This is a genomic window from Pseudomonas sp. JL27(2026) (assembly GCF_056933555.1).
In genome coordinates this window covers 914,496-972,166 of sequence record NZ_CM167794.1, presented here as the reverse complement: position 1 = coordinate 972,166, position 57,671 = coordinate 914,496, and the positions used below count along the sequence as shown (strand labels likewise).

General features: G+C 58.0%; 47 protein-coding genes and 3 tRNA genes (2 of these 50 cut by a window edge). 15 read left to right on the top strand and 35 right to left on the bottom strand.

All coding sequences use genetic code 11. From position 1 onward, the window contains the following. Positions 1 to 684 carry the 3' portion of a peptide ABC transporter ATP-binding protein gene (locus AC1Z1G_RS04370; protein WP_483625168.1) on the top strand. 288 nt of this gene lie to the left of the window's left edge, so 684 of the gene's 972 nt are visible here — the last part of the coding sequence; its start codon lies off the left edge, out of view; the stop codon is at positions 682 to 684. A gap of 114 nt (positions 685 to 798) precedes the next feature. Here AC1Z1G_RS04370 and AC1Z1G_RS04365 read toward each other — a convergent pair whose 3' ends face one another. Further along, complete coding sequence (locus AC1Z1G_RS04365) at positions 799 to 1,056, bottom strand: hypothetical protein (RefSeq protein WP_483625166.1); 258 nt, start codon at positions 1,054 to 1,056, stop codon at positions 799 to 801. Between the two features lie 257 nt (positions 1,057 to 1,313). Continuing rightward, on the bottom strand, positions 1,314 to 2,897 hold the full coding sequence (locus AC1Z1G_RS04360) for a peptide chain release factor 3 (RefSeq protein WP_483625164.1): 1,584 nt from the start codon (positions 2,895 to 2,897) through the stop codon (positions 1,314 to 1,316). 328 nt (positions 2,898 to 3,225) lie between these two features. On the opposite strand from AC1Z1G_RS04360, the gene AC1Z1G_RS04355 reads away from it, so the two are divergent. The 5 genes from AC1Z1G_RS04355 to AC1Z1G_RS04335 all read left to right on the top strand — a co-directional run bounded on the left by AC1Z1G_RS04355 (position 3,226) and on the right by AC1Z1G_RS04335 (position 8,369). Continuing rightward, entirely contained in the window at positions 3,226 to 3,942 is a 717-nt protein-coding gene (locus AC1Z1G_RS04355) for an ABC transporter permease (protein WP_483625162.1), read from the top strand. 24 nt (positions 3,943 to 3,966) lie between these two features. Continuing rightward, positions 3,967 to 4,869, top strand: coding sequence for a glycine betaine ABC transporter substrate-binding protein (locus AC1Z1G_RS04350; protein ID WP_483625160.1), 903 nt, complete (start codon positions 3,967 to 3,969; stop codon positions 4,867 to 4,869). A 17-nt stretch (positions 4,870 to 4,886) separates the two neighbouring features. Next, entirely contained in the window at positions 4,887 to 5,540 is a 654-nt protein-coding gene (locus AC1Z1G_RS04345; RefSeq protein WP_123405206.1) for an ABC transporter permease, read from the top strand. Then, positions 5,537 to 6,694: an osmoprotectant ABC transporter ATP-binding protein OsmV gene (locus AC1Z1G_RS04340; protein ID WP_483625158.1), complete on the top strand. Its 1,158-nt coding sequence runs from the start codon at positions 5,537 to 5,539 to the stop codon at positions 6,692 to 6,694. Before AC1Z1G_RS04345 ends, AC1Z1G_RS04340 begins: the two co-directional genes overlap by 4 nt. Before the next feature lie 511 nt (positions 6,695 to 7,205). Continuing rightward, positions 7,206 to 8,369, top strand: coding sequence for a type III PLP-dependent enzyme (locus AC1Z1G_RS04335; protein ID WP_347904053.1), 1,164 nt, complete (start codon positions 7,206 to 7,208; stop codon positions 8,367 to 8,369). 53 nt (positions 8,370 to 8,422) lie between these two features. Here the strand turns inward: AC1Z1G_RS04335 and AC1Z1G_RS04330 are convergent, their stop codons facing one another. The 4 genes from AC1Z1G_RS04330 to AC1Z1G_RS04315 all read right to left on the bottom strand — a co-directional run bounded on the left by AC1Z1G_RS04330 (position 8,423) and on the right by AC1Z1G_RS04315 (position 13,394). Continuing rightward, positions 8,423 to 9,325: a hypothetical protein gene (locus tag AC1Z1G_RS04330; protein ID WP_483625156.1), complete on the bottom strand. Its 903-nt coding sequence runs from the start codon at positions 9,323 to 9,325 to the stop codon at positions 8,423 to 8,425. Between the two features lie 106 nt (positions 9,326 to 9,431). Further along, on the bottom strand, positions 9,432 to 11,702 hold the full coding sequence (locus AC1Z1G_RS04325; RefSeq protein ID WP_483625155.1) for an alpha-xenorhabdolysin family binary toxin subunit A: 2,271 nt from the start codon (positions 11,700 to 11,702) through the stop codon (positions 9,432 to 9,434). A gap of 252 nt (positions 11,703 to 11,954) precedes the next feature. Continuing rightward, a complete protein-coding gene (locus tag AC1Z1G_RS04320; RefSeq protein WP_483625153.1) occupies positions 11,955 to 12,710 on the bottom strand; it encodes a tetratricopeptide repeat protein in 756 nt (251 codons plus the stop codon). A gap of 3 nt (positions 12,711 to 12,713) precedes the next feature. Then, positions 12,714 to 13,394 (bottom strand): Fe2+-dependent dioxygenase, encoded by a 681-nt coding sequence (locus tag AC1Z1G_RS04315; protein WP_483625151.1) that lies wholly within the window; start codon positions 13,392 to 13,394, stop codon positions 12,714 to 12,716. A gap of 206 nt (positions 13,395 to 13,600) precedes the next feature. Here AC1Z1G_RS04315 and AC1Z1G_RS04310 point away from each other — a divergent pair, with 206 nt between their 5' ends. The 3 genes from AC1Z1G_RS04310 (at position 13,601) to AC1Z1G_RS04300 (ending at position 19,005) form a co-directional block, all read left to right on the top strand. Further along, positions 13,601 to 15,928, top strand: coding sequence for a TonB-dependent receptor (locus AC1Z1G_RS04310; protein WP_483625149.1), 2,328 nt, complete (start codon positions 13,601 to 13,603; stop codon positions 15,926 to 15,928). Between the two features lie 131 nt (positions 15,929 to 16,059). Beyond that, a complete protein-coding gene (locus AC1Z1G_RS04305; RefSeq protein WP_483625147.1) occupies positions 16,060 to 18,591 on the top strand; it encodes a PepSY domain-containing protein in 2,532 nt (843 codons plus the stop codon). Between the two features lie 48 nt (positions 18,592 to 18,639). Then, positions 18,640 to 19,005 (top strand): endonuclease domain-containing protein, encoded by a 366-nt coding sequence (locus AC1Z1G_RS04300; RefSeq protein WP_483625145.1) that lies wholly within the window; start codon positions 18,640 to 18,642, stop codon positions 19,003 to 19,005. 220 nt (positions 19,006 to 19,225) lie between these two features. Here the strand turns inward: AC1Z1G_RS04300 and AC1Z1G_RS04295 are convergent, their stop codons facing one another. The 4 genes from AC1Z1G_RS04295 to ptsP form a co-directional block, all read right to left on the bottom strand. Then, on the bottom strand, positions 19,226 to 20,767 hold the full coding sequence (locus AC1Z1G_RS04295) for an alkaline phosphatase D family protein (RefSeq protein ID WP_483625143.1): 1,542 nt from the start codon (positions 20,765 to 20,767) through the stop codon (positions 19,226 to 19,228). Positions 20,768 to 20,927: 160 nt separating this feature from the next. Next, the gene (locus tag AC1Z1G_RS04290) at positions 20,928 to 22,667 is read right to left on the bottom strand and encodes a PTS fructose-like transporter subunit IIB (protein WP_483625141.1); all 1,740 of its coding nucleotides are present in this window, start codon (positions 22,665 to 22,667) and stop codon (positions 20,928 to 20,930) included. Between the two features lie 10 nt (positions 22,668 to 22,677). Then, positions 22,678 to 23,619, bottom strand: a complete 942-nt coding sequence (gene pfkB / locus AC1Z1G_RS04285) for a 1-phosphofructokinase (protein WP_483625139.1) — start codon at positions 23,617 to 23,619, stop codon at positions 22,678 to 22,680. Further along, positions 23,619 to 26,480, bottom strand: a complete 2,862-nt coding sequence (ptsP, locus tag AC1Z1G_RS04280) for a phosphoenolpyruvate--protein phosphotransferase (protein ID WP_483625137.1) — start codon at positions 26,478 to 26,480, stop codon at positions 23,619 to 23,621. Before ptsP ends, pfkB begins: the two co-directional genes overlap by 1 nt. A gap of 283 nt (positions 26,481 to 26,763) precedes the next feature. Here ptsP and cra point away from each other — a divergent pair, with 283 nt between their 5' ends. After that, a complete protein-coding gene (gene cra / locus AC1Z1G_RS04275; RefSeq protein WP_483625135.1) occupies positions 26,764 to 27,759 on the top strand; it encodes a catabolite repressor/activator in 996 nt (331 codons plus the stop codon). A 2-nt stretch (positions 27,760 to 27,761) separates the two neighbouring features. Further along, positions 27,762 to 28,538, top strand: coding sequence for a TatD family hydrolase (locus AC1Z1G_RS04270; protein ID WP_483625133.1), 777 nt, complete (start codon positions 27,762 to 27,764; stop codon positions 28,536 to 28,538). On the opposite strand, the gene AC1Z1G_RS04265 is transcribed toward AC1Z1G_RS04270, so the two are convergent. From AC1Z1G_RS04265 to AC1Z1G_RS04245, 5 genes are all read right to left on the bottom strand, one after another. Continuing rightward, positions 28,539 to 28,928 (bottom strand): hypothetical protein, encoded by a 390-nt coding sequence (locus tag AC1Z1G_RS04265; protein ID WP_483625131.1) that lies wholly within the window; start codon positions 28,926 to 28,928, stop codon positions 28,539 to 28,541. Between the two features lie 191 nt (positions 28,929 to 29,119). After that, positions 29,120 to 29,824: a methyl-accepting chemotaxis protein gene (locus tag AC1Z1G_RS04260; protein ID WP_437128166.1), complete on the bottom strand. Its 705-nt coding sequence runs from the start codon at positions 29,822 to 29,824 to the stop codon at positions 29,120 to 29,122. 1,638 nt (positions 29,825 to 31,462) lie between these two features. Beyond that, positions 31,463 to 32,299, bottom strand: coding sequence for a regulatory signaling modulator protein AmpE (gene ampE, locus AC1Z1G_RS04255; protein ID WP_483625129.1), 837 nt, complete (start codon positions 32,297 to 32,299; stop codon positions 31,463 to 31,465). Further along, complete coding sequence (ampD, locus tag AC1Z1G_RS04250; protein ID WP_483625127.1) at positions 32,296 to 32,856, bottom strand: 1,6-anhydro-N-acetylmuramyl-L-alanine amidase AmpD; 561 nt, start codon at positions 32,854 to 32,856, stop codon at positions 32,296 to 32,298. Before ampD ends, ampE begins: the two co-directional genes overlap by 4 nt. Positions 32,857 to 32,919: 63 nt before the next feature. Continuing rightward, positions 32,920 to 35,148, bottom strand: coding sequence for a DUF1631 domain-containing protein (locus tag AC1Z1G_RS04245; RefSeq protein WP_483625125.1), 2,229 nt, complete (start codon positions 35,146 to 35,148; stop codon positions 32,920 to 32,922). A gap of 366 nt (positions 35,149 to 35,514) precedes the next feature. Here AC1Z1G_RS04245 and nadC point away from each other — a divergent pair, with 366 nt between their 5' ends. Continuing rightward, positions 35,515 to 36,363 (top strand): carboxylating nicotinate-nucleotide diphosphorylase, encoded by an 849-nt coding sequence (gene nadC / locus AC1Z1G_RS04240; RefSeq protein ID WP_483625123.1) that lies wholly within the window; start codon positions 35,515 to 35,517, stop codon positions 36,361 to 36,363. Positions 36,364 to 36,424: 61 nt separating this feature from the next. Here the strand turns inward: nadC and AC1Z1G_RS04235 are convergent, their stop codons facing one another. Then, entirely contained in the window at positions 36,425 to 36,730 is a 306-nt protein-coding gene (locus AC1Z1G_RS04235) for a DUF6388 family protein (RefSeq protein WP_347904022.1), read from the bottom strand. Positions 36,731 to 37,029: 299 nt separating this feature from the next. Between AC1Z1G_RS04235 and AC1Z1G_RS04230 the strand changes: the two genes are divergently transcribed. Both AC1Z1G_RS04230 and AC1Z1G_RS04225 read left to right on the top strand, forming a co-directional pair. After that, positions 37,030 to 37,551, top strand: coding sequence for a hypothetical protein (locus tag AC1Z1G_RS04230; protein ID WP_483625121.1), 522 nt, complete (start codon positions 37,030 to 37,032; stop codon positions 37,549 to 37,551). A gap of 333 nt (positions 37,552 to 37,884) precedes the next feature. Then, complete coding sequence (locus AC1Z1G_RS04225; protein WP_483625119.1) at positions 37,885 to 39,864, top strand: acyltransferase family protein; 1,980 nt, start codon at positions 37,885 to 37,887, stop codon at positions 39,862 to 39,864. Between the two features lie 251 nt (positions 39,865 to 40,115). Here the strand turns inward: AC1Z1G_RS04225 and AC1Z1G_RS04220 are convergent. The 16 genes from AC1Z1G_RS04220 to rlmE all read right to left on the bottom strand — a co-directional run bounded on the left by AC1Z1G_RS04220 (position 40,116) and on the right by rlmE (position 55,729). Continuing rightward, a tRNA-Thr gene (locus tag AC1Z1G_RS04220) sits at positions 40,116 to 40,188 on the bottom strand. Positions 40,189 to 40,414: 226 nt separating this feature from the next. Then, on the bottom strand, positions 40,415 to 42,520 hold the full coding sequence (gene pnp, locus AC1Z1G_RS04215; protein WP_008024453.1) for a polyribonucleotide nucleotidyltransferase: 2,106 nt from the start codon (positions 42,518 to 42,520) through the stop codon (positions 40,415 to 40,417). Positions 42,521 to 42,717: 197 nt separating this feature from the next. After that, positions 42,718 to 42,987, bottom strand: a complete 270-nt coding sequence (gene rpsO, locus AC1Z1G_RS04210) for a 30S ribosomal protein S15 (protein ID WP_003197723.1) — start codon at positions 42,985 to 42,987, stop codon at positions 42,718 to 42,720. Between the two features lie 142 nt (positions 42,988 to 43,129). After that, positions 43,130 to 44,047: a tRNA pseudouridine(55) synthase TruB gene (gene truB / locus AC1Z1G_RS04205; protein ID WP_483625116.1), complete on the bottom strand. Its 918-nt coding sequence runs from the start codon at positions 44,045 to 44,047 to the stop codon at positions 43,130 to 43,132. 3 nt (positions 44,048 to 44,050) lie between these two features. Then, positions 44,051 to 44,452, bottom strand: a complete 402-nt coding sequence (rbfA, locus tag AC1Z1G_RS04200) for a 30S ribosome-binding factor RbfA (protein ID WP_078469788.1) — start codon at positions 44,450 to 44,452, stop codon at positions 44,051 to 44,053. 159 nt (positions 44,453 to 44,611) lie between these two features. Then, entirely contained in the window at positions 44,612 to 47,128 is a 2,517-nt protein-coding gene (gene infB, locus AC1Z1G_RS04195) for a translation initiation factor IF-2 (RefSeq protein ID WP_483625114.1), read from the bottom strand. 26 nt (positions 47,129 to 47,154) lie between these two features. After that, positions 47,155 to 48,636, bottom strand: coding sequence for a transcription termination factor NusA (nusA, locus tag AC1Z1G_RS04190; RefSeq protein ID WP_019691793.1), 1,482 nt, complete (start codon positions 48,634 to 48,636; stop codon positions 47,155 to 47,157). A gap of 47 nt (positions 48,637 to 48,683) precedes the next feature. After that, positions 48,684 to 49,142: a ribosome maturation factor RimP gene (rimP, locus tag AC1Z1G_RS04185; RefSeq protein ID WP_159987310.1), complete on the bottom strand. Its 459-nt coding sequence runs from the start codon at positions 49,140 to 49,142 to the stop codon at positions 48,684 to 48,686. Positions 49,143 to 49,281: 139 nt separating this feature from the next. After that, a tRNA-Met gene (locus tag AC1Z1G_RS04180) sits at positions 49,282 to 49,358 on the bottom strand. Between the two features lie 96 nt (positions 49,359 to 49,454). Continuing rightward, positions 49,455 to 49,540 (bottom strand) — tRNA-Leu (locus AC1Z1G_RS04175). A gap of 22 nt (positions 49,541 to 49,562) precedes the next feature. Continuing rightward, entirely contained in the window at positions 49,563 to 49,946 is a 384-nt protein-coding gene (gene secG, locus AC1Z1G_RS04170; protein WP_347904012.1) for a preprotein translocase subunit SecG, read from the bottom strand. 4 nt (positions 49,947 to 49,950) lie between these two features. After that, positions 49,951 to 50,706: a triose-phosphate isomerase gene (gene tpiA / locus AC1Z1G_RS04165; protein WP_483625112.1), complete on the bottom strand. Its 756-nt coding sequence runs from the start codon at positions 50,704 to 50,706 to the stop codon at positions 49,951 to 49,953. A 66-nt stretch (positions 50,707 to 50,772) separates the two neighbouring features. Then, positions 50,773 to 52,110 carry a phosphoglucosamine mutase gene (gene glmM, locus AC1Z1G_RS04160; RefSeq protein ID WP_483625110.1) on the bottom strand — a complete coding sequence of 446 codons (1,338 nt, stop codon included), beginning with the start codon at positions 52,108 to 52,110 and terminating at the stop codon, positions 50,773 to 50,775. A 16-nt stretch (positions 52,111 to 52,126) separates the two neighbouring features. Beyond that, complete coding sequence (gene folP / locus AC1Z1G_RS04155; protein ID WP_483625109.1) at positions 52,127 to 52,978, bottom strand: dihydropteroate synthase; 852 nt, start codon at positions 52,976 to 52,978, stop codon at positions 52,127 to 52,129. 8 nt (positions 52,979 to 52,986) lie between these two features. Then, the gene (gene ftsH / locus AC1Z1G_RS04150; protein WP_347904006.1) at positions 52,987 to 54,897 is read right to left on the bottom strand and encodes an ATP-dependent zinc metalloprotease FtsH; all 1,911 of its coding nucleotides are present in this window, start codon (positions 54,895 to 54,897) and stop codon (positions 52,987 to 52,989) included. A gap of 202 nt (positions 54,898 to 55,099) precedes the next feature. Continuing rightward, positions 55,100 to 55,729 (bottom strand): 23S rRNA (uridine(2552)-2'-O)-methyltransferase RlmE, encoded by a 630-nt coding sequence (gene rlmE, locus AC1Z1G_RS04145; RefSeq protein WP_483625107.1) that lies wholly within the window; start codon positions 55,727 to 55,729, stop codon positions 55,100 to 55,102. A gap of 101 nt (positions 55,730 to 55,830) precedes the next feature. Between rlmE and AC1Z1G_RS04140 the strand changes: the two genes are divergently transcribed. Then, positions 55,831 to 56,139, top strand: a complete 309-nt coding sequence (locus AC1Z1G_RS04140; protein ID WP_483625105.1) for a YhbY family RNA-binding protein — start codon at positions 55,831 to 55,833, stop codon at positions 56,137 to 56,139. 9 nt (positions 56,140 to 56,148) lie between these two features. Here the strand turns inward: AC1Z1G_RS04140 and AC1Z1G_RS04135 are convergent, their stop codons facing one another. The 3 genes in view from AC1Z1G_RS04135 to carB are tightly spaced (at most 31 nt apart) and all read right to left on the bottom strand, a layout consistent with a single transcriptional unit that may run on beyond the window. Then, on the bottom strand, positions 56,149 to 56,553 hold the full coding sequence (locus tag AC1Z1G_RS04135; protein ID WP_483625103.1) for an MFS transporter: 405 nt from the start codon (positions 56,551 to 56,553) through the stop codon (positions 56,149 to 56,151). Positions 56,554 to 56,584: 31 nt separating this feature from the next. Continuing rightward, positions 56,585 to 57,061 carry a transcription elongation factor GreA gene (gene greA / locus AC1Z1G_RS04130; protein ID WP_483625101.1) on the bottom strand — a complete coding sequence of 159 codons (477 nt, stop codon included), beginning with the start codon at positions 57,059 to 57,061 and terminating at the stop codon, positions 56,585 to 56,587. Beyond that, positions 57,058 to 57,671: the final stretch of a carbamoyl-phosphate synthase large subunit gene (carB, locus tag AC1Z1G_RS04125; RefSeq protein WP_483625099.1), read on the bottom strand. It continues 2,608 nt past the right edge of the window; only the last 614 of its 3,222 coding nucleotides appear in the window; its start codon lies off the right edge, out of view — the gene reads right to left on this strand; the stop codon is at positions 57,058 to 57,060. The genes greA and carB overlap by 4 nt, the downstream gene beginning before the upstream one ends.

Below are 57,671 nucleotides of genomic sequence, written 5' to 3'. Positions count from 1 at the left end.
TTCCAGAGCCCTTATGCGTCGCTCAACCCTCGGCAGAAAATCGGTGATCAGCTTGCAGAGCCATTGTTGATCAACACCAAGTTGTCTGCGGCCGAACGCCGTGAAAAAGTCCAGGCAATGATGAAGCAGGTGGGTTTGCGTCCTGAGCACTATCAGCGTTATCCGCATATGTTCTCCGGCGGTCAGCGCCAGCGGATCGCCCTGGCCAGGGCAATGATGCTGCAACCCAAAGTGCTGGTCGCGGACGAACCGACCTCGGCGCTGGACGTATCGATCCAGGCGCAGGTGTTGAACCTGTTCATGGACCTGCAGCAAGAGTTCAACACTGCCTACGTGTTCATCTCCCACAACCTGGCGGTGGTGCGTCACGTCGCCGACCAGGTACTGGTGATGTACCTCGGCCGCCCGGTGGAAATGGGCCCGAAAGAAGACATCTACACCCGTCCTCTGCACCCGTACACCCAGGCCCTGCTGTCAGCCACGCCGACGATCCATCCGGACCCGACCAAACCGAAAATCAAGATCGTCGGCGAGTTGCCCAACCCGCTGAACCCGCCGTCCGGCTGTGCGTTCCACAAACGCTGCCCGTATGCCACCGAACGGTGCAGCAAAGAAGAGCCGGCCCTGCGCCTGCTCGACACCCGTCAAGTGGCCTGCCACTACGCGGAGCAGTTCATCGTTTAAGCCAGGCATGAAAAAGCGCCCCTGGGGGCGCTTTCAATGTGTTCACCAAACCCCTCCTCAGGATTGCGCATCAGTCTTGCTGGAGGGGTTTTCTTTTGTCTGCATCACGGCCGCTCAGCCCTGGCTATCGCCTTCGTCATCCGTATCTGGCTCATCGGTTGTCGAGTCGTCATCACCTTTGCTACCACCCTGCCCTTCGTCTCCCGGTTCCGATTCCGATTTGGCGATCATCAGACCACTGCCCTGCACGCTACCGGACGCCACAAAACCTGGCGCCTGCGTTGGCGGACTGCTGGCCCATGCCGCCGAAGTACCCAGCGACAGCATCACCAGGACTTTGAGGAGCAATACAACGCGTTGGAAAATGCTCATAGCCGATTTCATCCTTTCGTAGGTGAATCATGAGTGGCCACAGACCGTTTTCCCAACGACCGTAGCGCTGTCTGAAATCTAGTCTGGATAGACGGGATTCTCCAGATAGGACGCTAACGAAGCGGATTAAATGCCCTTTGCCAACAGACCGGTTTGGACTAATTGCTATTGCGAACAGTTATTTTCAGGACGGAACAGACAAGCAAAAAAAAGCCCACTGCTTTCACAGTGGGCTCTCGGGCATTACCCATCAGTGCTTAGTGATGCTCACGCGTCGCACGGAATTTCACGTCCGGCCAGCGTTCTTCCATCAGCGCCAGGTTGACCCGTGTCGGGGCCAGGTAGGTCAGGTGACCGCCACCATCGACCGCGAGGTTTTCCACGGCCTTGTTGGTGAATTCCTCAAGTTTTTTCTTGTCGCTGCAATCGATCCAGCGGGCGGACCATACGGTGATCGGCTCGTAGGAGCACTCGACCTTGTATTCCTCTTTCAAACGGCTGGCGACCACATCGAACTGCAGCACACCGACGGCGCCGAGGATGATGTCGTTGCTGCGGGTCGGGAAGAACACCTGGGTCGCGCCTTCTTCGGCCAACTGCTGCAGGCCCTGGCGCAGTTGCTTGGACTTCAGCGGGTCCTTCAGGCGCACGCGACGGAACAGTTCCGGGGCGAAGTGCGGAATGCCGGTGAAACCCAGGGCTTCGCCTTCGCTGAAGGTGTCACCGATCTGGATGGTGCCGTGGTTATGCAAACCGATGATGTCGCCCGCAAAGGCTTCTTCCAGTTGCTCACGCTCCGAGGAGAAGAAGGTCAGCGCGTCGCCGATCCGCACGTCCTTGCCGGTGCGCACGTGGCGCATCTTCATGCCTTTTTCGTACTTGCCGGAGCAGATACGCATGAAGGCAATGCGGTCGCGGTGCTTGGGGTCCATGTTCGCCTGGATCTTGAACACGAAACCGGTGAATTTCTCTTCCACCGGTTCCACGGTGCGCTCGTTGGCAACGCGGGCCAGCGGTTTCGGCGCCCAATTGACCACGGCGTCGAGCACGTGATCGACACCGAAGTTGCCCAGCGCAGTTCCGAAGAACACCGGGGTCAGTTGGCCGTCCATGAATTCCTGTTGGTTGAATTCGTGGCAAGCGCCCTGCACCAGCTCCAACTGCTCGACGAAGCGGTCGTACTCGTCGCCCAGGTGGGCGCGGGCTTCATCGGAGTCGAGCTTCTCGATGATTTTCACGTCGGTCCGCTCGTGGCCGTGGCCAGCGGTGTAAACAATGATGTAGTCGTCGGCGAGGTGGTAAACGCCTTTGAAGTCACGGTAGCAACCAATCGGCCAGGTGATCGGCGCAGCCTTGATCTTCAGGACGGCTTCGATCTCGTCGAGCAGCTCGATCGGGTCGCGGATGTCACGGTCGAGTTTGTTGATGAAGCTGACAATCGGCGTGTCACGCAGACGGCAAACGTCCATCAGCGCGATGGTACGTGGCTCTACACCCTTACCGCCGTCGAGGACCATCAGGGCCGAGTCGACCGCCGTCAGGGTACGGTAGGTGTCTTCCGAGAAGTCTTCGTGGCCCGGGGTGTCGAGCAGGTTGATCATGTGATCGCGATACGGGAACTGCATGACCGAGGTGGTAATCGAGATACCACGCTGCTTTTCCATTTCCATCCAGTCGGAGGTGGCATGGCGGTCGGATTTGCGAGATTTCACCGTGCCGGCAACGGCAATCGCCTTGCCCATCAGCAAGAGCTTCTCGGTGATGGTGGTCTTACCCGCATCGGGGTGGGAAATAATGGCGAAAGTGCGGCGTTTCGCGACTTCGGCGGCCTGTTTGGTCATGGGAAATCGCCTGGCAGGTGATTCAAAAAAGGGCCGCGATTATAGCCCAACTTGCTTCAAGATCCGAACCGTTGAGCACATTAGGGGTGGCTAAATGCCGCACATGATGGGAACCTTTTAAACAGTAGAGACGTCCACTCCCCTGTTACGGCTTGCCGTCAGGGGCTGAAATATCAGCAAGTCAGCCTGACGGGGCTGCGCTTATGGCTCGATTTCATGCCGCTTTTCCGGCATAGAACGAGCTGCTTCTCGCGATCACTTTTTCGGCAGCCAGGAATGGCATTGCCACACGAAAGGGTTTTCGCCGACAGAAAAAAGGAGTCCGCCTGTGGCTATTCGCTATGGCAAAGGGCTGATAGGAGGAGCGGTTGTCGTCGCCCTTCTGGCCCTGCTGATCCACTGGATTGGCATCAACACGATCGAACATTACCGCGACGATTTGTTGTTTTACCTGCAAGCTCATCTGATTCTCGTCCTCGCTTCCATGCTGGCCGCCCTCGTTGTGGGCATCCCCGCCGGTATCCTGCTCAGCCGACCCAGCATGGTCGGGCGCGCAGAACGCTTCATGCAACTCTTCAACATCGGCAACACCGTCCCGCCTCTCGCCGTACTGGCCATCGCCCTGGGAATCCTCGGCATCGGCAGCGGCCCTGCCATCTTCGCGCTGTTCCTGGCCTCCCTGCTGCCCATCGTGCGTAACACATTTGAGGGCCTGAAAAACGTTCAGGGTTCACTCAAGGAAGCCGCCGTCGGCATCGGCATGACCCCGCGCCAAGTGCTCTGGCGGGTCGAACTGCCGAACGCCGTGCCAATCATCATCGGTGGTGTACGGGTTGCGTTGGCGATCAACGTCGGCACCGCGCCACTGGCGTTCCTGATCGGCGCCAACAGCCTGGGCAGCCTGATTTTCCCCGGCATTGCCCTGAACAATCAGCCGCAACTGATCCTCGGCGCGGCCTGCACCGCCCTGCTGGCGTTGCTGCTCGACGGCTTGGTGACACTGGCCAGCCGCCTCTGGCTGGAACGCGGTTTACCCCAGTCTTAATACAGGCTGAGCGAAGGAATAATCATGAAGACATTGAGCTTTTTACTAGGCTGCGTCCTGCTGTTCGCAGGATTTGCCCACGCTGCTGAAAAACCGGTTATCCGCATCGGCGCCCGGGTGTTCACCGAACAAACCCTGCTGGCAGAAATCACCTCCCAATACCTGCGTACCAAGGGTTACGACACCCGGGTGACGGGAGGCCTGGGCAGCAGCCTGGCTCGCAGTGCTCACGAAAGTGGCCAACTGGACCTGATGTGGGAATACACCGGTGTTTCGCTGGTGGCCTACAACCATGTCAGCGAAAAACTCGACAGGGCCCAGTCCTACGCTCGGGTGAAAGAACTCGACGCGAAAAAAGGCCTGGTCTGGCTTTCCCCGTCGAAGTTCAGCAACACCTACGCCTTGGCCCTACCGGAAAACACCGCCAAGGCTTACCCGCAGATCAACACCATCAGCGAGCTGAACACGGTGTTGCAGGCTGAGCAGAAGGAAAATCACCTGGTGGCCCTGGACACCGAATTCGCCAACCGTTCCGACGGCCTGGAAGGGATGGTCAAGCTCTACGGGATGAACCTGACCCGCAAAAACATCCGCCAGATGGACGCCGGGCTGGTCTACACCGCCCTGCGCAATGGCCAGGTGTTTGCCGGCCTGGTCTACACCACTGACGGTCGCCTCGACGCCTTCAAGCTGAAGTTGCTGGAAGACGACAAGCATTACTTCCCGGACTACACCGCCGCACCCGTGGTCCGTCAGGTTTACCTCGACGCCCACCCCCAACTGGCCGAACAGCTCAAGCCGCTGGCCGAACTGTTCGACGACGCCACCCTGCGTCAGCTCAACGCGCGGGTCGACGTCGATCACGAAAGCCCTTCCGCCGTCGCCGCAGATTTCCTGCGCCAACATCCCTTGCTTTCCAATAAGTAGCCGGAGGAAGAAAACACATGGAATTTCTCAACGCCTTTTCCCACCTCGACTGGCCGCTTGTCCTGCACCTGACCTGGCAACACATCACGTTGGTCGGCATTGCCGTGACCCTGGCGATTCTGGTCGGCGTGCCGCTGGGCATTCTGATGACGCGTTTCCCGTCACTGGCCGGTCCTCTGCAAGCCAGTGCCACGGTGCTGCTGACCGTACCGTCGATTGCGCTGTTCGGCCTGCTGTTGCCGTTCTATTCAAAATTCGGCCAGGGCCTGGGGCCGATGCCGGCCATCACAGCGGTGTTTCTGTACTCGCTGCTGCCGATCATGCGTAACACCTACCTGGCGCTGACCGGCGTCGAGCCGGGCATCCGCGAAGCCGCGCGCGGCATCGGCATGACCTTCGGCCAGCGCCTGCGCATGGTCGAGTTGCCGATTGCAGTGCCGGTGATCCTCGCCGGGGTGCGCACCGCCGTCGTCATGAACATTGGTGTCATGACCATCGCCGCCACCATCGGCGCCGGTGGCCTGGGTGTACTCATTCTCGCTTCCATCAGCCGCAGCGACATGTCGATGCTGATCGTCGGCGCTGTGCTGGTCAGTCTTCTGGCCATCTTCGCCGACCTGCTTCTGCAATGGCTGCAACGCACGCTGACTCCAAAAGGACTGCTCAAATGATCGAACTTCAAAACCTCAGCAAGACCTTCCAAAGCAACGGCAAAGATGTGAAAGCCGTGGACTCGGTAAGCCTGACCGTCAATGAAGGCGAAATCTGTGTATTCCTCGGGCCATCAGGCTGCGGCAAGAGCACCACGCTGAAAATGATCAACAGGCTGATCAAACCGACCTCGGGCAAGATCCTGATCAACGGCGAAGACACCACCGACCTCGACGCGGTCACCCTGCGCCGCAACATCGGTTACGTGATCCAGCAGATCGGCCTGTTCCCGAACATGACCATCGAGGAAAACATCACCATCGTTCCGCGCCTGCTGGGCTGGGACAAACAGAAGTGCCACGACCGCGCCCGCGAGTTGATGAGCATGATCAAGCTTGAGCCCAAGCAGTACCTGAATCGCTACCCGCGTGAGTTGTCCGGTGGCCAGCAACAGCGAATCGGGGTGATTCGTGCCCTGGCGGCCGACGCGCCGCTGCTGTTGATGGACGAACCGTTCGGCGCGGTCGATCCGATCAACCGCGAGATGATCCAGAACGAGTTCTTCGAGATGCAACGTGCCTTGAACAAGACCGTGATCATGGTCAGCCACGACATCGACGAAGCGATCAAACTGGGCGACAAGATTGCGATCTTCCGCGCCGGCAAGCTGTTGCAGATCGACCACCCGGACACCTTGCTCGCCCACCCGGCGGATGATTTTGTCAGCAACTTCGTCGGCCAGGACAGCACGCTCAAGCGCCTGCTGCTGGTGAAGGCTGAAGATGCAGCGGACAACGCGCCGTCGGTCAGCCCGCAAACCCCGGTGGCCGAAGCGCTGGAATTGATGGACGAACTCGACCGTCGCTATGTAGTCGTGACGTGCGCTGACAACAAGGCACTGGGCTACGTGCGCCGCCGCGACCTGCACCGTCAGGGCGGCACCTGCGTGCAATACCTGCGCGAGTTCAACGCCACGGCGGCCTATGACGAGCACCTGCGGATCCTGCTGTCGCGCATGTACGAGTTCAACCGCTCGTGGCTGCCGGTGATGGACGCCGAACGGGTGTTCCTGGGTGAGGTGACGCAGGAGTCGATTGCCGAGTACTTGAGTTCCGGCAAGTCCCGTGGGGGCAAGACCAGTATTGTTTCGCCTGCTGAAACGGCGCTGGCCTGATCTGTCTGAGGCTCTAGTGTTTTTGTGGCGAGGGAGCTTGCTCCCGTTTGGCTGCGAAGCAGTCGTAAATCCGCCGATGCGATCCTTCTGAAGAACCGCATTGTCTGATTTTGGGGCCGCTACGCGACCCAGCGGGAGCAAGCTCCCTCGCCACGAAAGCAAAGCAAGCGCCCTTCTAGAATCCTTGTATTGGGAACATCGCACTGTCACGCAGGTCGGTTACATCAATAGCTGCCGAGGACCACACGACGGAAGCGTGCAAAAACGCGACATTTTTTGTTGATCTCCAGCCCTTCACGTCCTAAAGTTCGCGCCGAACGTCCATGCTGGAAACGATCCATCCGGCTCAAGTACTGACGACGAGACAGCAAGGCCAAGGGAAGCGTCTGTTCCCATGGCCTTTTTGCTTTCGGCGACATGCCTTGGGAAGTAGGCGAACCAAAGTGGGGATACGGAGGACGTTCATTTGCACCCATTTATTCATCTGTTTGCCCTGTAGGAGTCCCCCAGCATGTCGATCAATGTCGAAGACTATTTCGCGCGCGATACCTTTGAGAAAATGAAGGCCTTCGCCGACAAGCAAGAAACCCCGTTCGTGGTCATCGACACCGCGATGATTTCCCAGGCTTATGACGATCTGCGCGCCGGCTTCGAATTCGCCAAGGTTTACTACGCGGTCAAGGCCAACCCGGCCGTCGAAATCATCGACCTGCTCAAAGAGAAAGGGTCGAGCTTCGACATCGCTTCTATTTATGAGCTGGACAAAGTACTGGGCCAGGGCGTCACCGCCGACCGCATCAGCTACGGCAACACCATCAAGAAATCCAAGGACATCCGCTACTTCTACGAGAAGGGCGTGCGTCTGTACTCCACCGACTCCGAAGCCGACCTGCGCAACATCGCCAAGGCTGCACCGGGTTCGAAAGTCTATGTACGCATCCTCACCGAAGGCTCGACCACGGCGGACTGGCCGCTGTCGCGCAAATTCGGCTGCCAGACCGACATGGCCATGGACCTGCTGATCCTGGCCCGCGACCTGGGCCTGGTGCCTTACGGTGTGTCGTTCCACGTGGGTTCGCAACAGCGTGACATCAGCGTTTGGGACGCGGCGATCGCCAAGGTCAAAGTGATCTTCGAGCGTCTGAAAGAAGAAGACGGCATCCACCTGAAGCTGATCAACATGGGCGGTGGCTTCCCGGCCAACTACATCACCCGTACCAACAGCCTGGAAACCTACGCCGAAGAAATCATCCGTTTCCTCAAGGAAGACTTCGGTGACGACCTGCCGGAAATCATCCTGGAGCCTGGCCGTTCTCTGATTGCCAACGCCGGCATTCTGGTCAGTGAAGTGGTACTGGTTGCACGAAAATCGCGCACCGCCGTCGAGCGCTGGGTGTACACCGACGTGGGCAAGTTCTCGGGCCTGATCGAAACCATGGACGAAGCCATCAAGTTCCCGATCTGGACCGAGAAAAAAGGCGAGATGGAAGAAGTGGTGATCGCCGGCCCAACCTGCGACAGCGCCGACATCATGTACGAGAACTACAAGTACGGCCTGCCGCTGAACCTGGCCATTGGTGATCGCTTGTACTGGCTGTCGACCGGTGCATACACCACCAGCTACAGCGCCGTCGAGTTCAATGGCTTTCCGCCGCTGAAGTCGTTTTACGTCTAAACGCTGCGCCGCCGTGCATGCAAGAAGCCCATGATCTACATCATGGGCTTTTTTTATGCATCGAATGTGCGCGACATCCGAATCAGACGCTCAGACATGTCATGCACGTTGTCAAGCGAGGCTTCGGCAAAGGTCAGCAAGCGGTTGGAGGATGACCAGTTAGACAAAGGATGGTTGCTTTGCAACTGAACTCGAGTGTGTGCCAGAAGTTTTTGCCAGACATGGCAAAAGTCATTAAGGCAATTGACAGCAGTGCAGGTCTTGATTCGCATGCCTCTCAAAAGCGCCAAATGTTCCCTGGCAAATGCCACGCGCTCATTGTGCGAGTAAGCCTGACCGGGCTGATACTGCAGATTTGGCAGACCTATTTTTCCGAGCGTGTAATAAGCCTCAATCTTGGGAATCGGGCCGTCGCAACTGCACATCGAAAGACTCAGAGAATCGATAAACCGGACAAAGATGCCATGCACACTGGCACCGATAGTGACCAGCGCTTGCTGGAACGCAATGATCAAGGATGCGCATCGAGACAGACGAATGTCGAGTTCACGCATCAGATCAATCACATGCCCTGGAGGTACAGTCCCCCATACTGGAGACTTCACCAGAGTAAAAGCCCTGGGATCGATGCTATCTATTGTCTTTCGCCGCCCCCCAACGCCTTGGGTGATATCGCGAAATTGGTTGATAAAGCTGTGCGTATCCTTCAATACCTTGGCGCTTGATTGGCCCAGCAAAGACATCGTTTGCTTGAGCGCCCACCAGGCCAATGTGTTGGCGTGCGCCGCATCGGCAAGTGATACGGCATTCGGCGGTGTCAGTAACTGATGGCCCTGGCGCCGATAAAACTCGGAGAAACGCCCCATCTCTTCCAGAGCCCCGGGAAGACTGTTTAAAAAATCAATGTATTCTTTAAGAGAAGTGAAGTGTTCCTCTGATAATAAATAAGCCGACATAGAGACAACTCCTTAGTAAATGCAAAGCGCAGCACCGACCGTTATTACACGAGCCGGTGCAGAGGGTGCCATGAATACTCAAACCCTCACTGCCCTCTCACAACAATCAAACACGTGCGGAGACGCGAGCCAAGAATGTGATAAAGGTATTGATCACACTTGACGCCGGCACCACCGACTCACCTTTGGCCGCTTGATTGACAGAGGTCAGAAACAGATCATACGCCTCAACTGCCTTTTTAAACTCCGGCACTATCAGTTTGCGCTGAGTCTCAATCGCATAGACCGCCTCAATAAACTTGATCTTCTCAAGAGCATTGAGCTTGATTGTCTCTTGAGCTTCGATATCGGCCCATACGGCCGTTACTTTTTCTCTCAGCTTTTTACTCTCACGTAGCATGATCACAAAAGAAACATTTTTGGCGATACCTTCAATCGTCACCTTAAGTTGATCAATTGCCATCATGACCAATTCGATTTCCGGCATGCTCATTTTCATGCCCTTGAGCTTGTCGAGCGTCAGATTAATATCTTTGCCGATATTCTCGATACCTGCCTTCTGAATAATAGTAACGGCGTCATCAATTACCTTCTGCTCGGCTCGATAGCGGGCGAGAGCAGCCTCGTACATAGCCTTGCGGGTATTGGCATTGACAATATCCACCTGCAAGCCGCCTGAATAATGACGCAAGTCACTGACTTCGATGCTTTGAGTAAGCATTGTATAATGGGCTGCAAGGGTATTTCTTGTTTGCGTCAAGCCGTCAAAAACCCCCTTCAGTATCTGCTTGCGTTCGGCATACATATCGGCGATATCGAGTTCATTACCGCCCTTACCGACAGCACTTTCAAGTTCTTTTTCCAAGGCTACCAACTCATCTTTGGCAATCGACAGAGTCGTCTTGCCATCATGCGCCCCTGAGACCAAATCACCTGTGGCTTTTGACACACCCCGGGTTAAATCCTTAATTTTATTACTCAATCCCGGCATGTAACTCTGCGTCTCGGACAATACTGCCAGGGTGGCGTAATCATTGCCCATCTGCTTCCTGACGCTCTGCAGGGTTGCCATATCAAGTGTTGGATAGGCATTAGTTTCTGTTGAACGGATCATCTGCAGTGCCGCCATTCGCGGACTCCTTTGCTCATTTAAGAGTTCTTTATCCGCCTCAGCGAAAACACTCGTCACTACATGGACCTTATCTTTGATATCCACCCAGGACCTCACTACGGCTTTAAAGGTGTTTCGTAGCGCCCGCAGCCTCATGGCATCGGTGATGCTCGACATATGTGTAAGCGAATGGGTGACGAATATATCAATGGAACTCCACAGATGTCGCAAGTTTTCCATGGCATGGTTGGCATCGACCGCAGCAATCTCGCATTGTTGCAAATCGTGTTCTACCCGCTTTAACGAGCCTAGTGTCTGATTCTTGCTTCCCAGCATTCGAATGGCGGTGTCTTGCTCACTGTGCAACTGCTTCCGTTGCGCGCGAATATTCTCAGCCTCAACCCCCAGGTAGATCGACATGGCCAGACCGAAAATATTCATATTGGCAAGGGAGCTCAAGGACTTCTCGACCAGCGCCTTATACTCTTTATTCAGCCTGGCGAGGTCTTCGGCGCGCCGGGCAATTTGATCATTGAGCTGAACGATTTCAGCCGAATATTTATTATTTTTGATAAATTCCAATCGTTCCTTTATTTGAGGAATGACCTCATTTTCAAGCGTGGTTTTAAAGTCCGCCAGGCCCACTTTAATTCCGCGAGTTTCCTCCCACTTGCGCGCGATCTCATCACTGATCTGTTTGAAGCAGTCTTTCAGATCAGGTACTGTGTTTCGACTCAATCCAATGTCAGGAAATGCACCCGCCCAATTCAGTTTGAGTGCATTCAACTCCTCATAGGTACTCACATTGTATTGATCAATCAGCTTTACGGAAGCGTCGTCTTTACAGATCTCTTCAAAGTCATTTCCCCAGCCCTGCATCTGACCAGAAAAAAGCTCCAGGCTCGTACTTGTCGAGAGGATACTCGCACGCAAGTCAGCCCACGACTTGGCATGTTTGTTAATGACCAAAAACGTTTTAACAAAATTCTCAACCAGCAAACCTGTACCGCCATTCTCTCCTTCGCCATAGTACAAATACTCTGTAACTGTCCGCCGTTCAGTGGGCAGTGCCAGGCCTATCGCGACATATCGACTAATCACAAGTACATCATTCTTGGTCAATACCAGACCTGTGTCGCGAATGGTGCCGTCGCGTGCACCTATCGACGCATCAAACAGCACATTGGGAACACCCACCGCCACCGAGGCGATTGTTTCCTCGTCGGCCCCGGCAAAGAACTCACCCCACACTTTTTCGCTCTGCATTATTTCATTCCTTTGATTAGCAACTGTAAAGTTAGATTTTTACTCAATCTCTATAAGCACCCGATAAACACCCGAGCACAAACAAAGACTAAATCAACTTTCAATTAATCGTCAAAGCAACAAATATTAAAAATTCATTCCAACAACAACTTACAACCTAATCAACTTCTTCACCCCATAAAAAACCCTCAGACATAAAATACACCTGAGGGTTAACGCTCTTTTAATTCAGCAACTATCAGGCGAGAGTATTTAACCACTTGCCTCGGCAGTTAATACCTGCATTCTACTAAGATAAATATCGGCCAACGTGTCTAACCCAGACTCGCGCAACGTGTGCGCCGCCGTCCGTAAGAAGTTCGGATTACCGCCCATCAGTGCTTTTTGCAGCCATACGGTCGCTTCATCTGTCCGCCCACGCTCGGCCAGGCAAGTGCCGTAACTGAATTGTCCCCGGAAGTCCCCTCCTTCAGCAGAACGTCGATACCAACCAAGGGCTGCAACCGGATCGGCTGCACAAAACCGCCCGTCCTCCAGATAGCGCCCCAATAGGTTCATCGATTTCACGTGGCCCGACTCGGCGGCCCGGCGATACAGATTCAACGCTTGCGCATGGTTCTCCGGCACGCCACGCCCAGTGGCCAGCAGGTTGGCGTAGTTGTACATCGCCCAGTCCAGCCCGGCATCGGCGGCGAAGCGATAATGCCCCGCAGCGACCGTGGCGTCGGCATGACAGCCCCAACCATGTTCATGGCAACGGCCAAGCATGTTGCGCGCCATCAGGTGCCCACCCTGGGCGGCGATTGCGAACCAGCGCAAGGCCAGCGCCGGGTCCTTGGCAATGCCCTGCCCTTCAAGCAGGATTTGCCCGAGCAAGGCCTGGCCTTCAAGGATGCCCGCCTTGGCAGCCATCAAAATCGCCTGGGCAGCGCGGGCCGGGCTTTCGGCAAGCATGGCGCCGAGTTGGTCGCCGTCCAGGACTTCTTCGCGGCGCAGTCGAAAATCCATGGCCTAAACCTCGACCCAGCGACGCAACAGGTTGTGATAAGTGCCAGTCAGGCGGATCAGCGAGGGGTGATCGGGCACGTCCTGGGTCAACTGCTGAATTGCCCCGTCCATCTCGAACAGCAAGGTGCGCTGGCTGTCTTCGCGCACCAGGCTTTGGGTCCAGAAGAAGGACGCATAACGCGTACCGCGAGTGACCGCGTTGACCTTGTGCAGGCTGGAACCCGGATACAGCACCATATCGCCCGCTGGCAGCTTGACCCGCTGGGTGCCGAAGGTGTCCTGGATTTCCAGTTCACCGCCGTCGTAGTCGTCCGGGTCGCTGAAGAACAGTGTCGACGACAGGTCCGTGCGCACCCGCTCAACGCTGCCCTTGGGCTGGCGCACCGCATTGTCGATGTGAAAGTCGAAACTGCCACCGGCGGTGTAGCAATTGAGCAGCGGCGCAAACACCTTGTGCGGTAACGCGGCGGACATGAACTGCGGATTTCTCCACAGACGCTCCAGCATCGCCGCGCCGACTTCCTGGGCCAGCGGGTGACCTTCAGGCAATTGCAGGTTGTGCTTGGCCTTGGCCGACTGGTAGCCGGCGGTGATCTTGCCGTCCGCCCAGTCAGCCTGCTCCAGAGCCTCGCGAATGCGCAACACCTCGTCACGAGAGAACAAGCCGGGGATATGAAGCAGCATGGCGCGATACCTGAAAGCAAAAGGATCGCAATGGTATTGATTCTTATTGAGACTGTAAAACCCGTCAGACGAATGAGACTGTAAAAACCGTAAGGATAAATTGTAAAGAATGTAAATTCGGCGCAAATAGCAATAAGTCGCAATTGATACACATACTTGTTTGACCTATATTCCGCGACCTCAAATCCTTGGGGAGGGGAATTCACATGTCACGCCAACCATCACAGTTACCGGTCAGTTCACCACGCTTGCTCGCGTCTGCAATTGGCGTGGCCATTACCGCCAGCTCCGCCGCCCACATGGCCTACGCGGCCGAAAAAACTGACGAAAAAGCGCCGAACAATGCGATTTCCCTGGATGCCACCAGCGTTGTCGGCGAAGCCCGGGAATCCACCTCCTATCAGGTCGAAAAAGCATCCTCGCCCAAGTACACCGCGCCGCTGATTGATACCCCGCGTTCGGTGACTGTGATCCCGCAACAAGTTCTCAAGGACACCGGCGCCCTCTCCATGCAGGATGCGCTGCGCACCGTTCCCGGCATCACGTTTGGTGCAGGCGAAGGCGGCAACCCACAGGGCGACCGTCCGTTCATTCGTGGCTTCGACGCCCAGGGCGACACCTACCTCGACGGCATCCGCGACACCGGCTCCCAGAGCCGCGAGATTTTTGCCGTTGAATCGATCGAAGTCAGCAAAGGCCCCAACTCGGCCATTGGCGGTCGTGGCGCAGCGGGCGGCAGCATCAACCTGGTGAGCAAAAAAGCGCACCTGGGCAACGCCTTCGACGGCGGGTTCACCTGGGGCTCGGACCAGACCCAGCGTTACACCCTCGATGGCAACTACCAGTTCACAGACACCGCAGCTGGCCGCCTGAACCTGATGAGCCATGAAAGCAACGTCGCCGGTCGCGACAAAGTCGATTACGACCGCTGGGGCATCGCGCCATCGCTGGCCTTCGGGCTGGGCACCGACACCCGCGTCAACCTCGACTACTACCACCTCGAGAACAATGACACGCCAGACTCGGGCATCCCGTACAGCATGCCCGCCAGCGGCAAACAGGCCGATCGCAACAAGCACAACCCGGACAAGCCGAACGCCGGTGGCGACAGCAGCAACTTCTATGGCCTGAACCGCGACTTCCGCAAGGGCCGTACCGATACCGCTACCTTTGCCATCGAGCACGACCTGACCGACGCACTGACCGTCAAGAACACCTTGCGCCACGGCACCAACATGCAGGACTACATCCTGACCCAGCCGGACGACAGCAAGGGCAACGTGAATAACGGCAGTGTGTGGCGCCGCGCCAACAGCCGCGTCAGCAACGTCTCCACCACCACCAACCAGACTGATCTGTTCGGTGATTTCTATATCGCCGGGTTCAAGAACAGCTTCTCCACCGGCATTGAATTCACCCGTGAGGAAGGCGAAAAGTCTGGGTACCTCGTCAACACCGACACCACCCCAGGCTCAGGCCCGGCGGACAAACCAAGCTTCAATTGCACCCCGTCGATGATCGGCGCGCCGAGCGGTTTCAACTGCACCTCGCTGTCCAACCCGAACCCGAACGACCCGTGGAACGGTTCCATCGCGCGTGACCGTACCGGCACCGACACCACCGCCAACACCCGCGCCCTGTACGTGTTCGACACCCTGGAACTGTCACCGCAATGGCTGGTGAACATGGGCCTGCGCTACGACCATTTCGACACGGACTACAAGGCCTACGACGCCAAGGGTGTCACCACCGCCAAAGGTGCCGATACCAGCGAGTTCGTCACCGGCCAGTTCGGCGTGGTGTACAAACCGACCGAGCACGGCAGCATCTACGCGTCTTACGCCACCTCGGCCACGCCACCGGGCAATACCCTGGGCGAAGGCATGGACGGCAACCCGCTGGCGGGAACCAAGGACCGTAATGGCAACGTGCTGAGCAGCGACATGGAGCCGGAAACCACCAAGAACTACGAAATCGGCACCAAGTGGGACCTGCTCAACGATCGCCTGTCGTTGACCGCTGCCCTGTTTCGCACCGAGAAAGAAAACGCCCGGGTTCAAGTGGGCACGACCTCCTACGAAAACGCTGGCGAGACGCGCGTACAAGGGATCGAACTCTCGGCCAGCGGCAAGATCACCGACAAATGGCAAGTCTTCGCCGGCTACGCCTACATGGACAGCGAACAGGTTGACGGCGGCGCGATGAACCACGCCACCGACGGCAACCAATTGCCGAACACTCCGCGAAACAGCGCCAGCCTGTGGACGACTTACAACGTAACGCCGAAGCTGACCCTGGGTGGTGGCGCGTTCTATGTCGATGACGTATTCGGCAACGTGGCCAACACCACCATGGTCGACTCCTATGTCCGTTACGACGCCATGGCCAGCTACAAGTTGAGCAAGAACGTCGACCTGCAACTGAACCTGCAAAACCTGACCGACGAGACCTACTACGACAAAGCTTTCTCGACCCACTTCGCCAACCAGGCGCCGGGCCGTACGGCATTGCTGAGCACCAACTTCCACTTCTGATACAAGTGTGAAGCCCAAAGCCCCGCTCATTATGTGAGCGGGGCTTTTGTGTGTAATAGCCAATACCTCTCGACAACCCACGGCATACTGCGCGCCGTGACGAACACTTTTAAACGAACAAGGCGGTCCACGTGTTGAAGAAAACCCTGTTCCAGCTGCATTGGTTCTTCGGCATCAGTGCAGGCCTGGTCCTGGCCTTGATGGGCATCACCGGGGCGACGGTGTCCTTTCAGGACGAAATACTGCGGGCGCTGAACCCCTCGGTGCTGCACGTGGAAAAATTACCGGCCGGGGTCCTCCCGCCCGTGGAACTGGTGGCCAGGGTCGAGGCTGGCGAAGGCAAAAAAGTCTCGATGCTCTGGGTCGACACCGACAGCGGCAACGCTGCGCGCGTGTTCTTCACCCCGCCGCCGGGCGAGCGCCGTGGGCAAATGCGCTACTTCGACCCGTACACGGGCGAGTTCATGGGCGACGCGGTCGGTCAGGATTTTTTCGGCCTGATGCTGCAACTGCACCGCTTTCTGGCCATGGGGGACACCGGTCGGCAAATCACCGGGGCCTGTACCCTGATCCTGATTTTCTTTTGCCTGTCCGGGCTCTACCTGCGCTGGCCGCGCCAAGTCGGCAACTGGCGTGCCTGGCTGACCCTGGACTGGGCGAAAAAGGGCCGCAGCTTCAATTGGGACCTGCACGCCGTGGCCGGCACCTGGTGCCTGTTGATCTACCTGCTGGCGGCGCTGACCGGGTTGTCCTGGTCGTACGAGTGGTACAACAAGGGCCTGACGAAACTGCTGTCCGATGCGCCACAAAACGAGCGCATCAGAAGCGGTCGCGGCGCACCGCCACCCAAAGGCCCCGAGCCAGTCGCCGATTACAACGCCATCTGGAGCAGTCTCTACAGCGCCGCCGGTCCCGGCCTGAGCGCCTACAACGTGCGCATGCCGCCAGTGGCCGGGCAACCGGCGACCGTGTTCTATCTGCTGAAAACCTCGCCCCACGACCGGGCGTTGAACCAGATCACCCTGGACCCCGCAACCGGTGTCATCAGCCGCCATGATCGCTACAGCGACAAGAGCTTCAAGGCACAGTTGCTGACCAGCCTCTACGCGTTGCACGTCGGCAGTTATTTTGGCCTCGTCGGGCGAATTGTGCTGATGCTGGGCGCGCTGACCATGCCGCTGTTTTTCATCACTGGCTGGTTGCTGTACCTGGACCGTCGCCGCAAAAAACGCCAGATCAATAACGCCCGCAAGGACCTCGGACACAACAGCAGCGACGCACCAGCCTGGCTGATCGGCTTCGCCAGCCAGAGCGGTTTTGCCGAGCAGTTGGCCTGGCAGACCGCCAGCCAGTTGCAGGCGGGAGGCCTGCCGGTGAAGGTTCAGGCGCTGGCCGCTGTCAGTGAGCAAGACCTGCTGGACGCCAGCCATGCGCTGTTCGTGGTCAGCACCTTCGGCGACGGTGAAGCACCGGACAGCGCTCGCGGCTTCGAGCGCAAGGTGTTGGGCCGGGCCTTGAACCTGGCACACCTCGACTATGCCGTGCTGGGCCTCGGTGATCGTCAATACCCACACTTCTGCGGCTTCGCCCGGCGCTTGCACACCTGGTTGGCGGAGCATGGCGGCACCACGTTGTTTGCCCCGGTAGACGTCGACAGCGGCGACCCGTACGCCTTGCGCCACTGGCAAACACAGCTGGGGCAATTGACAGGGCAGGCGCCAGTCGATACCTGGCAGGCACCGGGTTACGACAACTGGACCTTGAGCACACGCGAACTGCTCAACCCCGACAGCAGTGGCTGCGGTGTGTACTTGCTGGGGCTGACCGCACCCAGCACCAGCAGTTGGCTGGCCGGCGATCTGGTGGAAGTGTTGCCGCGCAACTGCCCATGGGCCATCGAGCATTTCCTGCTGGGCCTGGGCCTTGCCAGCGATGCTGCGGTGCAACTCGACGGCTTGCAGGAAACCCTCGAACAAGCGCTCGCCAGCCGTCAGTTGCCGGAAAACCGCACTCATCTGGTCGGCCTGCATGCACAAGCGCTGGTGGATGCATTGGTGCCGTTGGCCATGCGCGAATACTCGATCGCCTCGATTGCCGCCGACGGTGTGCTGGAGCTGATCGTGCGTCAGGAGCGTCACGCCGATGGCAGCCTCGGTATCGGCTCTGGTTGGCTGACCGAACATGCGCCGGTGGGCAGCGCGATCAGCCTGCGGGTGCGGCGCAACAGTGGTTTCCACTTGCCGACCGCTCCGGTACCGATGATTTTGCTGGGCAACGGCACCGGCCTTGCCGGGCTGCGCAGTTTGCTCAAGGCGCGCATCGCCGACGGTCAACAACGCAACTGGCTGCTGTTCGGCGAACGTCATCGGGAGCATGACTTTCTTTGCCGCGAGGAGCTGGAGGAGTGGCTGCTTTGCGGGGATCTGGAACGCCTGGACCTGGCGTTCTCACGGGATCAGGCCCAGAAGGTTTACGTACAGGACCGCTTGCGTCAACGCGCCGTCGAATTGAAAAAGTGGCTGGCGGACGGTGCATCGATCTACATCTGCGGCAGCCTGCAAGGGATGGCGGCCGGCGTGGATCAGGTGCTCAACGAAGTGCTCGGTGCTGATGAAGTGGAGCGGTTGATCGAGCAAGGGCGGTATCGACGGGACGTCTACTAAAGCTCCAACTACAGTTAAACCTCCATCCCCTTCACACGGACGTGAAGCATGCCCAATCAGCCTACTCTCGAGCAACGCCAATTCGCCCGCCAATTGCGCGTCAACCAGACCGGCTGCGAACGCCTGCTCTGGCAAAAACTGCGCAGTCGTCAGCTCGCCAAGCTGAAATTCCGACGCCAGTTTCCTTGTCCGCCGTACATCCTGGATTTCTATTGTGTTGAGCTGAAACTGGCCATTGAACTTGATGGCGGTCAGCATGATGAAACGGCTGCCAGAATCCATGATCAGCGCCGAACGCTTTACCTTCAGCAGCAAGGGATTGAGGTTGTGCGGTTCAGCAATCTGGAGGTCATTGAGCAAATGAGCGATGTTCTTGAACAGATTCTCAGGGTGGCTGCTGATCGAACAGTGTGATTCTGATCTGAAGTTGTCCCCCCTCACCCTAACCCTCTCCCCAGAGGGGCGAGGGGACTGACCGAGGTGTCTAACGCTATCCATCGACCTGCAATACCGAGTCGATTATGGATTCAGCACAGCACTTTCATGTCGCAAAATTTCTAAAGAAACCCACGGTCAGTCCCCTCGCCCCTTGGGGAGAGGGTTAGGGTGAGGGGGCTCTTGAAGGCTCACACGATCAAACCGGCGACAATTTCTGCTCAAACACCCCCACCCCATCCAGATCCCGCAACACCACACTCAGCTCCCCTGTCTGGCCGTCAATATTCACCTCGCCAAAAAACTGAAACCCGGCAAACGGTGAACTGTTCTGCGTCGTCGGGGCTTTCTCGAACACCACGGTCGGGCCGAAGGTTTTATCCAGCGTGTTCGGCCCGAAACTCCCGGCATTCAAGGGACCTGCGACGAACTCCCAGAACGGTTCGAAATCCTGAAACGCCGCGCGGTCCGGGTGGTAGTGGTGCGCCGCGCAGTAGTGCACATCGGCCGTCAGCCAGACGTAATTGCGTACTTTTTGCGCCCGCAGGAAACCCAACAGCTCGGCGATTTCCAGCTCGCGCCCCTGGGCCGGGCCGGGGTCACCGTTGGCCACCGCTTCCCAGCGCGGCACGCCGGGGCTGACTTCGCCATCGGGCACGCCCAGGCCAATCGGCATGTCGGCGGCAATGACTTTCCACTGGGCCTTCGAAGCCTTCAACTCACGCTTGAGCCAGTCCAGTTGCTCGCGCCCGAGGAAGGCTTTTTCGCCGCCCAGGTTGTCGTCGTTGGCCCCGCGATAACTGCGCATGTCGAGCACGAACACATCGAGCAGCGGCCCGTAACCGAGCTTGCGATAGATGCGGCCACCGCCATCGGCGCTCTGCCGGCGCATCGGCGCGTATTCCAGCCAGGCTTGCCGCGCACGCCCAACCAGGCTGTGGATATCTTTGCTCTGGTAGCGGTCATCGAGTTGCTTGCCCGGCGACCAGTTGTTCACCACTTCGTGGTCGTCCCACTGCCAGATCTGCGGCACCTCGGCATTGAACCTGCGGATGTTTTCGTCCATCAGGTTGTAGCGATAGTTGCCGCGATATTCATCAAGGGTTTCTGCCACTTTGCTTTTGGCTTGCGTGGTGATGTTGCGCCACACCCGACCGCTTTCGGTGGTCAACTGCGCGGGCACCGGGCCGTCGGCGTAGATGGTGTCGCCGCTGTGGATAAAGAAGTCCGGCAGGCGCAGGCGCATGGCTTCATAGATACGCATGCCGCCGATGTCCGGGTTGATCCCGAAGCCCTGGCCGACGGTGTCGCCGCTCCAGACAAAACGGATGTCGCGGCGTGCCTGCGGCACACTGCGCAGGTGACCAAACCAGGGTTCGCTGGCCACGCCACTTTGGGCGTCTTCAAAGGACACACGGTAGAAAATCGCCTGATCGGCAGGCAGTCCCGTCAACTCGACCCGTGCCGTAAAATCGGTACGGGCGTCGGCCAGCGGCGAAACGAAACGCCGAGGGTTGCTGAACTGACTGCGAGTGTCCCATTCCACCACCATCCGCGCCGGGCGGTCACTGCGGCTCCAGATCATCGCCCGGTCGCCCAACAGGTCGCCGGACTGCACGCCGTCCGTGAGCTGCGGACGATCCTTGACCGAGGCGATCACTGCCGGCGCCAGGCCGGGCAACAGCAAACCGGCGCCGACCGCTTGCATGACTCGACGGCGCCCCAGGTCGAATTCGCTCATGGTGCTCTCCCTAAAAAGAGAAACTTAAGCACGGCTGTGTGAAACCGGTGTGACAGACACAGACCTCTGTGGCGAGGGAGCTTGCTCCCGCTGGACTGCGCAGCAGTCCCATTTGGGGGTCGCTTCGCATCCCCGCGGGAGCAAGCTCCCTCGCCACAGGTCAGGCCTTGGCGGGTTCCAATGCCAGCTCGACGGCCTCCGGACGCTTGGCCACCGCGTACACCACTGCCGTCAGCAAGCTCCCGGCGACAATTGCCAGCAGGTACAGCAACGCATGATTGATCGCGTTGGGGATCAGCATCACGAACAAGCCACCGTGGGGCGCCATCAGCTTGCAGCCGAAATACATCGACAGCGCACCGGTCAACGCGCCCCCGGCAATGCTCGCCGGGATCACCCGCAACGGGTCCTTGGCAGCAAAAGGAATCGCCCCTTCGGAGATGAAACACAAACCCAGCACCAGTGCGGCTTTGCCGGCTTCGCGTTCGGTCTGGGCGAACTTGCGCCGGGCAATGAACGTGGCGATGCCCAGGCCAATCGGCGGCACCATCCCGGCAGCCATGGTTGCGGCCATCGGTGCATAACTCTGCGACGCCAGCAGCCCCACCGAGAACGCATACGCAGCCTTGTTGATCGGCCCGCCGAGGTCGACGCACATCATGCCGCCGAGCAATACCCCCAACAGAATCGCGTTGGTGGTGCCCATGCTGTCGAGGAAGTGGGTCAGCCCTTCGAGCAGCCCGGCCACCGGTTTACCGACCACATAAATCATCACCAGACCGGTGAACAGGCTCGCCAGCAACGGGATGATCAGGATCGGTTTCAGCGCCTCCAGGCTTTGCGGCAACCGCGCATAACGGTTGATCGCCTGCGCGGCGTAACCGGCGATGAAACCGGCAATGATCCCGCCGATAAACCCGGCGCCCAACGTGCTGGCCAGCAAACCGCCGATCATCCCCGGCGCCAGGCCCGGACGGTCGGCAATCGAATAAGCGATGTAACCCGCCAGCAACGGCACCATCAGTTTGAACGCCGTGTCGCCACCAATCTGCATCAGCGCCGCCGCCAATGTGCCGGGTTCCTTGAATGCGGTGATACCGAAGACAAACGACAAGGCGATCATCAAACCGCCCGCCACCACCATCGGCAGCATGAACGACACACCGGTCAGCAGGTGTTTATAGACGCCGGCCTTCTCTTGCCTGGCCGGGCCCTTGGCGCCAGTGGACGCGGTTTCCTGCGTGGCTTCGGCCAGGGCTTTATTGAGCGTGGCTTCAGCCTGTTTCAGGGCGATGCCGGTGCCGCAGCGGTAGATTCTCTTGCCGGCGAAACGCTCGGTGGCGACTTCAATGTCAGCCGCCAACACCACCACATCAGCGTCACTGATGGCCTGCGCGCTCAACGGGTTGCGGGCGCCGACAGAACCCTGGGTTTCCACCTGCAAGTCATAGCCCAAACGCTTGGCCGCTTGCTGCAAGGCCTCGGCGGCCATGAACGTGTGAGCCACCCCGGTCGGGCACGCGGTGACTGCCACCAGCCGCGGCGCACTTTTCCCGAGCGTGATCGGTTCTACACAAGCTTGCGGTGCGACGTAGACCTGAGCCTCTTCAGCGCCACGACGCAGCACCGCGTCCACATCCTGCAAGGCCTGGGACGGCGTGCTCTGGAACAGGCGCTTGCCAACGAAACGCGACTTATCCACAGCCCCGGTGCTGACCAGCAATACCCACTCGGCATCCTCCAGGGTCGCGGCGGACAACTGGCGTTCGGGGTGCGCCGCATCGTGCACTTCAACGCAAGTCATCCAGCCCTGACGTTGCGCGGCAGCGTCCAGCAAACGGGCGCACAGCACACTGGTGACCATGCCATTCGGGCAGGCAGTAACAATGGCTAACTTCATGACCAACCTCTTATTGTTCTGTCAGCGGGTGAACGCGCACCCGTTGTTCGAGCTGCGCCAGTTGCGCGCTATCGCTGATCCCGAAACCGATCTGCGTGACCGCCAGGGCCGCAATCGCGGTGGCCGTGCGCAAGGTCTGTTCAGGCATCTCGGCGCAGAGCAAACCGTGAAGCATGCCCGCCAACAATGAATCGCCCGCCCCCACCGTACTGGCCACACTGACCTTGGGCGGCGTGGCGTGCATCGCCGAGCCGACGCTGAACCAGTTCACGCCCTGGGCACCGTTGGAAATCACCACGTGTTCAATGCCCTGAGCGTGCAAACGGCTCGCCGCTTCGGCTTGCGCGGTCACCGAAACCACCTCGCAGCCCAGCGCCTCGGCCAGCTCTTCAACATTGGGCTTGATCAGCCACGGCCCCGCCGCCAGCCCCGCCCGCAAGGCTTCGCCGCTGGTATCCAGGGCCACTTTCAAGCCTTTGGACTTGAGCCGCAGCACCAGTGCCTGCAACCACTGTGGGCTGACACCACGGGGCAAACTGCCGGCGACCACCACCGCGTCAAACCCGGCAACGATCTGATCCAGACGATCAAGCAACGCCTGCTGCGCTGCGGCATTGACCACGGGCCCAGGACCGTTCAAATCGGTGATGCGCCCGCCACTTTCCGCCAGTTTGAGATTGCTGCGGGTTTCCCCCGGCACGCGGATAAACGCATCGACAAAGCCACGACGGGCGAACAACGCTTCGAACGCCTGCGGATTGTCTTCACCGAGAAAACCGCTGACCGTGACGTGATGCCCCAGGTCCGCCAGCACCTGTGCGACGTTCACACCCTTGCCGGCAGCGTGGGTGTGCAGGGTGTCGCTGCGGTTGACCTGACCGAGCGCCAATTGCGGCAACTGCACCGTGAGGTCCAGCGCCGGGTTGAGAGTCAGGGTTAAAATCTTCGCCATCACAGCACCTCCACTAATGCACGCACGTCAGTCGCGCTGCCCAAAGCCAATGCCTGCTGGGCCAGCTGTTTTGCCTGCTCAAGGCTCAGTTCGCGAACCCGCGCCTTGACCTCGCCGATGCTGCGCGCCGAGACACTCAACTCATCCACACCCAGCCCCACCAACACCGGTACCGCCAGCGGATCGGCCGCCAGCTCGCCACACACACCTACCCATTTACCATGGGCATGGGCCGCTCGCACGGTGATGTCGATCAGCTGCAGCACCGCCGGGTGCAAACCATCGGCCTGAGCCGACAGCGTCGGGTGCCCACGGTCGATGGCCAGGGTGTATTGGGTCAGGTCGTTGGTGCCGACGCTGAAGAAGTCGACTTCTTTGGCCAGGACCGGCGCCAGCAAGGCGGCCGACGGCACTTCGATCATGATCCCCAGTTGCAGGTCGGCCACCGGAATCTCCAGGCGCAAACGCTCGGTCATGTCCCGTGCCTGACGCCATTCTTCAACGCTGCCGACCATCGGAAACATGATCCGCAGCGGACGGTTATCGGCTGCGCGCAACAAGGCACGCAACTGTGCTTCCATGATCTGCGGGCGCTGAAGGGTCAGGCGAATCCCGCGTACGCCGAGGAACGGGTTCTCTTCCTTGGCAATCGGCCAATACGGCAACGGTTTGTCGCCCCCCACGTCGAGAGTTCGCACCACCAGCGGCCGCCCGGCCAGGCCGTCGAGCACGCGGCGGTACTCGGCTTCCTGGGTGGCTTCATCCGGCGCTTGCGGATGGGCCATGAAAATCAGTTCAGTGCGCAGCAGACCAATGCCTTCGGCGCCCTGCTCGACAGCGCTGATCACGCCCGCGCTCTCGCCGATGTTGGCGAACACTTCCACGGCGTGACCGTCGGTGGTCAGTGCCGGTTGATGACGCTGCGCCGCAGCAGCTTGCAGGCGTTGTTCACGGCTGTCGCGTTCTTCAGTGGCGCGCTGCAAGGTCGCGGCATCGGCGTCGACATGCAGCCGTCCACGTTGGCCGTCGAGCAGCAACGGCGTGCCCGGCGCCAGCAGCAACACCGCCGCACCGGCACCGACCAGCGCCGGAATGCCCAAGGCTCGAGCGACGATGGCGCTGTGAGCGGTGGCGCCGCCGCGTGCAGTGAGAATGCCGGCCACCCGCGTCGGGTCGAGGCGCGCCACATCCGATGGGCCGACCTCGTCCATCACCAGGATGTAGGGCTGATCCGGCTCGCTCGGGGTTTCAATACCGCACAGTTGCGCCAGCACCCGCCGACCAATGTCGCGCAAGTCGGCCGCACGCTCGGCGAGCAACGCGTCCTGCAAGGCTTCCTGTTGTCTGGCTGCCGCCTCGATCACCGCCATCCACGCCGCTTCGGCGCTTTCGCCCTGTTTGAGGCGCGTGTCGACTTCATCGGTCAGCTCCGGGTCGTCGAGCATTTCCTGATGGGTAATGAAAATCTCGCGAATAGCCTTGGCCTTGCTGCGCTGGATCAGCCCTTCGATGTCGCGACGGACAGCGGCCAGTGCGGCCTTCAGGCGCTCGCGTTCGATGGCCGTGGATTCGCCGCGCAGCGGGTAATCAATTGCTTGCAGCACCTGAATATGGGCCGGGCCGATGGCAATCCCCGGCGCGGCGGCGATGGCCTGAATCAGGCTGCCCGAGGCGGGAGCGACCACGGCGGGGGCGATGTCGGTGACAACCTCGCGATGCGCGCTGATGGCCGGCAAAGGTTCGACTTCTTCGCCCAGCCCTTCCTCGATGGCGGCCAACAACGCGGGCAACGCGTCTGCCGCGATGCTCGGCTCGGCGATCAGTTCCAGCTCTTGCCCACGTCGGGCGCCAAGGCTGAGCAGCTTGCTCAAGCTCTTCACCGACACCGCGTTGTCCTGGCCGTCGACGAGCCTGACGCGGATTTCGCCGTCAAAACTTTTCGCCAATTGCGCGAGGATCTTCGCGGGTCGCGCATGCAAGCCATGTGCATTGGCCAAGACGATACGGGCACTCGGCCAATCGGCCGGCACCTCACCGCCCAATACTTGCAGCACCGCGCGGCTGCTGGTGGCGCGGCCCAGTTCATGCCCGCGACCTTCGATCAGCAACGCGCAAAGACGTTCAAGCAATGCCTGATGCGCTTCCCCCAGGCTCGCCAGGCAAAACAACCCGCTCAGCGGCTGGCCCAGGTAACGCATCGGCTTATCGGGCGTGACGAAGGCCAACCCCGGCCGCTTGACCGTCTGCTCGCTGTGCAGCCACCACAACCCGTCGCCCAGCGGCAGCGCTTCCACCTGCTGCAACACCGCCGAGAACCCGTTGCTGACGCAGTTGGCCTGACGCAACAACCGGGCACCGCGCCAGACCAGCTCTTCAAAGTCGTCGGCGGAAACGCCGAGGCCGATCATCTGCGCATCCAGCGCCAACTCTTGCGGCGCGCCTTGCAGCAGTTTCAGCAAGGCCTCGGCGGAACTGGCCCGACGCAACGCCTGGCCCAGATCGGTTTCACCGAGGGCGCGAGTCAACAGTTGCAGCAAGCGCAAATGCTCGTCGGATTTGGCAGCGATACCAATCGCCAGGTAAACGATTTGTCCGTCGCCCCAGTCCACGCCCTCGGGAAACTGCAACAGCCGCACGCCGGTGGCAAACACCAGATCGCGGGTTTGCGGCGTGCCGTGGGGAATGGCAATACCTTGACCGAGAAAGGTCGAGCCCTGAGCCTCTCGGGCCTGCAAACCTGCAAGGTAACCGTCGGCCACCAAACCATCGGCCACCAGTGTGTCGGCCAGCAGGTGCAATGCAGCGGCTTTATCCACGGCCGACTGGCCCATGGATATCTGCTCCGGGGTGAGCTCGAGCATGCTTTCTCCTTTTTGGCGCGATGATGCACCAGGTATTGTTTTGAATGAATCAGCTTAGGCTTTTGTGCGGACACTCTTTGGCAGTTTCGCGGTAGCACCGGCCAAAATAGCCAATAATGAGGAAAATACGCCGGCTGAAACGTTTAATCTAGGTGAATGACTACATTACTCGATAATCTTCAAGGCCTGAAGTCCACGCATCGGATGCGCTGCGACAATGGTCGCATGCCCTAATCGGGTAGGATTGGACAAAATATCGGCCGAAAAACAAGGAACTCCCGGGTTGAAACTCAGTGATATTGCCCAGTTGGCTGGTGTGTCCGTCACCACCGCCAGCTATGTCATCAATGGCAAGGCCGAACAGCAGCGCATCAGCAACGCCACCGTCGAGCGCGTGCGCGCGGTGGTCGAACAACATGGCTTCACGCCCAATCCTCAAGCGGCCGGGTTGCGCAGTCGGCACACCCGCACGCTGGGCTTTATCCTGCCGGACCTGGAAAACCCCAGTTACGCACGAATTGCCAAGCTGCTCGAACAAGGCGCCCGGGCACGGGGTTATCAATTACTGATCGCCAGCTCCGACGATGCGCCGGACAGCGAACGGCAATTGCTGGCGCTGTTTCGTGCACGCCGCTGCGATGCGCTGATCGTCGCCAGTTGCCTGCCGGCCGATGACGACAGCTACCGCCAGTTACAGGCCAAGGGCATGCCGGTGATTGCCATCGACCGGGTCATGGAGCCCGAGCATTTCTGCTCGGTGATCAGCGATGATCGCGAAGCCAGCCTGCACCTCACCCGCAGCCTGTTGCAGCCGGCGCCCAAACAGATCGCATTGATCGGCGCGCGCCCCGAACTCAGCATCAGCCAGGAGCGAGCGGCCGGTTTCAGGCAGGCACTGGACGGCTTCGAAGGCCAGGTCATGATCGAACACGGCGAGTCTTTCAGTCGTGAATGCGGCCGCCAGTTGATGGAAGAACTGCTGCAACGCCTCGGCCATTTGCCGGACGCGCTGGTGACCACGTCTTACGTGCTGCTGCAAGGCGTGTTCGATGCGCTGCACGACTTCCCGCTCAAGTCCCGCCCGCTACGCCTCGGGACGTTTGGCGACACCCAGTTGCTGGACTTCCTGCCGTTACCGGTCAACGCCATGGCCCAGCAACACCAATTGATCGCCGACAAAGCCTTGCAACTGGCCCTCGCCGCCATCGAGGACGGCCAGTATCAGCCCGGCGTGCAGGCTATTGCACGGACCTTCAAACAGCGAATTCGCCAGGACTGACCGTGGAGCTGATCGACAGCCACACCCATCTGGACTTTGCGGAGTTCGACGCCGACCGCCAAACGCTGTTGGCAGACTGTCGCGCCCAAGGGGTTCGGCGGATGGTGGTGCTGGGGGTTTATCAGCGCAATTGGCAGCACCTCTGGGATCTGGTGCAACGTGATCCCGACCTGCATGCCGCGTTTGGCCTGCACCCGGTTTACCTCGATGAACACCGTCCCGCCGACCTGACGGAACTCGGCGACTGGCTGACCCGACTGGCCGGGCATCGGCAATTGTGTGCGGTGGGCGAGATCGGTCTGGATTACTTCCTGGAGACCCTGGACCGCGAACGCCAACAGGTGCTGTTCGAGGCGCAACTGCAACTGGCCGCGGACTTCGCGCTGCCGGCCCTGCTCCATGTACGGCGCAGCCATGCGGCGGTGATTGCGACGTTGAAACGCTTCAAGCTCAAGCGTGGCGGGATCATTCATGCCTTCGCCGGCAGCCAGGAAGAAGCCCGCGAGTACATCAAGCTGGGGTTCAAACTGGGCCTTGGCGGCGCTGCAACCTGGCCGCAAGCCTTGCGCCTGCGCAAGGTCATCGCTCAACTGCCGTTGGCGAGCGTGGTGCTGGAAACCGATTCACCCGACATGGCGCCCGCCATGTTCCCCGGCCAACGTAACAGCCCGGCTCACTTGCCCGCCATCTGCACGGCGCTGGCTGACATCATGACCATCACCCCAGAGCAACTGGCGGCCGCCAGCACCGCCAACACCTGCGCGCTGTTCAACTGGTAGTCAGTCGGCGTGTGCCCTGGCGGCTTGCAGGATCAGCGTCATGTGCTGCCGATGCCGGGCCAGGCGCATCACCACGAAGTAGACAAAAACCGCGACCAGCGAGAAATTCAGTTGTTCGACCACACTGAGCAAGCCCACCCACTCCAGCACCAGCGCGACCAACAGTGCTGTCGCGACCAACACAATCATGCTGGCGCGCAGCATCGCCAGCGCATCCAGTGACTTGAAGCGCTTGATCTGCTTCGGGCAACTGAGCTGCAAGGTTTGCTGGCAATGGGAACAGGCAAACGCCTCGTTGATCGCGATCGCATTCAGTTGCCAGGGCTTGAGCAGCAAGGTGATCTGGCAATGGGCACAGCGACCCTTGATTCCAATGGGTGCAGCAGTCATACACGGACTCCCTCAGGGCAGTGGCGCAATAGCCAGCGGGTCGAAAGACGCGGATCTTCCATCATTGAAGACAGCAAATCCGACCGAGAAGGAAAACAGGAAACTGCTCACTCACAAAGTTAATAAGTACTACAGATTGTTCAGACCAAGACGACACGGAGAATTCAGCATTCCTTCGGCGCCCGGCTCAACTACACACGAAAGGCACTGATCAACTGCTTCAACTGCACCACTTGTGCAGAGAGCGCCCGGCTGGCGTCTTCAGTTTGGTGTGCGCCCTGGGCGGTGCGCTCCCCGGCGCGGTTGATCTCGACGATGTTCTGGTCGATATCGTGGGCCACCGAGGTCTGTTGCTCCACGGCAGCAGCAATTTGCTGGTTCTGATCGACGATCATGCCCACCGCGCCGAGGATGTTTTCCAGTGCCTGCTGAACCTTTTCCGACTGCCCCACCGTACCGCTCGCCGTCTGATGACTGACGCCCATGGCCTTCACCGCCGCGCCGACGCCGCTGTGCAGCCGGGTGATCATCTGCTCGATTTCTTCGGTTGATTGTTGCGTACGCTTGGCGAGGGTCCGCACCTCGTCGGCGACCACCGCGAAACCGCGCCCCTGTGCACCGGCCCGAGCGGCTTCGATGGCCGCATTGAGCGCCAATAGATTGGTCTGTTCGGCGATGCTTTTGATCACCTCCAGCACGCGGCTGATGGACTGGCTGTCACTGGCCAGTTGATTGACGACCTGCACCGAGGAATCAATTTCGCTGGCGAGTTGTGCAATGCTGCCCTGCTGCGACTCCACCAGGCCACGGCCGCTGATGGTTTCGTCGTTGACGCTGTGGGCGCTGCTGACCGCCGCTGCCGCACTGCGCGCCACTTCCTGGGCGGTGGCTGACATCTGATTCATCGCCGTGGCCACCTGCTCGATCTGACTGCGTTGACCGGCCACGGCCTGATTACTCTGGGCCGACACCGACTCCACTTGCCCGGCCTGACGCTCGACTTCGTTAACGGTCTTGCCCACTAACTCGATCAGGTCGTGAATCTTGGCCACGGTGGCGTTGAACACCTTGCCCAACTCGCCCAATTCATCGCGACTGTGAGCGGTAAAGGTCACGGTCATATCACCTGCCGCCACTTTTTCCATCACCGCGCCCAAACGCTTGAGCGTGGTGCGGGTCGAGGCGTAAAAGCCGCCGTAGAGGTAAAAGATCAGCACGAACACCACCGTCAGGGCCGATGCCTGAAGCACCATGTGCGTACGGTTCTGCTCCAGACGTTGCTGTAACTGAACATCGAGAAACTTCAGCGTCGCTTCATTCAACTGGTAAGTCTGAGCCATCAACTCGCTGACCTGATCGTAAAACGCGGGCCACGGCGCATCGAGGGTGTCGGCCATGACCACTTGCTCTTCGAACAGCTCGCTGGCTTTTTTCAGCGACGCTTTGCTGGTGTCGGCCAATGAAGCGAGACGCTCGCGGGCCGCCGCACTGGAGCCCAGCGCGTCCTGCAATTTCAGCCCGTACTCGGCCTGGAGCCTTTCGATCTGCGCCAGCAGTTCATCGAATCGGGTGCTGGAAGACGAGTTGAGAAAGCCCTGCCCCAGGGAATAAGCCCCCATCGCCCGACCTTCGCCGAGGATTTGGGTGACGCGCGGGGTGACGCTGGTGATCAATTCACTCAACTGGCGCATGTCGCTCTGGTTGTCGCGGCTCAGGCCGGCCTGACTGGCGATGATCTGACTGAAAACCTGCGCACTGCCAAGCAATTTTCCGATTAATGCGCTTTTGCTTTGCAGCGAATTTTCGGCTTGCTGGGCCTTGAAGGCGCTGATCATTTCATCGCGCTTGGCGTCGAACACCGCGATCTGATCTGGGTCGATGGCCATCGCCTTCAACCCCTGCAAGCGTTGCAGGAGGGTCTGCTCCAGGGCGGCGATTTTCGTCTCGACATCGCCAGCCTTGCCGGACTGGCCGAGGGTGGCGTTGATCTGTACGAGGTTGTTCAGGGTTTCCAGGTCCCGCCGCAATGTCAAACTGCTGCCCAACAGGTCCAGGCTCTGCAATTCGACCTGGGTGCCCTGGAACTCGCGATAGGAGTCGCGGACCAGATAGAAGTTGGTCACCAGCATCGGCAGTAAAAACAGCACGCTGATCAAGCTGAACTTCATGCCGAAGCTCAGGCGGTTCATCAGTGCGACAGCAGGATAGAGCAAGCTCTTCACTGGAAGCCTCCCTTGGATTTTTTATTTTTATTGGTCGGCGCAGCCGAATACAGCAGATAGCCACTATGGCGCGCTACTTCTGTATAGCTCAAATCAAGAGATGGCTTTGTAACTTAAGGTTAACGACAAGATATGGTTCATCTGAACAGATGAACCACTTGTGGCGAGGGCGCTTGCTCCCGCTCGGCGGCGAAGCAGCCGCAAAAGGCCGGATAAGGTTTTCCTAATCACTTGGGCATGTACTGGGGGGCTTCGCCCCCAGCGGGAGCAAGCGCCCTCACCACAATGAGGTTCATTTCAGCGTTGAGGTGGTTACGGCAGAACAGTCCACAACGCAAACCCCGCATACCAGAGCACGGCGGCACGCAGCAGTAATTCCCAGATCCGGTCCAGGCTGGTGAGGCCTTCCGGGCCCGTCACGGGCGCTGGAATCTCACCGGCCACCAGGCCCACTTTCTCGATCAACTGCGCGGCACTGATGTTCCAGTTCAGCAGCTCGTGCAACATCACCCGGCTGACCGCGACAAAATTGCCGACCAACGCGAAACTGGCCCCCAGCAAGCGCACCGGCACCCAGTCAAAGGCGTGGCGCAATTGACTGGCGCGCTCCGCCAGCGCCGGGTTCTTGCTGTGTTCAGCGGCCAGCGCCAGCAGGCGATAGCTCAGGGCCGCGACGGGGCCCAGCAGGAAGTACCAGAAAATCACCGCAAAAAAGCTCTGGTAGGCCTGCCACAGCAGGTGGGCTTGCACCCGCTCCAGCAGTTGCTCGCCACTGTCGGCGCAAATATCCAGGTCACGTTTGGCGACATGCGACGCCGCTTGCAGGTCCTCGCGGCGCCAGGCATCGCGAAACGGCCCAAGACCGCCGAGCAAATCACCTCGGCCCAGGCTGTAAATCACCACCAGCACGTGCACCGGCAAGGCCAGCAAACCGTAGGCCAGAGGGTCCAGAACCACCAACAGCAGCCCCAGCAGTACGACCGGCAACAACACCAGCAAGGCCAGCACCAGCCACGGCCGGCCCGTCAGCCGTGGGCTGGCTTCCAGTTTGGCCAGCTCATGCAACCATCTCTTGTCACGCTGCACCCGCTGACGCAGGGCCGAGAACTTCTCGATCCAGACCGCCAGCAGTAACACCAGAAAACTCATTGTCCTTCCCCTTTTTCCAGAGCCGCGCGATAGCGCGCCCAGTCAAACGCAGGTCCCGGGTCAGTCTTGCGACCGGGAGCGATATCGCTGTGGCCACAAATCCGCTGCGCGGTAATAGCCGTGAAGGCGTTCTGCAATTGCCGGGTCAGGGCAATCAACGCCTGATACTGAGCGTCAGTGAACGGCAGATCATCCGTGCCTTCCAGTTCAATGCCCAGGGAAAAATCATTACAGGTTTCACGCCCCTCGAAGCACGAAACACCGGCATGCCAGGCGCGCTCAAGACAGGAGACAAACTGGGTGACTGCACCGTCACGTTCAATCAGAAAGTGAGCAGACACACGCAGCTCGGCAATCCCTTCAAAATAGGGATGCTCCGTGACGTCCAGTCGATTCTGGAAGAATTCCTGCACTTTGCCAGTGGCAAACTGTGCCGGCGGCAGACTGATGTTGTGGATCACCAGCAGGGAGATTTCGCCTGAAGGGCGCGCATTGAAGTTGGGGGACGGGCAGTGGCGAACGCCCTGACACCAACCACTCGCGGAGTCCAGCTGCATACAGGTTCCTTCAACAACGCTTTTGATGCCGCCAGTATGCCGTGATCCGCCGTCAGGTTGCGATCACTTGCCGTGATTGAGCCTGCGCAGGTTGCCGATCACCGACTCCAGCGCGCGATCGAACAACAACGCATCATCCAGCGCCCGGACCGCGCCACGGTGGAACTCCAGCGCCAGCCCGGTGCGGCTGCGTTCCAGCACCTTCATGCCGGTGCGATTGACGAAGATGTACTTGCCCGTCGGCTGGATAATCGCCGCCAACTTGCAACGCAGGGTATTTTCATCGTCTTCCTGAAACTCGACCCAGCACCCCAGCCGTAATTGGTCGACCTGCTGCAACCCGGCATCATCCACTGCCAGGCCCACCCCCGTGTTTTCGACCGGGCCTTCGTCGGCGGTGGGCAGCACAATCTGCTGCAACACTTCGATCATCACTGGCAAATCGCTGACACGCTCCTGGACCGGATGCGGCTCAGGCACCTGGGCCGATTGCTCGAACAGGTGCACATGCAGGCCCTCGAGTTCGCTGAAAAACTCGCTGGTGGCAAACGGGTCGAACGCCGCGCTGCTCAACCCATCGCGCAGCGCCTTGAGTAACCCCGGCACCAGCGTCAACAAATGCAGGCTGGCATCGGGATCGGCATGGCGCTTAACACTCCAGATCAACTGATCCATGGTCTGCACGCCTGCCCGCCATTCGGCCGACTGTTCGCCATGCTTGAGGCAGGTCAACAGCAGTACCTTGCTCCACGCCTCCTGAACAAAGTTGACCACCGCCTGCGGCAGCACTTTACCCAGCAGCGCCTGATTCAATGCCTGCTCGACGCGCTGGCGCGCCAGTTCAGCCTTGGCCCGGCCTTCTTCGGCGTCGCGGGTACGTTGCTCCAGCAACTCGCTGCGACGACGCTCGTCACTGGTGAAGGTCAGGAAGTCGCTCAGTAACTCGGAGAAAATCGCCGGATCGTCGCCAAAGTCGTTCAGCAAGCGTTGCACTACTTGCTCGATGCGCACGTACAGGCTGTCACGCTGATGATCATCACACGCGCCCCAGCCCATGGCCGCAGCGGCAATCTCATTGAGCAGGCGTCGAGCCGGGTGATTGCCACGGCTGAAGAAACTTTTATCGAGCACTGCGACTTTCAGCATCGGAATCTGCAGACGACCGATCAACGCCTTGAGCGAGTCCGGCAGGTTGCGGTCATCGAGAATGAATTCAAAGAGCATCGCAATCAGGTTGATCACGTCTTCATCTGCCACCCCGACCACCCGCGACTTGCCGCTCTTGACACTGACCCGCGTGAGCAATTGCTCCAGTTGGTTGCGCAGGTCGAAGTCCTCCACGGCCGTCGACGCCGGTACGTATTGCTGCAAGTGCGAGAGCAGGCGCAGCAGGTCGCGGGTCGAGATGGGCTGGGTCTGCGCGCTGGCCTCAAGCGTCGGCGCCACACTGCCGCGCACGTGAAAAAGCAGTTCCTGTAGCGCTGCGAAGACTTCCTGCACGCTGTCATCAATCTGCGTGCTACCTGACTTGCCTGCGCTGTCGTGGGGGGCTGTATGCACGCTGGCGGCCGAACGGTCCGCGGCACGCCGTGCCGGCGCAGCCTTGAGCTCAGGCAACACACCGGTGGCGATCAGTAACTGGTTGGCTTCGGCATAGAGCTGGTCGGCGTCGCTGAGCACGTAGCGTTCGAACAGCTTGAGGATGATCAGCTTGACCTTGATCTCCACGCCCAGGTTGCGCCCGGCCTGCAAGAAGTACTCGCAGAGCATGGCCGGGCCCATCGGGTTGTGCGAGTCGTCCAGCGGCTTGCCCAGCAGCGCACCCAACCGGGCAGTCAGTTGGCCGAGGGCAAAGCCGTCGCGGTTGAGCACCTTGGCGACCATGGCGTCCAGGGCCACTGCCCGCTCCAGATCGTCGTTGGGAAGCTGGGTCGAAGGGTCGTGGATCATCGACAGCGGCAACGCACTTTGGCTGAGGTCGTAACGGGTCAGGCCGACGAAAGCCTCGAAGAACTGCTCCAGAAAACCCCGCTCGATGCTTTTGCGCTTGAGGCGCAAGTCGCGCATGGCTTCAAAGAAGGTGTTCTGATCGACATTGTTCTGCGCCCGGTCGGCCATTTCGAACAGGGTGTCATCGGCGTTATCGAACAATTCCTGCAAGCCGTGGCGCAACTGCTGGGCGGCCTTGTCGCGAACCTGAAGCAGAATCACCGGCAGGCGGGCGAGCGGCGAAGGACTCGCCTGATCGGTAGCTGCCTTGTGCAAAGGCACTACATTCCCGTCGTTGTGCATCCAAGCCTCCTGAAAGGGGTGATTCTTCGGTTCGATGTGAAAGATCGGTAACGCCGCAAACGCTCACAGACGGCTCACAACGCAATCGTGACGCACTGCGCTGTATTTCAGATATCGGGGAGCCAAAGGGACGTCAAAGCTATGACGTCAAACGCAAGGCGCGATTATCTGCAAAAGATATCCCGAGTGCTAGCGGACTCTGCGTTTCTCGGTGAAATAGATCGTAATAAAGGGCCTTCGCCAAGCCGCAAAGATTCGGTCGAACCGACCAAATGCAGGTTGCAGCGCCCGGCAATGCGCGTCGGCGCCTTGGGTTCGTTCCCGGCATGGCCCTATAATCGGGCCACTTTGTTTGTGGAGCCCGTTATGCCGAATCTACGCCTCGCCGATTTGACCGCCGAAATCGAAGCCAACGTGCGCCGTGCGTTGCTGGAAGACATCGGCAGCGGCGACATCACCGCACAATTGATTCCAGCCGAACGCCTGGCCAAAGCCACCATCATCACCCGTGACGCGGCCGTCATCAGCGGCACCGCATGGGTCGATGCCGTGTTTCGGCAACTGGACCCACGCGTCGCGGTGCACTGGCAAGTGCGCGACGGTGAGCGTGTGATTCCCAATCAGCCTCTGTTCCACTTGGAAGGCCCTGCCCGCTCGCTGTTGACCGGCGAGCGTAGTGCACTGAACTTTCTGCAACTGCTGTCTGGCGTGGCGACACGCGCGCAGTATCTGGCGGACTTCGTCGCCGATACCCAGGTGAAATTGCTCGACACGCGCAAAACCCTGCCGGGGCTGCGCCTGGCGCAAAAGTACGCCGTGACCTGCGGCAACTGCCACAACCACCGCATTGGCCTGTATGACGCCTTCCTGATCAAGGAAAACCATATCGCCGCCTGCGGGGGCATTGCGCAAGCTATTGCGGCCGCGCACAAGATTGCCCCTGGCAAGCCTGTAGAAGTTGAAGTGGAGAGTTTGACGGAGCTCAAAGAGGCCCTTGCGGCCGGTGCCGACATCATCATGCTGGATGAACTGAGCCTGGACGACATGCGTGAAGCCGTACGCCTGAATGCGGGCAAGGCGAAACTGGAAGCCAGCGGCGGCGTCAACGAAAGCACTTTGCGGCCGATCGCCGAAACCGGCGTGGATTACATCTCGATTGGTGCAATGACCAAGGATGTGAAAGCCGTGGACTTGTCGATGCGCCTCAGTATCTGAAGCAGCGGCAAGCTACAAGCTGCTCCGTGCTTGGCTTGTAGCTTGTCGCTTGAAGCTGTTTTCACACCACCAGATTATTCATCTCGCAGTACTCTTCCCACTCGACGCCCAATACCTCGGCCGCCTCCTTGTGCAGCGCAAGTCGCGCGGCCTCGTACTCTTCCGGGCTTGAGGTGTACTTGAGCGTCAACTCCCAAGGCTGCAAGCCCTGAGCTTCGGCTTCGTCCTCGAACGCCCACTGAATCTGGTCTTTCTGATCGTCGGGACTCAAGTCCTTGATCTCATCCATCAATTCGGGTGCATCCAGCGCGTATTTCTTCAGCGCTTCTTCATGTCTTGCTTCTTGGCTCAATTCTTTAACGGTCATGGCGTTCTCGCTGATCTGGGAATGGAAGATGGATCTGGATCATCAAGGATCTCTCTGACGCAAAAACCGGTTTAGGCCCGGTCTATCTGGCCTTCAGAACCATTCTGGATCATTTGAAAACTGCTGGGCAGTGCTCAGACAGACGTCGAATATAGGACGTTTGAGGGACTATTCACATGGCTCTTTACATCAATCCCACAAAAATTCATGCCCATTGGACAGCGAAGCCTCGGGAACATAAATCTGAGATCCGAGTCATAGCCATGTGCCATATCGGCACTTCACAAGGAACCCCAGTGATGCGCACCCGCCTCCTCGCCACCGCTTTACTTGGCAGCCTGGTATTAGCCAATACCGCTCAGGCTGCTGTTGAAGTCACCTCCGACCCTGCTTCCTACAACGACAAAGTCTCTGCCATTCATAACTCGTTCGGCAAAGACACGCTGGTCAGAACCAGCGTCAGCATCGACGACCTGGAGAACATGCAGAAGACCGTGAAGGCCAATGCCGCCGAGCTGGAAAGCCAGAAACGGACGATTGGCGACCAGGCCCGCCTCATCGAAGAACTCAAGCGTAGCAGCGGTTCCAGTTCCAGCTCGAACAACAGTGAACTGTCCAACCTCAAGCGCACGGTCAGCGAGCAGGAACGCGACCTGAACAACCTCGGCAAGCAGGTGGAAGACCTCAAGCGCAGCAGCGGCTCCAGCTCGAGTTCAAACGTAAGTGAACTGTCGAACCTCAAGCGCGAAGTCAGCGATCAGGATCGCGCAATCGATCAGCTCAAACGCACGGTCGAGGAACTGAGCAGGAAGGTGAAGTAGCGTTCGTCCCGCAGCGATGACGAGGTGCTTCGTAGCCATCTCGAGAGAGGTGGCACAAGCAGGAATTGTATTTAAACCAGATAACCTGCGCAGAGTGAACCTTTCCCACTGACCGCCAAGCCGCTGTACTGATCCATGTACTTTTCCGGCTTGGCTGCCCCCCTTGCGGCAGAAATTCTGATCGGTCATAAGGCGCCACAGTGATCGATCAGGTTGCAGCCACTGACATCCTGTCGTCCGAACATACCCACTGTGCTGTTGAATCAATCCAGATGCGCGTAGGATATCTGCGCCCTTGATGTAGGCGAATTGACATTTGGAGTTCACCGCAAGATGACGTCCCTCGCCGAAACGGCTAAAAACTTGAGCGTTCCTCAATTTATCCAGCCGAAGTATCGGGCTGACATAGACGGCCTACGCGCACTAGCAGTCCTCGCTGTTCTGCTCTTTCACTTTGATCTTGGCGTGCCTGGCGGTTATGTCGGGGTAGATGTCTTTTTTGTAATCTCTGGCTTCTTGATAACTGACACCATTAGAAATTCAATCATTCAAAACAGATTTTCATTTCTAAGTTTCTATACCAGAAGACTTTTACGCCTGCATCCCGCATTGCTGGCAACCATCGCAGCGAGTCTGTTTACTGGCTTTTTGATCATGGACCCCGCTTCATTAAGCAAGCTGGCGTCCTCCGCTAAATACTCGCTGCTATCAGCATCAAACTTCTATTTCTTCAACAGCCAAGGTTACTTTGAAGAAACCGCAAAGATGCAGCCACTGCTCCACACCTGGTCTTTATCCGTGGAATGGCAGTTTTACTTGGCATGGCCATTGATAGTCTGGGGATCACTTAAGGTATCCAATAAGTTTCTGGCCATTGTGCTTGCGATCTTGACCGTACTGTCCGTAGCCTCATCACAAGCGATGCTCTCCCTGAACCCCTCGGCGTCGTACTACATGATGCCCTTTCGTGTGTTTGAGCTTTGTATAGGTGCATTCCTGGTCCTACTGAATGACAAAAGATCAGGCGCACCACTTGAGAGGCTTCTTTTCGTCGCAGGAATTATCACGATCGTTGCTGCTTCGTTTTTACTAAAGCACGACTCCCTGTTTCCAGGCCTACTCGCCCTGGCTCCCTGCCTGGGTGCAGCGGCGTGTATTTATGCAGGCCGGAGCGATTTCGGGGCGCTGACCAGAAATAAAATTGCCGTCTACATCGGAAAAATTTCGTACTCTGTTTACTTGGTACATTGGCCAATACTGGTTTTCTACAAATATTATATCTTCCGAGAAATAACAGTATCCGAAAGTGCCTGCCTGTTTCTGGCCTCACTGATCGTTGGTTCGGCAATGCACCATCTGATTGAAAACATCTTCGTCAGTAAAAAAAGCCGAACAATGGTCATCGGCACCGTCGTTGTCGTCATAGCAACATCCGTAGGCGTGTATGGCTCAAGGGAGATCATCAAACATGAAGGGCTGTCATACCGGCTTCCGGAAGCTTATATGGAGATGGCCTCTCGACCGGCGGAATTCCACCGAACCAACTATGGCGGAGACGGCTATGAACTTGATGCCTCTATTGGAGAGCAAAAGAGCACGCCTGACTACCTTATAGTGGGTGACAGTTTCGCCCTTCAATACATGAGTGGCCTTGATAAGGCCCTGCACAACACAGAAAAACAAGCGCGTGGATTCTTTGCACACGGCTGTTACATCTCAAGAGATTATATAAGAATAAACCAGGGCATTATCAGCCCTGACTGTAAAGCGATGTACAAGACCCTGATGGACTCGGCCCAGGGGAACAATACACCCGTGATGTTCGCCCTGCATTGGGCTGGCTATTCCGACTACATCAGCGACAATGCATCAAACCCTGTAAAATTCAATTCAAGTGAAGAATATGAAAACTTCATCATCAAGAACCTGTCCGAGCTACGGAAAGACCTTGGCGATAGAAAGCTTGTTCTCGTTGGCAGCCCACCCTACCGGTATGGAGCCTCTTCTCTTATGTCGTGCCTGCTACGGCCGCACATGATAAGCCAGCCTTGCGACTCATTCATTTACTACCCGACCGAAGTGTCCGCCGCCTACGCCATAAACAATAAAATCAGAGAGTTTGCAAACAACACACCCAACACATACTTTGTTGCGCCATCAGATGCGATTTGCACAAAAGGAACTTGCTCTCCTTTTGTGGGCCCTGACCTTGCCTACTCTGACATGGTTCACCTTTCAAAAAGCGGATCACTGGCAGTATCCAAACTCATCATTAAAGCCCTTGAAGACAGTCCCTCAAATACCCGGCCCTGAGCAGCGCAACAACACAAAGCGGCACTCAAACGAGTGCCGCGGCCTTATAAGCCCTGCTTAATAACGGGTCTATAGCCAGACTATCTGACCGTCATGTTTTGACGTTACAGCCTCGCACATCTGCCCCCCCACCACTTGAATGGGTAGGTGCCGTGCAACGCACTAAGAAGCTGAAGACACATGAGAATGCTTGAGTGCGCGGGGCCATGGTGCATCGAGTGGGCCTGATATAGCCCAAGAGAGCAGGCTTGTGCCCGAGACAGGAATCGAACCTGCGACCTTCGCGTTACGAGTGCGCTGCTCTACCGGCTGAGCTACACGGGCGGTAGGCTAAACGTAGCACCGGTATTGAGGTCCGGCAAATCGTGCCGAGGGAGCTTGCTCCCGCTCGGCTGCGCAGAAGACGCAAAACATTAGGGTCGCTGCGCAACCCAGCGGGAGCAAGCCCCCACGCCACAACAAGTGCACACTCCGATATCTTCCCGCACACAGCAAAACGCCCCGAACCTGTCGGGGCGTTTGCTTGTTCAGCGGTTAAAGCAAGGGGTGATTAAACGCCCGATGCCTTGGCTGCTGCAACGTCTTTGATGGACAGCTTGATACGGCCGCGGTTGTCCACGTCCAGTACCAGCACTTCCACTTCCTGGCCTTCTTTCAGGATGTCGGTCACTTTCTCTACGCGAGCATCGCTCAGCATCGAGATGTGAACCAGACCATCCTTGCCCGGCAGGATGTTCACGAATGCGCCGAAGTCGACGATGCGCTCAACCTTACCGACGTAGATCTTGCCGATTTCGGCTTCAGCGGTAATGCCCAGAACGCGCTGACGTGCCGCTTCAGCCGCTTCCTTGGTTTCGCCGAAGATCTTGATCGAACCGTCGTCTTCGATGTCGATCGAAGCCTTGGTTTCTTCACAGATCGCACGAATGGTCGCGCCGCCCTTACCGATGACATCACGGATTTTGTCGGTGTCGATTTTCATCGCGATCATGGTCGGAGCGTTTTCCGACAGTTCGGTACGCGACTGGCCAATGATCTGGTTCATCTGGCCGAGGATATTCAGGCGCGCTTCCAGGGCTTGGCCCAGAGCGATTTCCATGATTTCTTCGGTGATGCCTTTGATCTTGATGTCCATCTGCAGCGCGGTAACACCTTTGGCGGTACCCGCTACTTTGAAGTCCATGTCGCCCAGGTGGTCTTCGTCACCCAGGATGTCGGTCAGGACGGCGAACTTCTCGCCTTCTTTAACCAGACCCATGGCGATACCGGCAACCGGTGCCTTCATCGGAACGCCGGCGTCCATCAGAGCCAGGGAAGCGCCGCAGACCGAAGCCATGGAGCTCGAACCGTTGGACTCAGTGATTTCCGACACAACACGGATGGTGTACGGGAACACGTCGGCAGCCGGCAGCATGGCCTGAACCGAACGGCGGGCCAGACGGCCGTGACCGATTTCGCGACGGCCAGCGCCACCCATGCGACCACACTCACCTACCGAGAACGGAGGGAAGTTGTAGTGCAGCATGAACGGGTCTTTTTTCTCGCCTTCCAGGGTGTCCAGCAGCTGTGCGTCACGGGCAGTACCCAGAGTCGCGACTACCAGAGCCTGGGTTTCGCCACGGGTGAACAGCGCCGAACCGTGGGTCTTAGGCAGAACACCCACTTCGATGTTCAGAGGACGTACGGTCTTGGTGTCACGACCGTCGATACGTGGCTTGCCGTTTACGATGTTTTCGCGAACGGTGCGGTATTCGATTTCACCGAAAGCCGCTTTGACTTCGCTGGAAGAAGGCTGGCCTTCTTCACCGGACAGCTTGGCAACCACCTGGTCTTTCAGCTCACCCAGGCGAGCGTAACGGTCGGCCTTGATGGTGATGGTGTAAGCCTGGGAGATCGCGTCGCCGAACTCGGCACGGATTGCGCCCAGCAGAGCAGTGGCTTCAGGCTGTGGAGCCCAGGTCCAGGTTGGCTTGGCAGCTTCGGCAGCCAGTTCTTTAACCGCGTTGATCACAACCTGGAACTCGTCGTGAGCAAACAGTACGGCGCCCAGCATCTGGTCTTCGGTCAGCTCTTTGGCTTCCGATTCAACCATCAATACCGCTTCCGAAGTACCGGCAACGACCATGTCCAGGCTCGATGCTTTCAGTTGCTCGTAAGTCGGGTTCAGCAGGTAGCCGGTGCTTTCGTGGAACGCAACGCGGGCAGCGCCGATCGGGCCATCGAAAGGAATGCCGGAGATCGCCAGTGCAGCCGAAGTACCGATCATCGCAGCGATGTCCGGATCGGTCTTCTTACTGGTGGAAACGACGGTGCAGACAACCTGCACTTCGTTCATGAAGCCTTCCGGGAACAGCGGACGGATCGGACGGTCGATCAGTCGGGAAGTCAGGGTTTCTTTCTCGGAAGGACGGCCTTCACGCTTGAAGAAACCACCAGGGATCTTACCGGCAGCGTAAGTTTTTTCCTGGTAGTGAACAGACAGAGGGAAGAAGCCCTTGCCTGGATCGGCTTGCTTGGCACCGACTACGGTCACCAATACGCTGACGTCGTCGTCAACGGTGACCAATACTGCGCCGGAGGCCTGACGGGCGATACGGCCAGTCTCGAGGGTAACGGTCGACTGACCGAACTGGAATTTTTTGATTACCGGGTTCACGGTGTCCTACCTTCTTTGTGGCTCTTGGGGGAACTGGTTTTCTTGCGAAATTCTTGGGCAATGTCGGGAATCGGCCCGGTTTTGATTGTCCAGATAAAACGGCTGTCCAGATAAAACTTGAGGCTGGGAGCCTGCCATGCACCAGCGGGAAACCCACTGACACACGGCAAACAACCAACCTCTAGCGCAGTCGCTTATTAGCGACGCAGACCCAGGCGAGCGATCAGAGCGCTGTAACGGCTCACGTCCTTGCCTTTCAGGTAGTCCAGCAGCTTACGACGCTGGTTTACCATGCGGATCAGACCACGACGGGAGTGGTGATCTTTACCGTTGGCCTTGAAGTGACCTTGCAGTTTGTTGATGTTGTGGGTCAGCAGTGCAACTTGCACTTCTGGAGAACCAGTATCACCAACAGCTTGCTGGTAGTCAGCTACGATTTGGGCTTTTTCTTGAACGTCGAGAGCCATGAGGCAATCCTTTTATCAGGAAACTGTTTCAGAAAAACAGTTTCAACAGGCCAGGGACAAATCCCTGTATCTATAAATGAGTAGTGACCGTGCCTGTTAACAGCCACCCTCGCCAGCCTGCTGTTACGCAGACTGGTTTCGGTCATTCTGACCGAATCAAACGACGTGGCGCGATGCGCCCGTCTTCACTCACTTCACCGATACCGATGAACCGACCGTTGTGATCCTGTACCCGTACCATGCCGAACTTCGGTGCGTCCGGGGCGCGTACCGGCTGGCCGTTTAGCCAGTAGAACGAACTGTGCTCCGAGAACTGCAACAGTGGCCAATCCAGCAAGCCGCTGTCCGATGGCATCAAGAAGCGGTCAACCGCTTCATTGCCGCCTTCGGCATGTACTGCTTCCAGCTCTTCCAGCGTGACCGTCTGGGCCAGGCTGAACGGACCGGCCTGGGTACGTCGCAACTGCGCAACGTAAGCGCCACAGCCGAGCTGTTCACCAATATCTTCCACGAGGGTCCGGATATAGGTGCCTTTGCTGCAATCTACGGCGAAGCGCGCAGTATCACCTTCAAAGGCCAGCAATTCCAAGCGCGCAATAGTAACAGAACGCGGTTCGCGCTCCACCACTTCACCTGCACGGGCTAGCTTGTACAACGGCTGACCGTCACGCTTGAGGGCTGAGTACATCGGCGGTATCTGACTGATTTGCCCACGAAAATTGGGCAAAACCGCTTCGATATCGGCGCGACCAACGGTCACCGGACGTTCCTGCAAAACCTCACCTTCGGCATCGGCCGTGGTGGTGGTCTTGCCCAATTGCGCCAGGGTTTCGTAACCCTTGTCGGAATCGAGCAGGTATTGCGAGAACTTGGTCGCTTCACCGAAGCACAGCGGCAACACGCCGGTGGCCAACGGATCAAGACTGCCGGTGTGCCCGGCCTTCTCGGCGTTCAGCAACCAACGGACCTTCTGCAAGGCCGCATTGGAGGTGAACCCCAGCGGCTTGTCGAGCAGGATGATGCCGCTGACATTACGACGGATACGTTTGACCTGAGCCACCGATTACTCCTTGGTGTCTTCGGGTTCAGCTGCAACCGGGTGCTGATTGTCCTCAGCCACGGCGCGCTCGATCAATGCCGACAGATGAGCACCACGCACGACGCTTTCGTCGTAGTGGAAGTGCAGCTGTGGAACGCTGCGCAGCTTCATCTCGCGAGCCAACTGCATACGCAGGAAACCGGCAGCGGAGTTCAGCACCTTGATGCTTTGGGCAATATCTTCGGCGCTGTCCTGGCCCATCACGGTGATGAAGATCTTGGCGTGACCAACGTCACGGCTGACTTCAACAGCGGTAATGGTGACGAGGCCGACGCGCGGGTCTTTGACTTCACGACGGATCAGCTGTGCCAGCTCACGCTGCATCTGATCGCCGATACGTTGGGTACGGCTGTATTCTTTTGCCATGTCTTGTTACCTGTTACTGCCTCACGGTGAAACCCGTGGGGTCTGAAAGCGGCAAACGCCCGGCCTGACAAAAGCCAGACCGGGCGTTGCGTTTAGAGTCCTATCGATGCGCCGTGCATTTTCATGCGGCTGCCCATCAAGGCTCTTGAAGTGCGCGAGTTAGAGGCTGCGAGCAACCTGAACCTTCTCGAAGACTTCGATCTTGTCACCGACTTTAACGTCGTTATAGCTCTTCACGCCGATACCGCATTCCATGCCGGCACGTACTTCGGAAGCGTCATCCTTGAAGCGGCGCAGGGATTCCAGCTCGCCTTCGAAGATAACGATGTCTTCACGCAGTACACGGATTGGACGGTTACGGTGCACAACACCTTCGATAACCATGCAACCGGCGATCGCACCAAACTTCGGCGAACGGAACACGTCGCGGACTTCAGCGATACCCAGGATGTTCTCCCGAACGTCGCTGCCAAGCATACCGGTCAGGGCTTTCTTGACGTCTTCGATGATGTCGTAGATCACGTTGTAGTAACGCATATCCAGACCTTCCTGCTCGACAATCTTGCGAGCGCCAGCATCGGCACGCACGTTGAAGCCAAACAGTACAGCGTTGGAGGCCAGTGCCAGGTTGGCGTCGGACTCGGTGATACCACCGACACCGCCACCGACTACGCGCACTTGCACTTCGTCGTTACCCAGACCGTTCAAGGCGCCGTTCAACGCTTCCAGCGAACCACGGACGTCAGACTTGAGGACGATGTTAAGCGTCTTCTTCTCTTCCTGGCCCATGTTCTCGAAGATGTTTTCCAACTTGCCAGCGTGTGCACGAGCCAGTTTGACTTCGCGGAACTTGCCTTGACGGAACAGAGCCACTTCACGGGCTTTCTTCTCGTCGGCAACAACGCTCATCTCGTCGCCAGCGTCCGGGGTACCGTCCAGGCCGAGAATCTCGACAGGGATGGAAGGACCGGCTTCCTTGATTGGCTTGCCGTTCTCGTCGAGCATGGCGCGAACGCGGCCATAGTTCGAGCCGACCAGTACCATGTCGCCTTGGCGCAGGGTACCGTCCTGAACCAGAACGGTTGCCACCGGGCCACGACCTTTATCGAGACGCGATTCAACCACGACACCACGGCCAGGAGCCGAAGGAGTCGCTTTCAGTTCAAGAACTTCAGCTTGCAGCAGAACAGCTTCGAGCAACTCGTCCACGCCAGTACCGACTTTCGCCGAAACCGATACGAACGGGGTATCGCCGCCCCACTCTTCCGAGGTCACGCCGTGAACCGACAGTTCGCTGCGGATGCGATCGAGATCAGCACCCGGCTTGTCGATTTTGTTCACTGCAACCACCAGCGGAACACCGGCAGCCTTGGCGTGCTGTACGGCTTCAACGGTCTGCGGCATTACGCCGTCGTCCGCTGCAACCACCAGGATCACGATGTCGGTCGCCTTGGCACCACGGGCACGCATGGCGGTAAACGCGGCGTGACCTGGGGTGTCGAGGAAGGTAACCATGCCGCGTTCGGTTTCAACGTGGTACGCACCGATGTGCTGGGTGATACCACCGGCTTCGCCAGCCGCTACCTTGGCACGACGGATATAGTCGAGCAGCGAGGTCTTACCATGGTCAACGTGGCCCATTACGGTCACAACTGGCGCACGGGAGAAAGCCTCGCCTTCAAACTTCAGGGACTCGGCCAGGGAATCTTCCAGGGCGGTGTCGCTGACCAGGGTCACTTTATGGCCCAGCTCTTCAGCTACCAGTTGAGCAGTTTCCTGATCGAGTACCTGGTTGATGGTCGCTGGAGTACCCAGTTTGAACATGAACTTGATGATTTCAGCAGCCTTGACCGACATCTGCTGGGCGAGATCGCCAACAGTGATGGTCTCGCCGATCTTCACTTCACGCACGACAGGGCCGGTTGGGCTCTGGAAACCGTGGGCGTTGCGTTTCTTCAGCTTGGCCTTGCCGCGACCACCACGACGGAAGCCATCGCTTTCTTCGTCGGTAGTACGTGGCGCAACCCGTGGAGCAGGCGCTTTTTCTTTGACCGAAGCACGATGCGGAGCGTTTTTGCGCTCACCATCACCCGCGCCACGACGATTGTTATCGTCGGCACGTGGTTTGTCCGGACGACGCTGTTCGTCGCGTTTGCGAGCGTCAGCCGCTGGCGCAGCCGCAGCAACCGGTGCTTCACGCACGGGTTCGGCAACTGCAGCAGGTGCTGCAACAGCGTCGGTCGTTGCGGTTTGCGCAGCAGCAGGCTGGCGACGCGCTTCTTCTTCGGCGCGACGCTTGGCTTCTTCTTCAGCCTTCTGACGAGCAGCATTTTCTACTGCGCGACGCTCTTCCAGTTCGCGTTTACGCTCGGCTTCGATTTCTTCCGGGCTGCGCTGTACAAAGACTTTCTTCTTGCGCACTTCAACGCTGATGCTTTTGCTGCCAGCAACACGCAGGGTGCTGGTGGTTTTACGCTGCAACGTGATCTTGCGCGGTTCTTCCACTTTCGCCTTGTGGCTGCTTTTCAAGTGAGTCAGCAGAGACTGCTTCTCACTGTCGGTCACATGTTCCTCGGCGGCGGTGTGCGGCAGACCTGCCTCACGCATCTGCTGCAGCAGGCGCTCTACCGGTGTTTTGACCTCATCGGCCAGTTGTTTCACCGTGACTTGCGTCATGCACTTCTCTCCTCAGGCCGCGCCTATTACTCGAACCAATGGGCTCGGGCGGCCATGATCAACTTGCCGGCACGATCATCGTCAATGCCGTCGATGTCGAGCAGGTCGTCAATAGACTGCTCGGCCAGGTCTTCGCGGGTAATTACGCCGCGCACCGCCAGTTCCATCGCCAAATCCTTGTCCATACCCTCAAGCGAGAGCAGGTCTTCGGCCGGATGGGCGTCTGCCAGCTTTTCCTCAGTAGCGATGGCTTTAGTCAACAAGCGATCCTTGGCCCGAGCGCGAAGCTCGTTGACGGTGTCTTCGTCAAAGCCGTCGATGTTGAGCATTTCTTCCAACGGTACGTAGGCAATCTCTTCCAGGCTGGTGAAGCCTTCATCTACCAGCACCTGCGCCAGGTCTTCGTCGACTTCCAGCTCGTCGATGAAGTTGCGCAGGATGTCGCCGGTTTCTGCTTGCTGCTTAGCCTGGATGTCCGATTCGGTCATCACGTTCAGGGTCCAGCCAGTCAACTGGCTAGCCAGACGCACGTTCTGACCACCGCGACCGATGGCCTGAGCCAGATTGTCTGCGCCAACGGCGATGTCCATTGCATGGGCATCTTCGTCAACAATAATTGCCGCAACCTCAGCCGGGGACATGGCGTTGATCACGAACTGCGCCGGGTTGTCGTCCCACAGGACGATATCCACACGCTCACCGCCCAATTCGCCGGACACTGCCTGGACGCGCGAACCGCGCATACCGATGCAAGCGCCCTGCGGGTCGATGCGTTTGTCTTTGGAACGTACCGCGATCTTGGCGCGCGAACCCGGGTCACGGGATGCTGCCATTACTTCGATCAGGCCTTCAGCAATTTCCGGCACTTCGATGCGGAACAACTCGATCAGCATTTCCGGCGCAGTACGCGACAGGATCAACTGCGGGCCGCGGTTCTCGGTGCGGATTTCCTTGAGCAGCGCACGCAGACGCACGCCAACCCGGAAAGTTTCGCGAGAGATGATGTCTTCACGGGCCAGCAACGCTTCAGCATTGTTGCCCAGATCAACGATCACATTATCGCGGGTGACTTTTTTCACGGTGCCAGAGATGATTTCTCCCAGGCGCTCGCGATAAGCATCAACGACTTGAGCACGCTCGGCTTCGCGAACCTTCTGCACGATGACTTGCTTGGCAGTCTGCGCAGCAATACGGCCGAACTCGATGGACTCGATTTTTTCTTCGACAACATCGCCGACTTTCGCGCCCGGATGCGTCTCCTGGACCTTGCTCGGCCAGGTTTCAACAGCAGGATCGTCCAGGTCTGCTTCTTCGACTACCGTCCAGCGACGGAAAGTTTCATAAGCACCGGTGTGGCGATTGATTTCCACACGCAGATCAACTTCGTCTTCAAAACGCTTTTTGGTAGCAGTGGCCAGAGCCAGCTCCAGCGCTTCAAAAATTACGTTTGCCGGTACGCCCTTTTCATTGGATACCGACTCAACAACCAGCAGTACTTCTTTGCTCATCGTACGCCTCGCCTTTCGCAAGCCATTGGATCCGCGGGATCCGCGTCTCAGTCAAAACTGGGAATAATGTTGGCCTTGTCGATCATATCGATCGGCAACAGAAACTCATGGTCTTCAACCTGCACCACGACATCCTGTTCTTCTACACCGCGCAGAAGGCCCTGAAAGTTGCGTCGACCTTCAAAAGGCGAGCGCAGCTTGATCTTCACTTGTTCACCGGCAAATTTTGCAAACTGCTCAATAGTGAACAGTGGGCGTTCCATGCCTGGCGAGGAAACTTCAAGGGTGTATTCAACAGCGATCGGATCTTCAACATCCAGAACACCGCTGATCTGACGGCTGACAATGGCGCAGTCATCCACCAGTACGCCGCCTTCTTTATCGATATAAACGCGCAACATTGAGTGGCGACCCTGAGCCGAAAACTCAATACCCCAGCATTCATAGCCAAGGGCCACGACCACCGGGGCCAGCAAGGCCTGCAACTGTTCTAGCTTGCTCGACACCTGAACCCCCTAGTGCATGTATGTGCATGCTGTGCAAAATAAAAAAATGGGCGAAACGCCCATCCCTGAAACGCCGTCGAACAGCGGCGTTATAAAGTGTCCAGCTAACAAAAAGCCCCTTAAAAGGGGCTCCTGAAACTGGTTGCGGGGGCCGGATTTGAACCGACGACCTTCGGGTTATGAGCCCGACGAGCTACCAGACTGCTCCACCCCGCGACAAAGCTGGGGCGGAAGTATACGACCGATCCCTGACAGGGTCAATGTAACCTTCCACCTACAAGAAAGCCCGCAACAGCGGGCTCTCCTGATAATTGGTACCGAGAAGGGGACTCGAACCCCTACACCCTATGGGCACAACCACCTCAAGGTTGCGTGTCTACCAATTCCACCACCTCGGCAATACTACGTTTGAAACCCTTCTTACTTTTGCTCTTGAGCTGGAGGCACGTCAGTCGCATTGGTTGCCGACTTTTGCTCTTGAAGCACCGGCACATCATCAGAAGCCGGTTTTTGCTTTGGAACTTCCAACACCGCTGGATTTGGCAAACCTACTTGAGTCAGCTCATGAGCCTTCTCTTTAGCAAAGTAACCTAACCCTAAGCTGGTTATGAAAAAACCTGCGGCAAGTATAGCAGTAAACTTACTAAGAAAGGTAGAGGAACCTTGGCTTCCGAACACAGTATTTGAAGCACCTGCTCCGAAAGACGCACCAGCGTCCGCACCTTTACCCTGCTGCAGCAATACGAGAGCAACTACGCCCAATGCACCCAGCAGATGAAAAACGACTACGACTGTTTCCAGCATTTTTTCAGTTTCCCGCGGCGCGACAGATCGCACCGAACTCATCTGCATTCAGGGAAGCCCCACCAATGAGCCCCCCATCGATATCCGGCATGCCGAACAGTTCGACCGCATTGGCCGCCTTCACGCTGCCGCCGTATAGAAGCCGCACACCTCGTGCGATTTCAGAATTCTCTGCCGCCAACTGTGCGCGAATGGCTGCATGCACATCCTGCGCTTGTTGCGGCGAAGCAGTCAGCCCGGTACCAATAGCCCAGACCGGCTCGTAAGCAATTACTGCCTTTGCAAATGCACCAACACCCAGCTCTTCGATGATGCTGCCCAGCTGACGCCCGACAACCTCAATCGTTTTCCCGGCTTCGCGCTGCTCCAGGGTTTCCCCTACACACAACACCGGAATCAAGCCACATGCCTGCGCCGCTGCAAACTTGCGATTCAGTACCCCGTCACGCTCACCCATGATCAGGCGACGCTCGGAATGCCCGACAAGCACCAGGGAACAACCTGCATCCACCAATTGACTCGGCGCAATCTCACCAGTCAACGCACCTTGCATGGATTCCACCGCAGAGTTCTGCGCGCCGACCAAAATCGACTTTCCTTTCAAGCCATCAATCACTTGATTGATATGCAAGCAAGGCGGGAATACCGCGACATCAACACCGCTTGGCAAGGCCAGATGACGAAGGCCGTTGATCAGCTCAGCGACGCTGGCGCGGGTACCGTGCATCTTCCAGTTACCAGCTACCATAGGGCGACGCATGCTGTACCTCGTCGGTCAAAGTGGGCGCAGATGTTACCCAACCACGCCATTACTGGCAAGCCGAAATCAGACAGAAACTTCAGCAACCAGTTTTGCCAGCTCTTCGGCGTAGCCGCGAACCAGGGTTTCGTCCTCACCCTCGACCATGACACGCACCAAAGGCTCTGTCCCGGACTTGCGCAACAGCACTCGACCCCGCCCCGCCATGGCCTTGGTAACGCGCTCGCTGGCCTCCTTGACTGCTGGATGCTCGACGGGATTTGCACCACCGCCGAAACGCACATTAATCAGTACCTGAGGACACTTGCGCAGAGCTTGCCGAGACTGAGCAAGACTTTCGTTACGAGCCCTCAACGCCATCAGCACCTGCAACGCTGCAATGATCGCATCACCGGTAGTGGTGTGCTGGAAGCACACGATATGCCCCGAGTTTTCGCCACCCACCTGCCAGTTACGCTCAAGCAGATCGGCAATCACATAACGGTCGCCGACATTGGCGCGCACAAATGGAATTTTCAGCTCATCAAGCGCCAGCTCCAACCCCAGGTTACTCATCAGGGTACCGACAACACCACCTTGCAGACGATCGCGCTCATGCATGTCGCGAGCGATGATGAACAACAACTCATCACCATCAACAATCGCCCCAGTGTGATCGACCATCAATACACGATCACCGTCACCATCGAAGGCAATCCCCAGATCAGCATGTTCGGCCAACACAGCTGCCTGCAACTGCCCCATATGGGTTGAGCCACAGTCATCATTGATATTCAGACCATTAGGTTGCGCGGAAAGCACCGTAACCTGCGCCCCCAGCTCTCGAAAGACGCTCGGCGCAACCTTGTAGGTAGCCCCGTGAGCGCAGTCGATAACAATGTTCAGCCCCGCAAAACTGGTGCCAGTAGGCACGCTGCTTTTACAGAACTCGATATAACGGCCCGACGCGTCGTTGATGCGCGAAACCTTGCCGATCTTGCTGGACTCGACAACGGTCATCGGGGTATCGAGCAATTCTTCAATCATCAGCTCGACTTCATCCGGCAGCTTGGTACCTTGCCCGGAGAAGAACTTGATGCCGTTATCGTCATGAGGATTGTGCGAAGCACTGATGACGATACCGGCCTCTGCATGAAAAGTACGAGTCAGGTAGGCAATAGCCGGCGTCGGCATTGGCCCCAGCAACATAACGTCAGCACCCGCCGACGTAAGCCCGGCCTCCAGCGCAGACTCGAACATGTATCCGGAGATACGCGTGTCCTTGCCTACCAGTACTTTGCAAGCACCCATGCTTCGGAATGCCATGCCTGCGGCCCAGCCAAGCTTAAGCATGAAATCAGGAGTAATCGGGTAGGTACCGACCCGACCACGAATACCGTCGGTGCCAAAATATTTCTTAGTCATAAGTACTCCATCATTCTTATTCGGCTGATTCCACTGCTGCGATCATCCGTACAACATCTATCGTTTCGGCCACATCATGCACGCGCAAGATCCGCGCACCCTTTACTACCGCCAGCGCAGCAAGCGCCAGACTGCCATTCAAACGTTCGCCCACGGGGCGATTCAAAGCCTGCCCTATCATGCTCTTTCGCGAAACCCCAACCAACAGAGGCCGCCCCAAGGCATGCAGATTCTCCATGTGCTTGAACAAGCTTAAATTGTGCGACAGGTTTTTCGCGAATCCAAATCCAGGATCAAGAATGATCCACTCATTCGCAATGCCAGCAGCCGCACATTGAGCCATGCGTTCGGCGAGAAACTCACCCACCTCGACGGTTACATTCTGAAAGTGCGGGTCATCCTGCATATCTCCAGGCTCGCCCAGCATGTGCATCAAGCACACCGGCAAACCAGTGCTCGCCGCCGCCTCCAAAGCACCTTCACGGCGCAGCGAGCGAACGTCATTGATCAACCCCGCCCCTAACCGTGCAGCCTCGCGCATGACTGAAGGCGTCGAGGTATCGACCGAAATAATCACATCCAGTTCACGATGGATTCGCTCGACAATCGGCGCTACACGCTCAAGCTCTTCAAGCGGCGATACCACTCGTGCGCCCGGCCGGGTCGACTCGCCACCGACGTCGATCAGTGAAGCGCCCGCGGCTACCATCGCCTCGGCGTGACGCAAGGCAGCATCGAGCTGACTGAAACGGCCGCCATCGGAGAAGGAATCAGGAGTGACATTGAGAATGCCCATGACATGCGCACAGGCCAAATCAAGAACCCGGTTGCCGCAAGGCAACCGGGTCGAGGAGGGAACAAAAGTCATCTCAAACCTTAGACGTCAGCAGCCGGGCCGCCGATCGGCGTTTCCGGGCGCTCATCCTGCACTGCAGGAGGCGTGCCGGAAGTACCGGTGCCACCCGACCAGTCACGCGGCTCACGAGGCGTGCGACCTGCCATGATGTCGTCGATCTGCTCGGCATCGATGGTTTCGTATTTCATCAGGGCGTCTGCCATCGCATCCAGCTTGTCGCGGTTATCCGTAAGGATCTGCTTGGCGGTGCCGTAGCACTGATCAATGATGCTGCGCACTTCAGAGTCGATCAGCTTGGCCGTCTCACCCGAGAAGCTCGCGTGCTGACCACCACCGCCACGACCCAGGAAGACTTCACCTTCTTCTTCCGCATACATCAGCGGTCCCAGCTTCTCGGAAAGCCCCCACTTGGTCACCATGTTCCGCGCAATTTGACTGGCACGCATGATGTCGTTGGAAGCACCAGTGGTGACACCATCAAAGCCCAGGGTCATCTCTTCAGCAATACGACCGCCATACAACGAGCAGATCTGACTGATCAATGCGCGCTTGGACAGGCTGTAGCGGTCCTCTTCCGGCAGGAACATGGTCACACCCAGCGCACGACCACGCGGAATGATCGACACCTTATAGACCGGATCATGCTCAGGGACGACTCGACCAACAATCGCATGGCCAGCCTCGTGATAAGCGGTGTTCTGTTTTTCCTTCTCGGACATGACCATCGATTTGCGCTCAGCGCCCATCATGATCTTGTCCTTGGCCAGCTCGAACTCTTTCATCTCGACAACACGCTTGCCGGTACGAGCTGCAAACAATGAAGCTTCGTTCACCAGGTTAGCGAGGTCGGCACCAGAGAAACCCGGGGTGCCGCGTGCAATCACCGCAGGAGCGACATCTTCGCCCATTGGCACTTTACGCATGTGAACTTTGAGAATCTGCTCACGACCACGAATATCCGGCAAACCAACCACTACCTGACGGTCGAAACGACCAGGACGCAGCAGTGCCGGGTCAAGTACGTCGGGACGGTTGGTTGCGGCGATGACGATAATGCCGTCATTCATTTCGAAACCATCCATCTCTACCAGCAACTGGTTGAGCGTTTGCTCGCGCTCGTCGTGACCTCCGCCCATGCCGGCACCACGATGACGACCGACAGCGTCGATTTCATCGATGAAGATAATGCATGGTGCGTGCTTTTTAGCCTGCTCGAACATGTCACGAACACGGCTGGCACCCACACCGACGAACATTTCGACGAAGTCGGAACCGGAGATGGTGAAGAACGGCACCTTGGCCTCGCCTGCAATGGCCTTGGCCAACAGGGTTTTACCGGTACCCGGAGGACCAACCATCAGCACGCCGCGAGGAATGCGACCACCGAGACGCTGGAACTTGCCCGGATCACGCAGGAACTCGACCAGCTCGCCGACTTCTTCTTTGGCCTCGTCGCAACCGGCAACGTCAGCCAGGGTAGTTTTCACCTGATCTTCGGACAGCAGTCGCGCCTTGCTCTTGCCGAAGCTCATCGGCCCGCCCTTTCCACCGGCACCGCCCTGCATCTGCCGCATGAAGAACATGAAGACAGCGATAATCACCAGGATCGGGAAGCTTGCGACCAGGAGTTGAGTCCAGATGCTTTGCTGCTCAGGCTGCTTGCCTTCGACAACGACGTGGTTATCCACCAGGTCGCCGATCAAGCCGTTGTCCTGAATCGCCGGACGAATGGTCTTGAAGCTGTCGCCATCATTGCGCTTGCCGGTAATGACATAACCGTCCACAGCTACGCGCTCGACCTTGCCATCCTTGACCTGCTGGATGAAGTCGGAATAGTTGAGGGTCTGCGGCTCGTTAGGGCTGGAGAAGTTGTTCATCACCGTCACCAGGACAGCCGCGATGATCAACCACAGGATCAGATTCTTTGCCATATCGTTCAATTAACTACCCTCTGAAGCAAGCTCCGCAACTGGCGCGCGCTTCGCATGATATTCACCGGCCTAACTTACTACATTACCTACAGCTCTGGCAGGCGCCGTCTGTAACCCTTTGTGAAACACTTTCTACACAATATTCGCAAATGCTCACGGGGCGAAATACGAAAAACCTATCGCCCCGCCAAAAAACCTCACTTTACTCACTACGCCCGCGGTAACCCCAAGCCAGCATGTATTGCTCACGGGAACTGCCACGAGAAGAGTCAGGCTTGATCATCTGGATCTTGTCGAATTTTCGACGAGCATCCTTCAGGTAAACATCAAACCCTTCGCCCTGAAAAATCTTGATCACGAAATTACCACCCGGCTTGAGTATCCGTTCCACCAAATCAAGCGCCAGCTCGCAAAGAAACATGGCTTTTGGCATGTCCACTTCAGGCGTACCACTCATATTGGGGGCCATATCGGAAATCACAAGGTCCACCTGCGAATTACCCACGGCTTCAAGGATCCGCGCGAGCACTTTGTCCTCGGTGAAGTCACCCTGGATGAAAGTCACGTCCGGAATGCTGTCCATTTCCAGAATGTCCGAGGCGATCAGACGCCCCTGACCACCGATCAGACGGCTAGTCACCTGCGACCACCCCCCGGGCGCAGCACCCAGGTCGACAACGCTCATGCCGGGACGGATCAGATTGTATTTCTCCTGGACCTCCAGAAGTTTGTAACTCGCACGCGAGCGGTAGCCATCCTTCTGCGCCTGCTTCACATAGGGATCGTTGACATGTCTTTTCAGCCAACCAAGGCTTGTCTTGGAACGCGCCATTGGGCACCTCGATGATAAGGGTCGTGATTAATTGGGCGGATCCACGAGCCCTCGGGTAAAATGGCCGCCATTTTACAGAATCCAGACGAAAGGGTCAGATTATGCCGCTCACTCAAGAGCAGAAGAAACAGTACAAATCCATTGGCCACCATCTGAAACCAGTTTTGATTGTGGCTGACAACGGTTTGACTGAAGGTGTGTTAGCCGAACTTGAACGCGCTTTGGCGGATCACGAGCTGATCAAGATCAAGATTAATATCCTCGATCGCGAGTCGCGCCTGGCTGCCATTGCAGAACTGTGCAAGGTCGGTAAAGCGGACCTGGTACAGGTTATCGGCAAGATGGCACTGATTTATCGCAAGAATTTCAGCGTCAACAAGCAACTGTCGAACGTCCATCGCTTCAAGTGATGAAACGGGTCAAGGGTGTGCTTCGCGCACCCTGCCACTCCACCCAGGCACTGGCTGCAACACCAGCACCAGCCCGGAAAAGCCCAGGACAAGATAGCTGAACACCAGCCAATGCTCTGCATCAGGCCAGCCAATACGCACCACGAAGTACATCGCGCTCGCGCATGACGCCATCAACAGCAGTTGCCCGCGAACATCGCGCCATAGACTGACAAGGCCCTTGGCCTGAACCAGCACCAAAACCTGAAAAAATACGCACGCCGCCGAGAACCCTACCAGCAGCGCATTCAGCATGCTTGAAATCTCTTCGATCAGCAGCGGCGCCAGACCAATTAGGTCCAGTGCCGGCAGCAGACCGATGTGCAACAACCACAAGCCGCCAACCCATAACATCTGGGCCAGCTGCCACAGCATGGCGCCCGCACGTAGCGGACGCCGTTGCCTGTCAGATGTGGCGGACTTCGACAATCTCATACTCGATAACGCCGCCAGGCGTTTTGACGGCAACCACGTCACCCTCTTCCTTGGCGATCAAAGCACGCGCCAAAGGTGAACCGACCGAAATCTTGCCGAGTTTGAAGTCAGCTTCATCCTCGCCAACGATGTGGTAAGTGACGCGTTCGTCCGTCTCGACGTTGGCGATTTCGACTGTAGTGCCAAAAATCACTTTGCCGGTGTGAGGAATGGTCGTGACGTCGATGATGACCGCATTCTGCATGCGCCCTTCGATGTCACGGATCCGCGCCTCGACCATACCTTGCTGCTCGCGAGCAGCATGGTATTCAGCGTTTTCTTTCAAGTCACCCAACTCGCGGGCCGTACCAATGTCCTGGCTCAGCTTCGGACGGACGACCTTGGTCAGGTGAACGTGTTCTTCTTCCAGGGCGCGAGCGCCCTGAACAGTCATGGGGTATTTGATCATGCCTTCAATCCTGCGTGTAGATCCTGCAAGCGACGCACGGTCTTTTCCGGACCGAACTTGAGCGCTTCGCAGATAGCTTCGCCAGCAGCAATGGTGGTGGTGCAGTAAATTTTGTGCTGCAAGGCATTACGACGAATGGAGTACGAGTCGGCAATCGACTGACGACCTTCGGTGGTGTTGATGATCAGCGTAACTTCGTCATTCTTGATCATGTCGACCACGTGCGGACGACCCTCGGTCACCTTGTTCACGCGACGCACTTTCAGGCCTGCGGCTTCGATCAGCTTGGCAGTACCGGCGGTCGCGACCACTTCGAAACCCAAGTTGATCAGATCACGGGCCACGCCTGCAACCAGTGGTTTATCGTCATCACGTACGCTGATGAACGCAGTACCGCCGGTCGGCAGCAGTTCGCTGGCACCCATCTGGGCTTTGGCAAACGCCTCACCGAAGGTGTCACCCACGCCCATCACTTCACCGGTGGACTTCATCTCAGGGCCGAGAATCGGGTCAACGCCAGGGAATTTGGCGAACGGGAACACCGCCTCTTTCACGCTGTAGAAGTTTGGAATGATTTCCTTGGTGAAACCGATTTCCTTCAGGGTTTTAC

Bases quoted from the DNA above. Each gene is read 5' to 3' on its own strand.
- AC1Z1G_RS04365 (WP_483625166.1), bottom strand. From the start codon at position 1,056: ATGAGCATTTTCCAACGCGTTGTATTGCTCCTCAAAGTCCTGGTGATG.
- AC1Z1G_RS04360 (WP_483625164.1), bottom strand. From the start codon at position 2,897: ATGACCAAACAGGCCGCCGAAGTCGCGAAACGCCGCACTTTCGCCATT.
- AC1Z1G_RS04350 (WP_483625160.1), top strand. From the start codon at position 3,967: ATGAAGACATTGAGCTTTTTACTAGGCTGCGTCCTGCTGTTCGCAGGA.
- AC1Z1G_RS04345 (WP_123405206.1), top strand. From the start codon at position 4,887: ATGGAATTTCTCAACGCCTTTTCCCACCTCGACTGGCCGCTTGTCCTG.
- AC1Z1G_RS04340 (WP_483625158.1), top strand. From the start codon at position 5,537: ATGATCGAACTTCAAAACCTCAGCAAGACCTTCCAAAGCAACGGCAAA.
- AC1Z1G_RS04335 (WP_347904053.1), top strand. From the start codon at position 7,206: ATGTCGATCAATGTCGAAGACTATTTCGCGCGCGATACCTTTGAGAAA.
- AC1Z1G_RS04330 (WP_483625156.1), bottom strand. From the start codon at position 9,325: ATGTCGGCTTATTTATTATCAGAGGAACACTTCACTTCTCTTAAAGAA.
- AC1Z1G_RS04325 (WP_483625155.1), bottom strand. From the start codon at position 11,702: ATGCAGAGCGAAAAAGTGTGGGGTGAGTTCTTTGCCGGGGCCGACGAG.
- AC1Z1G_RS04320 (WP_483625153.1), bottom strand. From the start codon at position 12,710: ATGGATTTTCGACTGCGCCGCGAAGAAGTCCTGGACGGCGACCAACTC.
- AC1Z1G_RS04315 (WP_483625151.1), bottom strand. From the start codon at position 13,394: ATGCTGCTTCATATCCCCGGCTTGTTCTCTCGTGACGAGGTGTTGCGC.
- AC1Z1G_RS04310 (WP_483625149.1), top strand. From the start codon at position 13,601: ATGTCACGCCAACCATCACAGTTACCGGTCAGTTCACCACGCTTGCTC.
- AC1Z1G_RS04300 (WP_483625145.1), top strand. From the start codon at position 18,640: ATGCCCAATCAGCCTACTCTCGAGCAACGCCAATTCGCCCGCCAATTG.
- AC1Z1G_RS04295 (WP_483625143.1), bottom strand. From the start codon at position 20,767: ATGAGCGAATTCGACCTGGGGCGCCGTCGAGTCATGCAAGCGGTCGGC.
- AC1Z1G_RS04290 (WP_483625141.1), bottom strand. From the start codon at position 22,667: ATGAAGTTAGCCATTGTTACTGCCTGCCCGAATGGCATGGTCACCAGT.
- pfkB (WP_483625139.1), bottom strand. From the start codon at position 23,619: ATGGCGAAGATTTTAACCCTGACTCTCAACCCGGCGCTGGACCTCACG.
- ptsP (WP_483625137.1), bottom strand. From the start codon at position 26,480: ATGCTCGAGCTCACCCCGGAGCAGATATCCATGGGCCAGTCGGCCGTG.
- AC1Z1G_RS04265 (WP_483625131.1), bottom strand. From the start codon at position 28,928: ATGACTGCTGCACCCATTGGAATCAAGGGTCGCTGTGCCCATTGCCAG.
- AC1Z1G_RS04260 (WP_437128166.1), bottom strand. From the start codon at position 29,824: ATGTCAGCCACCGCCCAGGAAGTGGCGCGCAGTGCGGCAGCGGCGGTC.
- ampE (WP_483625129.1), bottom strand. From the start codon at position 32,299: ATGAGTTTTCTGGTGTTACTGCTGGCGGTCTGGATCGAGAAGTTCTCG.
- ampD (WP_483625127.1), bottom strand. From the start codon at position 32,856: ATGCAGCTGGACTCCGCGAGTGGTTGGTGTCAGGGCGTTCGCCACTGC.
- AC1Z1G_RS04245 (WP_483625125.1), bottom strand. From the start codon at position 35,148: ATGCACAACGACGGGAATGTAGTGCCTTTGCACAAGGCAGCTACCGAT.
- nadC (WP_483625123.1), top strand. From the start codon at position 35,515: ATGCCGAATCTACGCCTCGCCGATTTGACCGCCGAAATCGAAGCCAAC.
- AC1Z1G_RS04235 (WP_347904022.1), bottom strand. From the start codon at position 36,730: ATGACCGTTAAAGAATTGAGCCAAGAAGCAAGACATGAAGAAGCGCTG.
- AC1Z1G_RS04230 (WP_483625121.1), top strand. From the start codon at position 37,030: ATGCGCACCCGCCTCCTCGCCACCGCTTTACTTGGCAGCCTGGTATTA.
- AC1Z1G_RS04225 (WP_483625119.1), top strand. From the start codon at position 37,885: ATGACGTCCCTCGCCGAAACGGCTAAAAACTTGAGCGTTCCTCAATTT.
- rpsO (WP_003197723.1), bottom strand. From the start codon at position 42,987: ATGGCTCTCGACGTTCAAGAAAAAGCCCAAATCGTAGCTGACTACCAG.
- rbfA (WP_078469788.1), bottom strand. From the start codon at position 44,452: ATGGCAAAAGAATACAGCCGTACCCAACGTATCGGCGATCAGATGCAG.
- infB (WP_483625114.1), bottom strand. From the start codon at position 47,128: ATGACGCAAGTCACGGTGAAACAACTGGCCGATGAGGTCAAAACACCG.
- nusA (WP_019691793.1), bottom strand. From the start codon at position 48,636: ATGAGCAAAGAAGTACTGCTGGTTGTTGAGTCGGTATCCAATGAAAAG.
- secG (WP_347904012.1), bottom strand. From the start codon at position 49,946: ATGCTGGAAACAGTCGTAGTCGTTTTTCATCTGCTGGGTGCATTGGGC.
- tpiA (WP_483625112.1), bottom strand. From the start codon at position 50,706: ATGCGTCGCCCTATGGTAGCTGGTAACTGGAAGATGCACGGTACCCGC.
- glmM (WP_483625110.1), bottom strand. From the start codon at position 52,110: ATGACTAAGAAATATTTTGGCACCGACGGTATTCGTGGTCGGGTCGGT.
- folP (WP_483625109.1), bottom strand. From the start codon at position 52,978: ATGACTTTTGTTCCCTCCTCGACCCGGTTGCCTTGCGGCAACCGGGTT.
- ftsH (WP_347904006.1), bottom strand. From the start codon at position 54,897: ATGGCAAAGAATCTGATCCTGTGGTTGATCATCGCGGCTGTCCTGGTG.
- rlmE (WP_483625107.1), bottom strand. From the start codon at position 55,729: ATGGCGCGTTCCAAGACAAGCCTTGGTTGGCTGAAAAGACATGTCAAC.
- AC1Z1G_RS04140 (WP_483625105.1), top strand. From the start codon at position 55,831: ATGCCGCTCACTCAAGAGCAGAAGAAACAGTACAAATCCATTGGCCAC.
- AC1Z1G_RS04135 (WP_483625103.1), bottom strand. From the start codon at position 56,553: ATGCTGTGGCAGCTGGCCCAGATGTTATGGGTTGGCGGCTTGTGGTTG.
- greA (WP_483625101.1), bottom strand. From the start codon at position 57,061: ATGATCAAATACCCCATGACTGTTCAGGGCGCTCGCGCCCTGGAAGAA.